Annotated in this window: 54 protein-coding genes (1 of these 54 cut by a window edge); 29 read left to right on the top strand and 25 right to left on the bottom strand. The window is 64.3% G+C overall.

Annotated elements, in window-relative coordinates:
* Positions 1-335 precede the first annotated feature (335 nt).
* A complete protein-coding gene (locus tag ABZX86_RS24305) occupies positions 336-1,145 on the bottom strand; it encodes an IclR family transcriptional regulator (protein ID WP_355126969.1) in 810 nt (269 codons plus the stop codon).
* A gap of 29 nt (positions 1,146-1,174) precedes the next feature.
* Positions 1,175-2,026 (bottom strand): acyl-CoA thioesterase domain-containing protein, encoded by an 852-nt coding sequence (locus ABZX86_RS24310; protein WP_355126970.1) that lies wholly within the window; start codon positions 2,024-2,026, stop codon positions 1,175-1,177.
* Between the two features lie 279 nt (positions 2,027-2,305).
* Between ABZX86_RS24310 and ABZX86_RS24315 the strand changes: the two genes are divergently transcribed.
* The 5 genes from ABZX86_RS24315 to ABZX86_RS24335 all read left to right on the top strand — a co-directional run bounded on the left by ABZX86_RS24315 (position 2,306) and on the right by ABZX86_RS24335 (position 5,992).
* The gene (locus ABZX86_RS24315; RefSeq protein ID WP_355126971.1) at positions 2,306-3,487 is read left to right on the top strand and encodes a Rieske 2Fe-2S domain-containing protein; all 1,182 of its coding nucleotides are present in this window, start codon (positions 2,306-2,308) and stop codon (positions 3,485-3,487) included.
* A 20-nt stretch (positions 3,488-3,507) separates the two neighbouring features.
* Positions 3,508-3,873, top strand: coding sequence for a hypothetical protein (locus ABZX86_RS24320; protein WP_355127283.1), 366 nt, complete (start codon positions 3,508-3,510; stop codon positions 3,871-3,873).
* A 695-nt stretch (positions 3,874-4,568) separates the two neighbouring features.
* Positions 4,569-4,760 carry a transposase gene (locus tag ABZX86_RS24325; protein WP_355127284.1) on the top strand — a complete coding sequence of 64 codons (192 nt, stop codon included), beginning with the start codon at positions 4,569-4,571 and terminating at the stop codon, positions 4,758-4,760.
* 30 nt (positions 4,761-4,790) lie between these two features.
* A complete protein-coding gene (locus ABZX86_RS24330) occupies positions 4,791-5,399 on the top strand; it encodes a transposase (RefSeq protein ID WP_355126972.1) in 609 nt (202 codons plus the stop codon).
* 332 nt (positions 5,400-5,731) lie between these two features.
* Positions 5,732-5,992, top strand: a complete 261-nt coding sequence (locus ABZX86_RS24335; RefSeq protein WP_355126973.1) for a hypothetical protein — start codon at positions 5,732-5,734, stop codon at positions 5,990-5,992.
* 5 nt (positions 5,993-5,997) lie between these two features.
* Here ABZX86_RS24335 and ABZX86_RS24340 read toward each other — a convergent pair whose 3' ends face one another.
* Positions 5,998-6,861 (bottom strand): methyltransferase domain-containing protein, encoded by an 864-nt coding sequence (locus tag ABZX86_RS24340; protein WP_355126974.1) that lies wholly within the window; start codon positions 6,859-6,861, stop codon positions 5,998-6,000.
* Between the two features lie 198 nt (positions 6,862-7,059).
* Here ABZX86_RS24340 and ABZX86_RS24345 point away from each other — a divergent pair, with 198 nt between their 5' ends.
* The 3 genes from ABZX86_RS24345 to ABZX86_RS24355 are packed head-to-tail and all read left to right on the top strand — an operon-like array spanning position 7,060 to position 11,232.
* Positions 7,060-8,322, top strand: coding sequence for a cytochrome P450 (locus tag ABZX86_RS24345; protein ID WP_355126975.1), 1,263 nt, complete (start codon positions 7,060-7,062; stop codon positions 8,320-8,322).
* 6 nt (positions 8,323-8,328) lie between these two features.
* Positions 8,329-9,993, top strand: coding sequence for an AMP-binding protein (locus ABZX86_RS24350; protein WP_355126976.1), 1,665 nt, complete (start codon positions 8,329-8,331; stop codon positions 9,991-9,993).
* A gap of 48 nt (positions 9,994-10,041) precedes the next feature.
* A complete protein-coding gene (locus tag ABZX86_RS24355; protein WP_355126977.1) occupies positions 10,042-11,232 on the top strand; it encodes a cytochrome P450 in 1,191 nt (396 codons plus the stop codon).
* Positions 11,233-11,263: 31 nt separating this feature from the next.
* Here ABZX86_RS24355 and ABZX86_RS24360 read toward each other — a convergent pair whose 3' ends face one another.
* The gene (locus ABZX86_RS24360) at positions 11,264-11,350 is read right to left on the bottom strand and encodes a hypothetical protein (protein WP_355127285.1); all 87 of its coding nucleotides are present in this window, start codon (positions 11,348-11,350) and stop codon (positions 11,264-11,266) included.
* 945 nt (positions 11,351-12,295) lie between these two features.
* On the opposite strand from ABZX86_RS24360, the gene ABZX86_RS24365 reads away from it, so the two are divergent.
* Positions 12,296-13,492 (top strand): IS110 family transposase, encoded by a 1,197-nt coding sequence (locus tag ABZX86_RS24365; protein WP_355126978.1) that lies wholly within the window; start codon positions 12,296-12,298, stop codon positions 13,490-13,492.
* Positions 13,493-13,737: 245 nt separating this feature from the next.
* Here the strand turns inward: ABZX86_RS24365 and ABZX86_RS24370 are convergent, their stop codons facing one another.
* Positions 13,738-14,073 (bottom strand): Lsr2 family protein, encoded by a 336-nt coding sequence (locus ABZX86_RS24370; protein ID WP_355126979.1) that lies wholly within the window; start codon positions 14,071-14,073, stop codon positions 13,738-13,740.
* Positions 14,074-14,873: 800 nt separating this feature from the next.
* Here ABZX86_RS24370 and ABZX86_RS24375 point away from each other — a divergent pair.
* Complete coding sequence (locus ABZX86_RS24375) at positions 14,874-15,269, top strand: hypothetical protein (RefSeq protein WP_355126980.1); 396 nt, start codon at positions 14,874-14,876, stop codon at positions 15,267-15,269.
* A 155-nt stretch (positions 15,270-15,424) separates the two neighbouring features.
* Here the strand turns inward: ABZX86_RS24375 and ABZX86_RS24380 are convergent, their stop codons facing one another.
* The 5 genes from ABZX86_RS24380 to ABZX86_RS24400 form a co-directional block, all read right to left on the bottom strand.
* Positions 15,425-15,769 carry a hypothetical protein gene (locus tag ABZX86_RS24380; protein ID WP_355126981.1) on the bottom strand — a complete coding sequence of 115 codons (345 nt, stop codon included), beginning with the start codon at positions 15,767-15,769 and terminating at the stop codon, positions 15,425-15,427.
* 208 nt (positions 15,770-15,977) lie between these two features.
* Positions 15,978-16,727, bottom strand: a complete 750-nt coding sequence (locus ABZX86_RS24385; protein ID WP_355126982.1) for a hypothetical protein — start codon at positions 16,725-16,727, stop codon at positions 15,978-15,980.
* 154 nt (positions 16,728-16,881) lie between these two features.
* Complete coding sequence (locus ABZX86_RS24390) at positions 16,882-18,045, bottom strand: IS110 family transposase (RefSeq protein WP_355126983.1); 1,164 nt, start codon at positions 18,043-18,045, stop codon at positions 16,882-16,884.
* A 373-nt stretch (positions 18,046-18,418) separates the two neighbouring features.
* Complete coding sequence (locus ABZX86_RS24395) at positions 18,419-19,396, bottom strand: hypothetical protein (RefSeq protein WP_355126984.1); 978 nt, start codon at positions 19,394-19,396, stop codon at positions 18,419-18,421.
* Between the two features lie 232 nt (positions 19,397-19,628).
* Positions 19,629-20,213, bottom strand: a complete 585-nt coding sequence (locus ABZX86_RS24400; protein ID WP_355126985.1) for a hypothetical protein — start codon at positions 20,211-20,213, stop codon at positions 19,629-19,631.
* Between the two features lie 315 nt (positions 20,214-20,528).
* Here ABZX86_RS24400 and ABZX86_RS24405 point away from each other — a divergent pair, with 315 nt between their 5' ends.
* Positions 20,529-21,107 (top strand): GNAT family N-acetyltransferase, encoded by a 579-nt coding sequence (locus ABZX86_RS24405; RefSeq protein WP_355126986.1) that lies wholly within the window; start codon positions 20,529-20,531, stop codon positions 21,105-21,107.
* Positions 21,108-21,366: 259 nt separating this feature from the next.
* A complete protein-coding gene (locus ABZX86_RS24410) occupies positions 21,367-22,068 on the top strand; it encodes a hypothetical protein (RefSeq protein ID WP_355126987.1) in 702 nt (233 codons plus the stop codon).
* 198 nt (positions 22,069-22,266) lie between these two features.
* Here ABZX86_RS24410 and ABZX86_RS24415 read toward each other — a convergent pair whose 3' ends face one another.
* Positions 22,267-23,742: a HEAT repeat domain-containing protein gene (locus ABZX86_RS24415; protein ID WP_355126988.1), complete on the bottom strand. Its 1,476-nt coding sequence runs from the start codon at positions 23,740-23,742 to the stop codon at positions 22,267-22,269.
* An 816-nt stretch (positions 23,743-24,558) separates the two neighbouring features.
* Between ABZX86_RS24415 and ABZX86_RS24420 the strand changes: the two genes are divergently transcribed.
* Together ABZX86_RS24420 and ABZX86_RS24425 are read left to right on the top strand one after the other, a co-directional pair.
* On the top strand, positions 24,559-24,897 hold the full coding sequence (locus ABZX86_RS24420) for a chitin-binding domain-containing protein (RefSeq protein ID WP_355126989.1): 339 nt from the start codon (positions 24,559-24,561) through the stop codon (positions 24,895-24,897).
* A 436-nt stretch (positions 24,898-25,333) separates the two neighbouring features.
* Positions 25,334-25,645: a GreA/GreB family elongation factor gene (locus tag ABZX86_RS24425; RefSeq protein WP_355126990.1), complete on the top strand. Its 312-nt coding sequence runs from the start codon at positions 25,334-25,336 to the stop codon at positions 25,643-25,645.
* Between the two features lie 201 nt (positions 25,646-25,846).
* Here ABZX86_RS24425 and ABZX86_RS24430 read toward each other — a convergent pair whose 3' ends face one another.
* Both ABZX86_RS24430 and ABZX86_RS24435 read right to left on the bottom strand, forming a co-directional pair.
* Positions 25,847-26,260: a hypothetical protein gene (locus ABZX86_RS24430; RefSeq protein ID WP_355126991.1), complete on the bottom strand. Its 414-nt coding sequence runs from the start codon at positions 26,258-26,260 to the stop codon at positions 25,847-25,849.
* Between the two features lie 234 nt (positions 26,261-26,494).
* Positions 26,495-27,259 carry a hypothetical protein gene (locus tag ABZX86_RS24435; protein ID WP_355126992.1) on the bottom strand — a complete coding sequence of 255 codons (765 nt, stop codon included), beginning with the start codon at positions 27,257-27,259 and terminating at the stop codon, positions 26,495-26,497.
* A 199-nt stretch (positions 27,260-27,458) separates the two neighbouring features.
* On the opposite strand from ABZX86_RS24435, the gene ABZX86_RS24440 reads away from it, so the two are divergent.
* The 4 genes from ABZX86_RS24440 (at position 27,459) to ABZX86_RS24455 (ending at position 30,217) form a co-directional block, all read left to right on the top strand.
* Positions 27,459-27,773, top strand: a complete 315-nt coding sequence (locus tag ABZX86_RS24440; protein WP_355126993.1) for a hypothetical protein — start codon at positions 27,459-27,461, stop codon at positions 27,771-27,773.
* 77 nt (positions 27,774-27,850) lie between these two features.
* A complete protein-coding gene (locus tag ABZX86_RS24445) occupies positions 27,851-28,339 on the top strand; it encodes a hypothetical protein (protein ID WP_355126994.1) in 489 nt (162 codons plus the stop codon).
* Between the two features lie 796 nt (positions 28,340-29,135).
* Positions 29,136-30,029, top strand: coding sequence for a DUF5753 domain-containing protein (locus ABZX86_RS24450; RefSeq protein WP_355126995.1), 894 nt, complete (start codon positions 29,136-29,138; stop codon positions 30,027-30,029).
* The gene (locus ABZX86_RS24455) at positions 30,026-30,217 is read left to right on the top strand and encodes a DUF397 domain-containing protein (protein ID WP_355126996.1); all 192 of its coding nucleotides are present in this window, start codon (positions 30,026-30,028) and stop codon (positions 30,215-30,217) included. Before ABZX86_RS24450 ends, ABZX86_RS24455 begins: the two co-directional genes overlap by 4 nt.
* Positions 30,218-30,287: 70 nt before the next feature.
* Here ABZX86_RS24455 and ABZX86_RS24460 read toward each other — a convergent pair whose 3' ends face one another.
* Both ABZX86_RS24460 and ABZX86_RS24465 read right to left on the bottom strand, forming a co-directional pair.
* Complete coding sequence (locus ABZX86_RS24460) at positions 30,288-30,467, bottom strand: DUF6374 family protein (protein ID WP_355126997.1); 180 nt, start codon at positions 30,465-30,467, stop codon at positions 30,288-30,290.
* Positions 30,468-30,907: 440 nt separating this feature from the next.
* Positions 30,908-31,252: a hypothetical protein gene (locus tag ABZX86_RS24465; protein WP_355126998.1), complete on the bottom strand. Its 345-nt coding sequence runs from the start codon at positions 31,250-31,252 to the stop codon at positions 30,908-30,910.
* 340 nt (positions 31,253-31,592) lie between these two features.
* Between ABZX86_RS24465 and glnA the strand changes: the two genes are divergently transcribed.
* On the top strand, positions 31,593-33,029 hold the full coding sequence (gene glnA, locus ABZX86_RS24470; protein WP_327141182.1) for a type I glutamate--ammonia ligase: 1,437 nt from the start codon (positions 31,593-31,595) through the stop codon (positions 33,027-33,029).
* 71 nt (positions 33,030-33,100) lie between these two features.
* Here the strand turns inward: glnA and ABZX86_RS24475 are convergent, their stop codons facing one another.
* Positions 33,101-33,919, bottom strand: a complete 819-nt coding sequence (locus ABZX86_RS24475; protein WP_355126999.1) for a hypothetical protein — start codon at positions 33,917-33,919, stop codon at positions 33,101-33,103.
* Between the two features lie 208 nt (positions 33,920-34,127).
* Between ABZX86_RS24475 and ABZX86_RS24480 the strand changes: the two genes are divergently transcribed.
* Both ABZX86_RS24480 and ABZX86_RS24485 read left to right on the top strand, forming a co-directional pair.
* Positions 34,128-34,409 (top strand): hypothetical protein, encoded by a 282-nt coding sequence (locus ABZX86_RS24480; RefSeq protein ID WP_355127000.1) that lies wholly within the window; start codon positions 34,128-34,130, stop codon positions 34,407-34,409.
* Between the two features lie 41 nt (positions 34,410-34,450).
* A complete protein-coding gene (locus ABZX86_RS24485; RefSeq protein ID WP_355127001.1) occupies positions 34,451-34,843 on the top strand; it encodes a PPOX class F420-dependent oxidoreductase in 393 nt (130 codons plus the stop codon).
* A 13-nt stretch (positions 34,844-34,856) separates the two neighbouring features.
* Here ABZX86_RS24485 and kstD read toward each other — a convergent pair whose 3' ends face one another.
* Positions 34,857-36,536, bottom strand: a complete 1,680-nt coding sequence (gene kstD / locus ABZX86_RS24490) for a 3-oxosteroid 1-dehydrogenase (RefSeq protein WP_355127002.1) — start codon at positions 36,534-36,536, stop codon at positions 34,857-34,859.
* Between the two features lie 33 nt (positions 36,537-36,569).
* On the bottom strand, positions 36,570-37,163 hold the full coding sequence (locus ABZX86_RS24495; protein WP_355127003.1) for a TetR family transcriptional regulator: 594 nt from the start codon (positions 37,161-37,163) through the stop codon (positions 36,570-36,572).
* Between the two features lie 19 nt (positions 37,164-37,182).
* Between ABZX86_RS24495 and ABZX86_RS24500 the strand changes: the two genes are divergently transcribed.
* A complete protein-coding gene (locus ABZX86_RS24500; RefSeq protein WP_355127004.1) occupies positions 37,183-40,401 on the top strand; it encodes a BTAD domain-containing putative transcriptional regulator in 3,219 nt (1,072 codons plus the stop codon).
* On the opposite strand, the gene ABZX86_RS24505 is transcribed toward ABZX86_RS24500, so the two are convergent.
* The 4 genes from ABZX86_RS24505 to ABZX86_RS24520 all read right to left on the bottom strand — a co-directional run bounded on the left by ABZX86_RS24505 (position 40,398) and on the right by ABZX86_RS24520 (position 43,052).
* Positions 40,398-41,189 (bottom strand): ABC transporter permease, encoded by a 792-nt coding sequence (locus tag ABZX86_RS24505; protein WP_355127005.1) that lies wholly within the window; start codon positions 41,187-41,189, stop codon positions 40,398-40,400. The genes ABZX86_RS24500 and ABZX86_RS24505 overlap by 4 nt on opposite strands.
* A complete protein-coding gene (locus tag ABZX86_RS24510; protein WP_355127006.1) occupies positions 41,186-42,136 on the bottom strand; it encodes an ATP-binding cassette domain-containing protein in 951 nt (316 codons plus the stop codon). The genes ABZX86_RS24505 and ABZX86_RS24510 overlap by 4 nt, the downstream gene beginning before the upstream one ends.
* Positions 42,137-42,288: 152 nt before the next feature.
* Positions 42,289-42,756 carry a hypothetical protein gene (locus ABZX86_RS24515; RefSeq protein ID WP_355127007.1) on the bottom strand — a complete coding sequence of 156 codons (468 nt, stop codon included), beginning with the start codon at positions 42,754-42,756 and terminating at the stop codon, positions 42,289-42,291.
* A gap of 119 nt (positions 42,757-42,875) precedes the next feature.
* Positions 42,876-43,052 (bottom strand): hypothetical protein, encoded by a 177-nt coding sequence (locus ABZX86_RS24520; RefSeq protein WP_355127008.1) that lies wholly within the window; start codon positions 43,050-43,052, stop codon positions 42,876-42,878.
* Positions 43,053-43,456: 404 nt separating this feature from the next.
* On the opposite strand from ABZX86_RS24520, the gene ABZX86_RS24525 reads away from it, so the two are divergent.
* From ABZX86_RS24525 to ABZX86_RS24555, 7 genes are all read left to right on the top strand, one after another.
* A complete protein-coding gene (locus ABZX86_RS24525; protein ID WP_355127009.1) occupies positions 43,457-44,371 on the top strand; it encodes an oxygenase MpaB family protein in 915 nt (304 codons plus the stop codon).
* 125 nt (positions 44,372-44,496) lie between these two features.
* Complete coding sequence (locus tag ABZX86_RS24530; RefSeq protein ID WP_355127010.1) at positions 44,497-46,143, top strand: CocE/NonD family hydrolase; 1,647 nt, start codon at positions 44,497-44,499, stop codon at positions 46,141-46,143.
* A 7-nt stretch (positions 46,144-46,150) separates the two neighbouring features.
* Positions 46,151-47,716, top strand: coding sequence for a M20/M25/M40 family metallo-hydrolase (locus ABZX86_RS24535; protein ID WP_355127011.1), 1,566 nt, complete (start codon positions 46,151-46,153; stop codon positions 47,714-47,716).
* Between the two features lie 331 nt (positions 47,717-48,047).
* Entirely contained in the window at positions 48,048-48,884 is an 837-nt protein-coding gene (locus tag ABZX86_RS24540) for a lysophospholipase (RefSeq protein WP_355127012.1), read from the top strand.
* Between the two features lie 56 nt (positions 48,885-48,940).
* Positions 48,941-49,768, top strand: coding sequence for a class I SAM-dependent methyltransferase (locus ABZX86_RS24545; protein ID WP_355127013.1), 828 nt, complete (start codon positions 48,941-48,943; stop codon positions 49,766-49,768).
* Positions 49,765-50,097: a glyoxalase superfamily protein gene (locus ABZX86_RS24550; protein ID WP_355127014.1), complete on the top strand. Its 333-nt coding sequence runs from the start codon at positions 49,765-49,767 to the stop codon at positions 50,095-50,097. The genes ABZX86_RS24545 and ABZX86_RS24550 overlap by 4 nt, the downstream gene beginning before the upstream one ends.
* 163 nt (positions 50,098-50,260) lie before the next feature.
* Positions 50,261-51,637, top strand: a complete 1,377-nt coding sequence (locus tag ABZX86_RS24555; RefSeq protein ID WP_355127015.1) for a hypothetical protein — start codon at positions 50,261-50,263, stop codon at positions 51,635-51,637.
* Between the two features lie 149 nt (positions 51,638-51,786).
* Here the strand turns inward: ABZX86_RS24555 and ABZX86_RS24560 are convergent, their stop codons facing one another.
* From ABZX86_RS24560 to ABZX86_RS24570, 3 genes are all read right to left on the bottom strand, one after another.
* Positions 51,787-54,783 carry a bifunctional [glutamine synthetase] adenylyltransferase/[glutamine synthetase]-adenylyl-L-tyrosine phosphorylase gene (locus ABZX86_RS24560; RefSeq protein ID WP_355127016.1) on the bottom strand — a complete coding sequence of 999 codons (2,997 nt, stop codon included), beginning with the start codon at positions 54,781-54,783 and terminating at the stop codon, positions 51,787-51,789.
* Between the two features lie 249 nt (positions 54,784-55,032).
* Positions 55,033-56,373, bottom strand: coding sequence for a glutamine synthetase family protein (locus tag ABZX86_RS24565; protein ID WP_355127017.1), 1,341 nt, complete (start codon positions 56,371-56,373; stop codon positions 55,033-55,035).
* 324 nt (positions 56,374-56,697) lie between these two features.
* Positions 56,698-56,802, bottom strand: partial view of an alpha/beta hydrolase gene (locus ABZX86_RS24570; RefSeq protein ID WP_355127286.1) — the 3' portion only. It continues 1,407 nt past the right edge of the window; the window shows 105 of its 1,512 coding nt (coding positions 1,408-1,512); its start codon lies off the right edge, out of view — the gene reads right to left on this strand; its stop codon occupies positions 56,698-56,700.

Here is a 56,802-nt window from a genome sequence, read left to right on the forward strand (position 1 = left end):
CGATTTTGGTCTTCTCAGCACGATCGGAATGTATCGGGTTGTCTCTCCAAGTCCGGTTACTCTTGACATCGAGTCTCTCTCGGTGGAACCGTCGCGATCGTCCCCGTAGCTAGATCGAGATCGCTTGGCGCCGAGGCGAACTCAGAAGGAGTACCAGGCGCCATGCAGAACAACCCCAATTCGACTAAGTCCACTCTCCGCCAGAAGTCGCTAATCACATGGGTTGTCGGCGGAATATCCGAACACGTCAGCGTTGAACTGCGTCCCGCATACAACGCCGTTACCATGGCGCTCACAGTGAGCTAGGCGTCTCGATATGTTCTCACCGTCGGCGTTCAGTAGTCGGTCGCCACCGGGTTGCGCGACAGATCGCGTTGCACGCCGGTAACGCAAGTGAATACGTCCCGCTGCAACTGCCGGTCTTTCTGGATCCGATCGAGCGGTCCGCAAACGGAAACCGAGACCGCGATGCGGCGGCCGGTGCTGCTCAACTGCTGCCTGACCACAATCGGAGCTGCGATACATCCGACATCGTGGACGTTTTCACCGTGATCGAATGCCAGCCCAGAATTTCGGGCGGCACGCACCTGCACGGCGAGTTCGTTTCGAGTACGACACGTTCGTGCAGTGGAAACCTGTAAGTGCTCACCGAAGGTGCGGTCGAGGAATGCATCGTCCTCGACCGACAGTAGGACTTTGCCTGAGGCGGTCAGGTGTGCCGCAGTACGGGAGCCGACGACAGTGGGTACATGGCCTGGCGGCACATCGCCGAGCCGTTCCCACCAGATCACCGACTCTCCGTCCAGGAATGCCAGGTGCACCAGCAGCCGGGTTCGCGCTCGCAGCTCCTCAAGATGCGGCCGGACCAGACGATGGAACCAATGTCCTTGGCGGGCTTCGGTACCCAACTCGAACAATCGGACACCGAGTTCGTAGTTGTTTCCGATCCTGGTGAGCCAGCGGTAGCGAACCATCTGGACCAGAAGTCGGTGCACCGTCGTTTTGGGCATCTCGGTAAGAACGACGATCTCGGTAAGGGTCAACGGACCCTCGATTGTTACAGCGTCGAGAATCACTTCGATGCGGTCCATAAGTCCGGTCAGCGAGGTGTCTCTGATGGTCTCCGGGCCGCCAGTTGTGGCCATTTCTATGCGCCGATTGAAACGCTGGACGGCTACCGAGCCGAGTCGAAATCGGGTTGATACGCGCTATCGGCTTCCGCCCACTGCTCGGGGCCACTCGCCGAGTTGAGGCTGCCTGCCGCATGCGCGACCGAGCCCACGACACTCATCCCGAAACGGCCCGATGAGTCCCACATGGTCGCCGAGCCGGTCGCAATGCCGTCGCTGGAGATGTGATTGTCGGCCTCGATTCCCACGACCGGGCCGATCGGCAACCGCGCCAACAGCATCGTCACATCGTGGTTGATGAACCCGATTCCGCGATCACTCCAACTGGTCAGAGTATTGGTCAGTTCACCGACCATGGCGGCACGAACGAACGGCGTGTTCTCGATATCGGCTACAACCTGCGGCTGGTCGAACCACAGCCGCTTGCGGCCGGAATTCTGATGTTCAGGCATCGAAATGCTCCATCGGTCCGGATGCTCGTCACTACCCCAAAGAATGCCCGGCCGGGGAAGTTGAGCGGCCAACGAGTCAGTAAGGCGCATTGTCGCGTCGGCAGGCTGCCAGCGCGTACCCGTCGGATCCTGGGACGGGCGTATGGCCACCATCGACGCGCGGGCGACTATACGTTCGCCTTGGCGAACCAGCACATCGGCGATACGGATGCTTCGCCCCTCCCGCACCGGGGTGACCTCCGTCTGCAGCGGCGCGTATGCCGGCTGCCGGAAGATGTCCAACACGAACTTCGCCGGACGGTACCCGGCTTCGCTCCATGCCGATTCCACCGCGTGCGCGCTCAACCCCGCGAGCGCCTGTCCGTTGATCGAGTCGGATGACCACTGACTCTGGGAAAACGGCAGCGGATGGAACTGGTCGCCTCGATGTTCGAAATAGGTCATGCTTTCCCCTCCATGTCGATCGTGCCCCACCTGATGCACTCGATTGACACTAGGACGCGTTCCAGTTGACCGCAATACCCATCGTGAGGATGGGAAGCTGTCGACGCTCGAAGCAGGGAGGATTCGATGGAAACATGTTCTGGCCAACCAGATCTCGCCGATCGAGGCCAACCGAACCACGCTTGCCGCGCCAACGATCCGGCACTAACATCAAACTAGAACGTGTTACAGCTATTGCCTGACTGATCCGCAGCGCAACCCCAGAAAGTGGAGGCATACATGCCAGCTGAATTGGCGACGACCGCTGACACGGCGCCGCACCACGGCGACGTGGACATCCGCGAGATCGATACCGGCACCCCGCAGACGCGGTTCGCCCGCGGCTGGCACTGCTTGGGGCTGGCTGGGGATTTCGACGACGGCAAGCCACATTCGGTGGAGGTCTTCGGTACCAAATTGGTGGCGTGGACCGACCCACAGGGTGAGTTCCATGTCCTCGACGCATACTGCCGCCATATGGGCGGCGATCTCGGCCAGGGCGAGCTTCGCGGCAACAATGTGGCATGCCCGTTCCACGGCTGGCAATGGGAGGGCAACGGCCGCTGCGCCACGGTGCCGTACGCAAAACGCCAACCCAGGCTCGCCAAGACCCGGTCATGGCCGACCATGATTCGAAACGGACAGGCCTTCGTCTACAACGACCCCGAGGGCAACCCGCCCCCTGCCGATTCCCCTATCCCTGCGCTCGACGAATTCGGAGCCGCGGAATGGACCGATTGGACGTGGAACAAGCTGGTGATCGAGGGCTCGAACTGCCGCGAGATCATCGACAACGTCGTGGATATGGCGCACTTCTTCTATGTTCACTATGCGCTGCCCGACTACTTCAAGAACGTCTTTGAAGACCAGACCGCCACGCAGTTCATGAACTCGCACGGGCGCCCAGATATCGAGGTCGCCAGTGCGTACGGCGATGCCCGGATGGAATCAGTTGCCGCGTACTACGGGCCGTCCTACATGCTCAACCCCATGGTGCAGTACTACGGTGAATACAAGATCGAAACCATCCTGACGAACTGCCATTACCCTATCGATGCCAACTCGTTCGCGCTGATGTACGGCGTCATGGTGAAGATTCCGCAGGGCCTCGACCGCGAGCAGGCGAAGAAGCTGGCGAAGAAGTTCGCCGCCGGCGTCGAGGTGGGCTTCCTTCAGGACGTCGAGATCTGGAAGGGTAAGAGCCGCATCGAAAATCCCCTCCTGGTTCAGGAGGATGGTCCCGTATACCAGCTACGCCGCTGGTACGAGCAGTTCTTCGTCGATGTCGCCGATGTCAGCGAAGAGATGACGCAGCGGTTCGAGTACGAGGTAGACACCGCGAAAGCCGTGGAGTACTGGAACATCGAGGTCCAGGAGAACCTTGAGCGCAAGGCCGCTGCCTCCGCGAACGGCGGGTCGTGACAGTGGTCGCCGAGCCGCATATGAACAGAGCGCGGGAATGGGCGAAGGCCCCCGATTTCGCGAATGATCCAGAACATCGGGCGACCGTGCGCCGCTCGACCGCCCGCGATAAGCAGCATTACCTGCAATCCGGGCTGACAGAGATCGAGTGCCGGGGGTGTCACGCGTGGGTGATGGTGAAGAAGTACAGTTCCTTTCACACCAGCGTGCAATGGAATCCGGAGGCTCGGACGCGCTGTGGCGCGCTGCAGCAGGCGCGGCGAGAGGGCCGTAATTCTGCTGCTGTGGCCACGTGCCAGCACTTGTCGGCGACCATCGACTACGGGGTGGCCGAGGGCATCATCCCGGCGCAGTCACCGGAAACCGACCCGGACGGCTACTGGTAAGCACACACCCACCGACCACGAACGAGGGATGCTCGTCACTAGCTCGCCGACTTACAGTCGAGAACAGGTTGCCGACGAAAATTGCTGTTAGGCAGCGTTATACGCGCGCGCCGATCTGCTCGTCTCGTGCGGCGCACCGCAATTCGGCGCGCCGCACTCTCATTTCGTAGATAGGCAGTCCGCCGTGTGCGTGCGGTCACGGATCCAGTAGTACTGCAGCCCGGTAGCCAGGTCCGGGGCCCCGAACATGTGCGCACGCCGTGGGTGCGGTTGTAGTTGGCCCTCAACCACTTCGGCCGCTTGGCACCGAACCAGCCGCGGCCCGCGAGGTTGCTGGGTCAGTGGCCTGAACTCGGTCCTCGGCGTTGACGAAAAGGATTCGACGTACTTGATCAGTCCGCGCTTCGGCACAGCAGACCCTGTCCACCACATACGGATCGTCCATGGACGGTGATGTCGCTCGGATCTGATGCGCTACCGAGGGTAGGCGCGAGCAGTTTTCATAAGGCCTGCAGACACCGGCGGTTGCTCCGGCGATGCCCAGCGGGCTGTGGGTTCCCGTACATGTCTGCCTAGATCTCTTAACTGGTTCAGTCGGTTGGCGGTGGGTTCGGTTGGAGTGCAGGATGTTTCGCTGTGGCAGCGCCTTGGATCGTGGATGACGAGTTGTGGCGGTTATCGAACCGCTACTGCCGGTGAAACCGGCCGGGACACCGGGACCACCGCAGATCAACTCCCGTCTTGTGCTGCAGGGCATCTTGTTCGTGTTGATCACCGGGATCGGATGGGAAGACCTGCCCCAGGAACTAAAGTTCGGGTCCGGAATGACCTGTTGGCGCAGGCTGCGGGACTGGCAAGCCGCTGGAGCGTTCGAGCAGATCCATTAAGCGGTGCTCGCCCGTGCTCATGCCGCCCGGATGATCGACTTCGACCGGGTGATGGTCGACGGCTCGCATGTGCGAGCGAAAAAAGGGGCGCCGCAACAGGTCCCAGTCCGGTCGACCGCGCCAAGACCGGTTCCAAGCGCCACATCTGACCTGCGGAAACGGCTTCCCGCCCGCTGTGTCGTTGTCGGCGGCCAACTTCAACGATCACCTGATGCTGTCCAAGCTGCTCGACCGGGTCCGGCCCCTGCGCGGGGGGCGGACCGCCCTCGTCACCGGATCACGAACCTGATCGCGGACAAGGGATACGACTACCCGAGTGTGTATTGCGAACTGCGGCAACGACGTATCGCCGGCTACATCGCCCGACGCGGCACCCGTGACAAGGTCACCGCCGGTCGCTGGATCGTCGAGCAAACCTTTGCCCTGCTGCACCAGTACCGGCGGCTGGCCATCCGATGGGAACGCCGCACCGACATCCACCACGGATTCCTCGACCTCGCCGCAGCACTCATCTGCTGGCGACGACTCCGCAACCGAACCCGACAGGAGCTCTTAAGACTCGCGTACGGCAATTGCCATCGAGCGCGCGGCCACGTCCCTCACACACCCATTATGGTCCTTCGCCGAATCTTCTCCTGAGCCGATCACTCGGCCACTACCGATTACCAGGCTTGACCCCGACGATGCACCAACATCGGAACAGATCGCCGCGACCACCAATTACCAGGTGGGCGAACTCGCGTGCCCCTCCTAGCATTCCGCCGAATTCGCACAACCCCAGTACGGCCACCCACCTTCGGCAAAGCACGATTGATTCATGGTGAGTGCTTTCAGAATGAGCGCCTCGCTGATAGCGTAGATTACGTGATCGAGTTCACTGGGAGCTCTGACCATGTCGTTCGGTCGCCGAATTCCGTCTATCGGAATCTGCCGAGTCCTGATTCGGGTTGTCGTAGTACACAACTGAATCCATGGACATCGTCACGAACACTCCGAACCAGGTAGTCGACCTTCCCTGGACGGCGATATCGCTGGCCGTTCTGCAGACGTTGAACGCCGGTATGAAGGATGAGGTCGCGGCCCGTCAGCTGTCGGTCTCGCTGCGAACCTACCGTCGGCGCGTTGCGGACCTGATGGGCTATTTCGGTGTCGACACTCGTTTTGAACTCGGTGTCCAGGCCGCCGAAGTCGGTCTGCTGCGCCACCACCGACCCGGCTGCGGGGCCCGGTGAGCCGGTTAAAGTTCGGGGCGTGTGGCTGCGACCACGACGTAGCCGATCTGCGGAACCTCGAGCAACTCGGAAGGATCGAATGCGGCCACCATATCGGCGTCGTAGACGGCCTCGAGCTGCGGGCGCAGTTCCACGATCCGCCCGGCGAGCACCTGCCACGCTTTTCGAATCGTGTGGTCGGTAACGTCGTGGATCTCCTGGAACCACAAGCCGGATCGCTGCAGCAGTCGAACGTAGTCTTCGATCGGCACCATCGTGCTTCCGAAACTGGTGAAGAATCGATCTACTGCAGCTTCTTTCGCGGGCGGGATCGGGGCGCGCAGGACCGTATCGGTGAGAACCACCTGTCCACCTGGGCGCAGCAGCCGACTGATCTGGGTGAACACCGCCTCGCGGCTCGGCATGTGCATCATCGATTCGATGGCGACTACGGCATCGAAGGACTCTTCCGCGAAGGACATCTGCGTGGCGTCCTCAACTCGGAAGATCACACGGTCCGATACTCCTTCGGCTTTGGCCAGGACGTTGGCCCTGGCCACCTGCTGCTGGCTGATCGAGATGCCGGTGACCCGGGCACCGAATGATTTCGCTATCCGCACCGCCGGCCCACCAACCCCACATCCGATATCGAGAACGTGACTCTCGGGACCGATCTCCAATTTGGAAGCCAGCAGATCGGTCAAGGTATCAGTGGCGACTTCGACTGGAACATCGATGGCGGGGTCGGTCCAATATCCGAAATGTAAGTTGCTCCCCTGAACATCCACCGAGGTGAATCGATCATAAATGTCGGCGATCTTCCCGGATGTCGATGCTGCGGTCGATGTTGTTGACATGAGTCTGCCTCTCGCGAAGATTCTTCGAATCAATGAAGGTGACGGGCGCGAACAAGCGGCCGCATCTACTGGATAACACAATCGTTCGGCCTGATTCCATTCGGCTGACGTCGGTGACAGGTACCTGCCAAATAGCGGTCCACGACGAGCTATCTCAGCGTCCCAACGGTCATGATTGCCATAGCTGCGGAGATCGAATTCCTCTTAGCCGCAGAGATTGGGAGGCATGCCATGGATAACGCGCGACCGGATGAGATCGAGAAGGGCTCACAAATCGGTCTCTCCGAACGAGAGCTCGGCGATCCGCGTGTACCCACATTCCCCTTCCACTTCGACGGAATTACCCCGTCTGAGGAGTATGCCGAGCGCAGAGCACGCTGCCCGCTGGGCACTGTCCGGCTGGCCAGCGGGCATGATGCAAAGCTCGTGGTCAAATACCACGATGCCGCCCTCGCCCTCGCTGACCAGCGCCTGACCCACGATCTTCGCGCACCCGGTTCCCCGCGTTTCACCCTGGGCCCGAGCCACTACGACGCGCCCAGCCTGCTCAATATGGAAGGGGAGGGCCATCGTCGAATTCGACGGATCATCGCGCCGGCGTTCACTCCCCGGCGTATCCAGCGCTGGGACGCGACGATCGACCGGATCGCCAATGATTTGCTCGATGCAATCGAATCTTCAGGTCCACCGACCGACATCGTGTCGGAATTTTGTCTGAGACTTCCCACTCGGGTGATGTGCCACGTCCTAGGTATTCCGGAAGGTGATTCGCATCGCTTCGTCGAATGGTCGAACGCGTTCGTCTCCAGTGTTGCGCTCACCTCGGATGAGCGCATGAATCTCATCATGGAATTCTCCGGCTACATATCGGAGCTACTGGCTCGTAAACGCAGCGATCCGGGTGATTCGTTGATCGACGACCTGATCGCATCGTGCGACGAAGGCGACTATCTGACCGATCCAGAGCTGATCGGCCTGATCATCAGTCTCATCGCTGCGGGCACAGACACTACAGCCAGCGCGCTCGGCCGTATTCTGCTCACCCTGCTGTCCGATGATGGCCTGGCATGGGAAGAATTGTGCGCTCACCAGGACCTAATTCCGGATGCCGTCGAGGAAACATTGCGTCTCCTCGTCATGGGCCCCAGCGCTGCGCTTCGGCTGGCCACCGACGACGTCGAGCTTCCCTCCGGCAGAATTAATGCCGGCGAGGCGGTCGTCATCGCAACCAATTCCGCGATGCGCGACGAGACCGTCTTCGACAAGCCCAACACCGTGAAATTCGACCGCGGAGCTCGACCGCCGCTACTGGTCTTCGGCAAGGGCGCACACGTCTGTCTGGGCACAAATCTTGCGAAAGCCGAAATCCGTGCCGCACTCCGCCTGCTCGTTCACCGATTCCCGACACTGCGACTCGACACCGACACCTCTGCCCTGCGGTTCACCAACGGCGAGATCATTCATTCGCTCAAAGAACTCCCCGTCACCTGGTAACTGACGATGACCCACATCGACGCCGGGAGACAATCTGCGACCATGGGCAGGCTACTGCTCGCCCGAGCCGACGACGACAACATCGCGCTCCTGTTCGAAGATCGGACGTGGACCTGGCGGCAACTGGTGGCCGAAGCCGCTCGCCACAGCGAGTACCTCGAACGCCTCCGCCCATCCGACGAGCAGCCCTGGCACATCGGCGTGCTCATGGAGAACACACCCGACTATCTCTTCCTGGTGGCCGGCGCGATGATCTGTGGTGCGACGATCGTCGGGCTCAACCACTCACGCCGCGGCCGAGCCATAGCATCCGACATCGCGGCCACCGCCTGCTCCACGGTCCTTGTCGACAAGGCGATGTCCGCGCTTCTGGACGACGCCGGATCGAACTGTTCGACAGTCCTATTCGCTTCAGTCGAGCTCGTCGACCGAGTGACGCCCCAGCTCAAGCCCGACAGCGACCGACCGGACGCACGCCTGCTGCTGCTCCTGACCTCGGGTGCGACCGGCGCGCCCAAAGCCGTCAACCTCTCCACCGGACGCTGGGCACGCGCGTGCTTGTTCAATCAGATCCGGATCGGCCCCGAAGATGTCGCCTACAACGCGATGGCCCTGTTTCAAGGCGGGGCCCTCATCTCGGCATGGGGGCCGTGCATCAGGTCCGGAGCCGCTTTCGCACTACGCCGGCAATTCTCAGCCACGCAGTTTCTGGCTGATATCCAAACCTTCGGCGCAACCTTCTTCACCTATCTGGGGCGATCACTGTCGTACATCCTTGCCCAGACCGCCTCGGCAGAGGAGGCGAACAACCAGCTGAGGTTCGGATTCGGCACTGAGGCCTCGCCCCGCGACCGTGCCGACTTCACTCGTCGCTACCGGGCTCCGCTGTTCGATTCGTTCGGCTCCTGCGAGGGCACGTTCTATATCGCTCGAACATCGGACGCACCCGAGGATTCGCTCGGACGGGAACAGATCGGTTCCCGGCCCGAGGTGGTCGACCCCGACGGCGTCACTTGTCCACCTGCCCAATTCGACACTATCGGCGTACTGATCAATGCCCAAGAGGCTGTCGGCGAAATTGTGGCACGCGGCGGCGCCGCGAACTTCGAGGGCTACTACAGAAATCCAGCGGCAACTGCCGAGCGGATTCGCGCGGGCGACTACTGGACCGGCGATCTGGGTTACCGCGACGCCCAGGGAAATTTCTATTTCGCAGGCCGGGTCGGCGACTGGATACGCGTCGACTCGGAGAAATTTACTGCCGCACCGATCGAGCGAGTAATGATGCGATATGAAGCCGTCATCAGCGTAGCCGTCTACGGCGTACCAGATACTTCTTCCGGCGAACAAGTGATGGCAGCAGTTCAGCTTCGAGATGGATTCGCATTCGACCCCACCGACTTCGCTGATTTCCTCGTCTCACAACCAGACCTGCCGCCGAAATGGATACCGCGATACCTCCGAGTCTGCGCCCGCATCCCGTTGACAGCAACCATGAAAGTACGCAAGGGGCCACTGAAGGCAGAAGGATGGTGCTGCACAGAACCGGTGTTCGAAAGGATCGGCCGCGCGAGTTTCTATTTACAGATGTCCGGGCGGCGGGCGGCAGACCTATTGGCCGAAACTAAGTTCAACCGATTCTCTCCCGTGAAACACCGAGAATTGATCTGATACTTCCGTTTGTCGAACGAACGAGCAAAGACGAAAGGTGAACTCCGCATGTCCGAGTGCCCTATTTATACCTATCCATCGAAAACGCCGCGTAGTCTCGCGCTCGACCCGATCATGACCGAAGTCGCCCAGGGTGCAGGAGTGGCGCGGCTTCAGCTTCCCTATGGCGAACCCTGCTGGCTGGTGACCCGGTACGACGATGTCCGCACTGTCTATGTGAGTAAGAAGTTCAGCCGCGCAGCAATGGCCGAAGAGTCGGCACCGAGACTGACATCCAGCCAGATTCTGCAAGGCGCGATCGGCAGCATGGAAGAGCGGGTTCACGTAAAACTGCGCCGCGCGGTTCTCGGCGCATTGGACGCTCCTCGCCTAGCAAAGCTGGAGACCGGGGCTGTAGCCACGATGGCCACGCAGCTTGATGCCCTGGCGTTGTTGGGCTGCGGCGACTATTCCTCACAAGTAGCCGAACCGTTCGCGATGTGTGTGCTCTGCGACCTACTAGGACTTCCGGATTCCGACACCAAACAGATCATGACCTGGGTCCAAACGGTACTAGTCCAGGATTCCCGTCCGGATGGTGATTTCACGGCTGCGATGACCGAGATCGGACTCTATGCTTATTCGGTGATCGTGGAGCGAGAGAAGTCGCCGGGAACAGACTTCATATCTGCACTTATCGAAGCCGGGGGGCTATCAAAAAAAGAGTGTGCGATAATCGTCATTGGCCTGCTATTCGGAGGATTTGAATCGAGTGCAACCATGCTCACCAAAATGGTTCTTCGAATGCTGACAACACCAGAACCATGGAATGAATTGCGCCACCGCCCAGAGCTGGTTCCGAACGCGATAGAGGAGATGCTTAGGACAATATCTGTTGCCGGTGGAGAATCAATTCCGTGGCGTGTTATGGAGCCGCTGACCCTGGCGGAAATTGAATTACAGCCCGGAGACTACGTCATGCCGGCCACCGGCCCGGCGAACTTCGACCCGCGTATTTTCCAGAATCCGGAAGACGTCGTTCTCGACCGAAATCCGAATCCTCACCTCACATTCGGACGCGGCCTGAACATGTGCTTAGGGTATCAGATTGCCCGTATGGAAATGAATGTCGGCATTAGGATGCTGTTGGAGAAATACCCCGACGCGCGAGTTGCCGTCTCGGCCGAAAAGTTGCACTGGGACTATTCCTCGTCGATCTGGCGACTGTCGGAACTGCCGCTCGAGTTAAACTATCGGTAGCTCATCGCCGATACGGACCATTTGGGCTCGATCAGCGGTGTCGTCGCGTTCGACCGCGCCGCGCCGGGACCTGCCAAGTCCAGTCGTGCCGCTGCAGCAGCAGCGAGACCCCTTGCATTGTGTAGGACAAGATGGAAGCGGCGCCTGATCACGGTCTTGATCCGTGCCAGGGTCCAGCGCTGATCGTCGAAGCCGTGAGCGGCCGGCCATTTGGCCAGTTCGAGTTCGAGTTCGAGCGCTGCGAACTGGGTATCAAACAGGATCGGCTGCGACGCAGTGCCTTTCGAGACCGGCACCGCCTCGCCTCCTGCCCGCCAGTCATGGCGCCAGCGTTGCACCGAACGCAGGTACCCGATGCTTCCTCATCCGCGCGGCGAGTCGTGCCTTGAGGCGTTGCGCGGCAATGGGTTCGGCGATCGATTGTGATGAGATGACACACCCGGGTTGCTTCGGGCGGTCGAAAAAGAGCCGAGATGGCGGGCGATCAGTACCCGCCCTACCCGGGGCAATACACCTACGAGCAGTTCGGGACGGGACCGCCGTATCTCGGCGGGCCCGCGCCAGGCAAGGCGACGCTGCCGAAAACTGTGACTTATGCCGTCTATTCGATACTGGCCTAGTTTTCAAAGAGCGCTGACACTGGCCGGTGCGATACTCAGCCTGACCGGCCTGCTGTACAGCTTCACTCAGCTATCGCACGCTCACCAGACGTTGTCGCTGTCTTAACTTGGCTGGTGGGCCTTGCCACCCTGATCCTGTTGTGGATCAAGCAATCTGGCGCCTACTTCCGCCCCATCCCGACTTACACTCCGTACGGTGCTGGCCTGTACCCGGAGCCCGTTACCTTTTTAGTAGTCCTTGAACGAGGGCTACGGTCGCCAGGCCCGGTATGACTTCTTGCCCCTGTCGCTCGCATGATCCGGGGGGTGGTGTCGCCGGGTTCTGGTGGCGTCGACGGACCGCTGATAGGGACAGGGCCGCAGGTAGGTCTCGTCGTAACGTGGGTGCCGGGCGTTGACGCCGGATCGGCGACCGTCCGCGCGGACGCGACAGAGGTACCGAGATGACACAGGCGTATGCCGTGATCTGCGGCATCGACGTGGGAAAAGGCGAGCATCACGCAGTCGGTCTCCGCACCGACGACGGAAAACGGTTGTACGACAAAGCATTACCCAACGACGAAACCCGACTCAGAGCGGTATTTGAACGGCTCGCCGCCCACGGCCCACTGCTGATCGTGGTCGACCAACCCAACACCATCGGTGCCCTGCCGGTCACCGTCGCCCGCGCGGCCGGCCACGACGTGGCCTATCTGCCCGGCCTGGCGATGCGCCGCATCGCCGACCTCTACCCAGGCCAAGCCAAGACCGACGCCCGCGACGCATTCATCATCGCCGACGCCGCCCGTACCATGCCCCACGCCCTGCGCCGCGTCGACACCGGCGATGAAGCCCTCACCGAACTCGGTGTCCTGGTCGGCTTCGACGACGACCTGGCAGGCGAGGCGACCCGAACCATCAACCGCATCCGCGGCCTGCTCACCAGCATCCACCCCGCCCTCGAACGTGTCCTGGGCCCGCGCACGGCACACCCGGCCGTACTCGAAATCCTTTCCCGCTGCGGCGGACCGATGGGGATCGCAGCCGCCGGCCGCCGCAAGCTCACCGCCATCGCCACCAAGCACGCTCCCCGCATGGGCACCCGCCTGGTCGAGGAGATCCTGACCGCACTGCCGCAGCAGTCGGTCACCGTTCCCGGCACGAACGCCGCCGAGATCGTGCTCCCCAAACTGGCCGACTCATTGAAAGCTGTTCTGCTGCAGCGAAACACTATCGCGGCTGACATCGAGAGGATGCTCGATGACCACCCTCTTGCCAAGGTCCTGACCTCGATGCCCGGTGTCGGAGTCAGGACCGGCGCCCGCATCCTGCTCGAGGTCGGCGACGGCTCCGCCTTCGCGACCGCCGGCCACCTGGCCGCTTACGCCGGCATCGCCCCGATCACCCACCGCTCCGGCAGCTCCATCCGGGGCGAATACCCCGCCCGCTCCGGGAACCACAAACTCAAACGGGCCCTGTTCCTCTCGGCCTTCGCCGCCCTGCACGACCCCGCCAGCCGCACTTACTACGACCGCAAACGCGCCGAAGGCAAGAAACACAACGCTGCCCTGATCTGCCTGGCCAGACGCCGCTGCGACGTCCTCCACGCCATGCTCAGAACCGGACAGCTCTACCGAACTCCCCAGCCCCGCACCGCTTGACGAAAACCATAGTGACACCCCCCCAAGGGTTCTGACCACCATCACTCGGCCCACATCCTCAGGGAATTCCCTCCGGCACCAGCGGGTAAGTAACAACCGGGATGATCGGGACGCGCAGCCCGCGGCGAGTTTTCCTCAGACCGCTACGGCCACGGCGGCGGCGAGCGCGATCCTGCGCGCCGACGCCCCCCGGCCGAAATCCGGCAACGCGCAGTTGATCGCGTCCTCTATGAGCGATTGAACTGCTACTTGCTCGCGCTGTGATAGGCCGAAACGATGTCAGCTTGGATCCGCCCGCGGCTCGAGACCTCGTGGCCATTTTTGCGAGCCCACTCCCGGATGGCGGCACTCTGCTCACGGTCCACGGCGGGCCGGGCCGGGCCGCTCTTACCCCGCGACGCCCGACCCACCTTGCGTGCGTGCATAGTCCACTGCCCGAGCTCGCTCTTCAGCCGCTCGGCATTCGGACCCGACAGATCGATCTCGTATTCCGCGCCGTCGAGCGCGAACAACACCGTCTCCTCCGCCTCGGACTTTCCATCGAAATCGTCAACGAGAGTCACAACGACCTTGCGTGCCATGGACAGCGTTCCCTTCGGGTATGTGAAGACGTCGGGTGAATGCTACTGACCCCCAACTTCATCGCTCACAACCCGAGCCGATCAATCCTCAACCACCCGTACCATACTTGCCTTTCCCGCTGCAAGATCGGCCGAAGCGGAAACCCCAGGACCAGGAGGAAACGCTGAGCGCATGTACCCACATACCTCCCAGGTCCGTAGCCCACAGCGATGCGTGGCCCGGAAATGGCGTAGCTACCGACGACGGCACTGTCGTCCTACTCGACCTAGAAGGGACCGAAATCGGGCCACTCGAACGAGATGCCGTCCACACTGCAACCAAGTACAGAACGCTCGCCCAGATCACCGCAGGTCAATGCCAAACCTTCTGCGACGCATATGGATCCGATGTCAACACATGGGAGGGTATGCCCTCCTCCTGCCTGACCTTCGTGATTGCCGGATGACACCATGGCCCCGCAAACTGCGGTGACTATCCCAGCGGACCGGGCGCACGCCGATCAGCCTGCCTACGAGGGAAGTTGGGGCTGCGGCCGTGGTCCGAATCGCGACAGGTGCCATCGCAATACGACCGCTTGACATCCAATCTCGGCCTCCGTGTGCTATTCGCCGATTCCACAGCCACCATCAGCAACGCCTCGAAATCGCCCCTCTCACCCCATGGGTGAGCTGGCTCTACTGGACTCAAGTGCGCGCTCATGCCGATGAGCGTGCACTGCCCGCGCATTCCCTTACTGGTGCGCACACCCTGTCGACTGGGCATCTCGCGGCAGGGACATTGCGCCGGATACGCTGCGACCATGGCAGCAGTCGCGGTAGAGGCCCTGAATGCTGGTGACACGATCGACTTCGGTGGCGAACCCGCACTGATCCAGAGCTTGCTCCGCCGTGACACGCAGAAGGGCGACCGCACCTACGACCTCAAGCTCAAGGTCTTGAGTTCAGGAGTAACCGCCGGGCGTTCCTACCGTGCAGGTACAGAGGTCGAGCTGATTCCCCTGGAGATCAAACCGGTGACTCTGGCATCGGCCATCGAAAGAATCTGCACGTTCGTGGATCCCGATGGATCGCTGTACGAATTGGACGTCGATGATTTCCAGCCAGCCGTCAGGCACATGCATGAAGGCACCTCAGAGGTCTTCTCTCTGAGCCTGCTGAACGGGGAAGCCGTCACCATCCGGCGACTGCGGCAGTAGCAGTTCAGAACACGCTATGTCCTAACCCGCCCGACGCCAGGCCGTATATCCGCAAATGCCGCGACCCGCGCGTTCGGACTGACCGTGCGCCCTCGCAGCGGGCGCCATTATGCCCAGTCGTGTGCGATCCGCGGACTCGTGCCGATGTGGACGACTCACTGATAGCGGTCGATGTTCGGGGTGCAGCTTTCGATCCAGAACCTGGTCCCCATCTCCGAATGACGCCACCACACATCGACATGGCACACCACGCGAGTACCGTCGGGCACTGTTCCAGGCCGGACCAAATCCATGATCACCTCGGCGGCAGCGTCTTTGACGAACTGGGGAGTCGCGGCAGGCAAGGGTTTGACCGGTAGCAGTGCGTCGGTGTGCGGACCGCTGTCGTGGCCCGCCACTACGTGGAAGGTCATTTCCCCTGCCCAGTTGTCTACTCGGTGGTCATCCCACACCGCCCAGCCGACAAGGCCCGCGATCGCGCACACGCCGAGGGCAAGCATGATCACCGACCGTCGGCGAATCCGCCACCACCGTTTGCGCGGCAATATCTCCGCCGGGTCTGATGGTGCGCCGTGCGTGTTCACTATGTCTGTCTTCCTTGATGTTTCGGACATTCAGTCAGTCGGGTAGTTCTCAGCAGGAAGGTAAATTGAACAATGCCGAATGTCGTGCTGTAGTTCTGGCGCAGGAACGGGGAACTACCAGCGGTCAGTCGATCAGCGCTCGGGCTTGCGCATATCCCGGGAACCGCTCACCCAGCGCCACATCGAACGCCGACGCCCGCTCGAAGGAATCGAAAACACTGAACCGTCTTGTCCCCAAATACCAGCCCATCAACCCGGCCGCGTCCGCCAAACGCTCGTTCAACAAGCACAAAATGACAGCAGCCCTTAACCGCTTGGCATCCGGGTTGACCTGATCCACCGACCTCGGCCTCGCATACTTGGCCAGGCCGAGAAGTTTCGTCAGATCATCGCGTTGCGAAAACCACTCGCCCACCGGACCATTCACACACTCCAGGACCACCCAGTCCGCCGCACCGCGCACGCTCGACTCATCACGCAAGGCAAACGAACCGTACGGACCTGCGTTGATGAAGCTGTTAAACCCGGCCAAGTCGACCAGACCGAGTTCGGCACGCGGGTCCGCCCAGTCCGTCAACTGCGCCGACTCGGGCAGGCCACCGATCACCTCACCAACCTCGGCCGACACCACGCGCGCGTAGGCCGTCATCCCCATCCAATCCCGCAGAGGCTCCGCAACAATATCAATCACCCTGGTCAACTGCCGGAACGACGGTAGCGGGCCACTGAACCGCAGTTCATCATCGTCACCACTTCGAGATGGCGATACCTGAAACCCCCGGGGAAGAAGCCTCGGCACGAGTTCCTGCGACAACAACTCGACGTACCGGCCGGCAAGGTTGGTCGCGAATTCGGCCCACTCGTAGTCGCCCATCAGTACCCCGTGACTCAGTAATTTGGTTTGTAGCCCAAATTTGGTTGTAGCCCAGCATGATCGCATCAAGGCACGACATCTTCTGCTGGCCGTCGATCAAGATGGCTGATCACGCCCGCCAACCAGGTGTATCCGCTCATGGCTCCCCTTTATGTCAAGACACTGCTGCGGTTGTGGGGTTAGCCTGGTTGGTGGCAGGTCCGGGAAGTGGCTTTTCCGAAGGATCGGTGTGCGGGGTCAGGCCGGTCGCGCTGGAATCAAGAGTCGTTCCCGAGTGCCCTCCCGGGCTTGCCTTTTCCCGTCGCCGCTGGTCAGCGAGCATCCGCCTGTAGATGACGTTCGAGAGTCTGCGTTTGAGCGAACGCATCGATTCCATCGAGGTCTTGCCGGCTGCCTTACGACTATCGAAATAGGTGCGACCGGCCGTGGGGTTGCGTAGCTGGACCACGGCCATGATGTGCAAAACCCGGTTGATGCGCCGGTTCCCGGCACGAGAGAGCCGATGTCGTTGTTGCTCACCGGAGGACGCGTCCAGGGGCGCGGTGCCGTTCCAAGACGCGAACCGGTCGCGGTTGCGGAAGCGGTGGATGTTCCCGGTATCAGCGAGAAGCCTTGCGGCGCTGGAAGGTCCGATGCCGTGCAGGTCCATCAACGTCGAGCCGCGGTCGATGACGAGCTGGTGTAGTTCCTTGTCGGCGGCTTTGATCTTGCGGTCGAGGCTCTCGAGCTCGCCGATCAACTCCACGGCCAGCCGGCGGCGGGCTTTGCCGAGCGCATCGCGCGGTTTGATGGTCGCGATCAAGGCCCGGGCTTGCTTGGTGGACAGGAATTTCTTGGCACCGCCCGGGAACAGCTCGAGCAGGAACCGGTGCAAACGGTTGACGGTTTCGGTGCGGGTGCGCCCGAGCTCGTCACGGCGGTCGGCGAGCATGCTCAGCAGCAACAGGCCCGGATCGGGTTCCACGCGTAGGAGATTCGGTGAATACAACGCGGCCATCGCGACCGAGTGGGCGTCGACGGGGTCGGTTTTGCGTCCGTTGCCGGTGGCGAAGACCCGCACCTGGGCGGAGAGTTTCGCGGGCACGTCCAGGACGGTTTCCCCGTCGTGGACCAGGCGGTGCGCGATATGGCGGCCGATGCCGTTGCAGCCTTCCACTGCCCAGACGCGGTGGGCGAAACTTCTTGCGAAGGTAAGCATTTCGGCGTATCCGGCTTTGTCGGTGGTGTATCTGCCGACGGCCAGTTTCTTGCCGGTGTGGTCGATGATTTCGATGGTGGCCGAGCGTTTGTGTGGGTCCATGCCGATGATGACGGTCATCGGTTTCCTCCCTCGGGCGACGAACGGTGGGTGGTCCGTGCGGGAGGGCACCGCTAGTACGAGCTTCGGGCAAACCCCTTTTCAGCCACTCCCGGCACGGCGCCCGGTGGGAAGCAAGCCATGAGAGAGCCAAACCAATTCCGACGGTGGGCAGCCGCATAAGAGGAGCACCCCACCGGGCACCTGGATCAAATCCTGGCCGGGATCTGATCCTGACACCAGTCTCTTACTAGCCGCATACCGCGCTGGGCGAACCGGCCAGCGCGGTGCCTCGGAAGATCAACCGGACGCTGGCATCTGGCGCCGGCCGAACGCACGCTTCTGCCGATGAGCGAGAGTTTGGCGGTGGGCATCGGCGCGCTAGATGTCGCGGCTACCGGTCGAAGATGACCGGAATGTCCATGCGCCACAGCGCTACTGTGCTATCGCTGTACACCCAGGTCTCCGCGGTGAGCTCCGTCGGTGACCTCACCCCGGACCGGCGCAACGCGGCGACCAGTCGTCGGGCGATGCTGTCGCAGACGTCGGGAACGGTCGATAGCGGAACTTCCCACCAGTTGTCCTGGTCCCAGCCATCGTCGCTCAGTACCCAGCCTTCGGCGGCCAGTTCATCCGCGTCGTTGTCGGCGAACATCGAGAAGTCCATGCCCACCGCCATCCGCTTCATACCTTTTTGGCTGATCTGCAGCCAGACGGTCTCGGAGACCCTGAAATCCAAGATCGAGTCTGCGCCAATGTGTTTGCGCAGCATCGTCGCGAGGTCTTCGGTGAACCGATCCCACTCGCTCATCGCTACGCGCCGGCCGACCGTATTGCGGTCGGTCAATGGTCGGCCGCGTGTCGACCAGGTCCCCAACCTCAGCACTTGAAACCATCGGTCGGTGGCCTCACTGCGCCGCTCCGCGAGGTCGCTCTCGGGGACAACGACGAAGTCGTAGTCGTCGGAAAACGTGTGCACGGAGATCAACGCGAACCCCAGCTCGTGGCAGCGTTCACCGGTCAGCTCGAGGAACCGCTCCAGTTGGTCGCTGGAATCCCAGTCCGCGCACTCGGCCAGGAAGTCTGGGTGCCACTCCCACCACGTGCCAGCAGGATAAGACTTCAACGACTCCAGCCCGTCCCGCACCGACACGATGTCTTGCTTGAAGTCGAAATTCGCGGACAACCAGTGTTCACCGAGTGCGTAAGTCAGCTCACGTCGAGGGTTGTCAGTCGTCGAGCGGACCCTGTCCGCGATCTCGGGAAGATCTGGGGACAACAGCGCCGCCAGGGCCAGCATGTCCTCCCGTGCCGATTCAGCCGCGCCATCGTCGTTGCGCTGGTACGCCGCTGCCCAATTCTGCTCGTCCACTCGACATCCTTCATTCAAACTTCCACTGTCAGAACGATTTATACGTGAGGTCGACGACATGTACGACAGCGTCGCTTCTGCCACCGACCAAACCGGCCAGCGCGATTACTCCGAAAGATCGATGGGCTGGAGCACCGCTCGGCCACCGGCAAGTGCACGATATTGCCGAGTTGAGGGTGACGCCCGGATGAGGGCCGAGGGATGCCAGGCGGACGGTTTGGTCGGTCTACTTCTAGGGGAAGATACGGCTCTGCCAACCGCCCTCGGCTATACGCCATTGCGGCCCAGGATGTTTGCTCTCGGCGAGAGCAGCCCATTGGGCCTCGGCGAATTGAAGTAGAGCGGGGGCGGAGCGATCGATCGGCCTGTAGCCGTCCAGCAGCCCGACACCTCTGATCACGTATCGGTACTCAGGGTCGGTCGTGTCCCACTGGTCGGTGATCCACCCCTTGGTCTCCAGCTCGAACGGGAGCGGCAGTTCAAGGACGTCCCGCAAGGCCGACACGATACAAGCGGCCGTGTGTTCGTACTCCGAGTACTCGCCAGGACTCCGGATCTCTCGGACCCAGTTGTCGTCGACCCCAGGTACCGCCCAGCCGTCAGCGGCTAGCCGAGCCTCGCCATCGACGGAAATCCGTTGCACGCCCAACATTTGGTTGGATGAAACCTCGCAGTGCAAGTTGGAGGGGTAACGCGCGAACTGAACGTATCCGCAGTCTGTCGACAAAATGAGAATGCCCTGGTGCGGGAGCGTGAACATCGACCAGGCCAACGTTGCCGAAAACCATTCCCACACAGCATCTGTGGCCGATTCCATAGCGCTGTCCTCCTCGCCCCGGTCCACCTGGTACCTACCAATCCTCGTTCTCGCATGATTTCAGCGACGTTATCGTCAGCTCGGGATCGCTTGAGTCCCAAGATCAACTATTCCGTTCCCCGGAGTCGACCACAACAGGTGCACCCTGTCATGCCGCTGACCGCGCTGACCGAACCGGCCAGCGCGAGGCGGCCGAAGATCAACGGGCGCCGGTTATCTGGGCCGGCTGACTGCCCGGGTGAGCGCACCATCTTTGCCGAGAGGCGCGCATCCGAATGAACACGCGCTTCTGGCCGGAGATTGTGCGCTGGTGGTATGAATCGCTGGGTGTGTGTATTGCGGAGCGCGGTGCCCGAGGATGCGATGGCTGTTGCGCGAGTGCATGTTCGGGCCTGGCAGGCCGGCTACAGGGGCCTGTTGCCCGAGGAGTATCTGGATGGTCTGCAGACCCTGGAGCGGGCCGACCGCTACACATTTCACTTGACCGGGGATGGTGATCCTGCGACCACGGTTGCTCTCGACCGTGCAGAAACGGTATGTGGGTTCGTCACGACAGGTCCATGTCGAGATGACGAATCTCATGCGGTGGGCGAGGTGCTCGCCCTGCATGTCGACCCGGATCGATGGGGGCAGGGCGTTGGGACTGTGTTGATCGGCGCGGCGCGGGCGCGGCTGGCCGGGGCCGGGTTCGCTGAAGCGGTGTTGTGGGTACTCGCCGGGAACGATCGTGCCGAGCGGTTCTATCGGCGCGACGGTTGGGAGCACGACGGTGCAACGCGTGGCGAGGTCGTCTGGGGTGCACCAGTGGACGAGAATCGTTATCGCGCAATACTGATCGACAGAAGTCGCAAGATCGAGGACCACCCCGAGTTCTCGGGTACCGACATCCTGTAATCAGCGTAAGACGTTCTGATTCGCATCTCCTCGAGCTAACTTCGGTTGGATAGAGTGAGCTCTCGTGCCGCTGACCGCGCTGACCAAACCGGCCAGCTCGGCACCTCGGAAGATCAACACGCAGCATGTATCTGGCGCCAGGGCTGGTGTAGTCCACGGAATATGGCTTGGGCGTGCTGGTTTGGACGTCGATGTCGGGTGCTGACTGTATGGTCCGGCCGTGTCAGTAAATATCGAAGTTTGCTTCATGGTCTGCGGGTTGGTTCCAACTCAGGCCGATCTGGTGTCGGATCTGTTCGAGCAATTCGTGCGGGAGCAGCGTTTCGAGCGTGAAATCGCGCTGACCCGGGATGTCAACCGCGATGGAACCGTCTGTGTACAGGTCAAGTCGCCCGATTCGGTGATCTTCAGCAGCAACTGGAGCCAGGGCGCCTTCGAGCAGCGGTTACAGAGCCAGGTGGACGAACGGATACCAGGCGCCACGGTGTGGTTCGAATGGGGCTATCCCGACGAAGCCGTGACCGCAGCGGCCGTGCCCGCGCCACCGCCGGTGGACTGGGAGGAGTTCACACCGCGACTGGCCACAGTGTTGCACGGGATGTCCGACGGTGCGGTGGTCAGTCTGACCGCGAGCGACAACCAATGTGTGCAGTTCCTGCGCGGTTGGATTTGTTCGATCGGGGGCTCGATGACGCCCGAACAGGAGCGGTTGCTCGCGGCTGCGGGGTGGGAGGCGCCGGCACCGTCAGCGCCGAACTGGCACTGCGAACTCGCCATCGGCAAACAAGCCAGCGAGCAGACGGCCGACCGTGCCACCGAGGTCATGACGCAGGTGTTGGGGATCCGGTCGCCTGCGGAGCTGACCGTAGAGGCGTGGAATGACGTGCAGGGCGGTTATGAACCCGCAATCGCAGTCCTCGGTTTGGGAGACACACGGCCGGTTGAGAACTCAGGATCCTGAACCGTTGTTGTGCTTAGAGATCGGTTCCAGCGACCTGAGTTCGAACCGAAATCGAACGCACTGTAGTGCCGCGACCCGGGCGTTGTTCGGCCGTCCAAACCGGTTGGCCGACAGCAGCTTCCCAACGCACCATCATGCCGATTATGTGATGGCCCGCTAGTCAGGCATGTATCCCGCAGCAGATGCCGAAGAGGTGGGTTATCGGTCGCCGAGGGCGGCCGCGACGTACAGGTTGTCGATGGTGCGTAAGGCGTTGGCGGCGGGCGGTTGCCGACCCGAGTTGCGGCAGGCATCCAGTAGCCGGGTGTGCACTGCCCAGGTCAACAGGGGTGGTTCGGAGAGTAGGGGCAGCAGCGGTTCGATGTGATCGTCCAGGAGTGATACTGCCGCGGCGCGGATGCCTTCGCGAAGATCGGTGCGCGCCAGCTCTATCAGCCGGTCGTCGAGGTCGCCGGGTGGGGTATGAGCGGCGCAGGTGGCGAGCGCCTCCTGCCCGCAGGTGCCGGCGATCTCGCCGGAGGAGATCAGATCCCAAGTGATCGTGGCGATCTCATGCGATCGTGGCACGAACCGCAGGTTGTAGACCGCGGATTTACGGACACCCAGTTCTCGATCGCGGGTCAGCGCGAGTAGTGCATCCACCTCCTGCCAGCTCGACAGCGCCGGGCAGCACAGTGCCCGGACCTGAGGATCCGGATGGCCGGACAGAAACGCGGCCAGGCCGGGGCGGTCGGCAGCAGGCACACCACTCCAGTGGTCGCTGCGGGGGTAAGTGTGCAGTGCAGCCAGTTTCGGCTCCCATAAGCCGTCGGGATCGGAGTACATGGCGAACACCTCGGCAGCCGACGGCGCCGACGGCTTGGACCGCCGTGGTCCCGGCGGCCCGGGGGCCGGCGCGGTATCAGGTTCGGGCGCGCCGAGCAGGTCGGCGACCGGTGTGAGCCAATGCTGGATTCGTGACTGCTCGTCCTCGAAATCGCTGAGGAGGTCGGCGGCGGCATCTCGCGCTGCCGCGGCTCGCGTGTCGTCGCCCTGGGCGATCTCGTGCAGCAACCGGAGTGTGGCCCGGCTGCGGTAGTAACGCAGCGTGTCGATCGCGGCACAGGCGACATCGGCGTCGCTGTCGGTGGCGGTACGGTGCAAGGCCGGTTCGGCGGCCACCGGTTCGTCCCAGCCCAGTTGATAGGCCGCGGTCCGGCGCACCGCGGGGTCGGGGTGGGTGAGGCCGGCGATCTTGTACTGCTGCCAGGGCGGTTCCTCGAAGGTGATCCCGATTCCGATCAATCCGTGCCTGTGCAGCAGGTGGCGCGGGTCGCGCACAACCGGTTCGAGCAGATCGGCCTCGCCGCGGGTGGCCTGCCTCAGCAAGCATGCGCGGACCAGGTCGTCCCCGGTATGCCACCAGGCGCGCAGTTCGGCACCTTCCGGGCACATCGCCGATTCTTCCAATACCTGCAGTGCTGCTTGCCGCACCTGAGCCGACTGGTCGCGGTCCCGCCCGATTCCTGCTAGCGGCACGGCCGCGCGCGGGTCGCCGAGCCGTGCGAGCGCATAAACGATCCGCTCCCTGACCGTCTCTACCGCACCAGGATCGGCCAGTTCCCGAATCAATTCGAACGTCGCTGACCGGTCCTGCTGCTCCGTGATCCGATCCAGTTCCTCTAGCACCTGCACTGGTCCATCTTTGTCGAGCATCCAGCTTGGAGCCACCGGGTTTTGCCGCGCACCAGAACCTCCCTGGCGCCTCGGCGGCAACTTCACCCCGATTTCGGAACGGTCAATATCCAGCCGTATCGCACGAGAACACGACTGACCGAACGCACTCATCTGCCGCGAGTCGCGCGGTTCGAAACGGCGAGCGCGGGACAGGTGAAGATCGATCGGGCCGTGCCGATCCGAGGCCGGCGAACGCACGCTCTTGCCGAAGACCGTGCGATGACGTGTCCAGCTTGGACGCCGGTCTGCGAACTATCCGACGAACTGGCACCGTCACTGGGACAATCATCGAGAACACCTCGCTAGGAAGGACTCTCGGCAATGACTACACCAGACGACGAAACGTGGACTCCACCAGAGATAGCTTGTCGCGGCGACGTATACAAAACGAAATTTCCCGACGGAACGAGCCCCCTCTTCTTGCAATGCATTCACGGGCAATGGGTGGAGAGGAGTTGCACCGAGGGAACGGTTGCCTACACCGACCCCCAGTACAAAGACCGGGTCTACTGCGGCTTTCCCAAGAAAACGCCGGAATAACATGACAGAGGGCTTCCCGCACCCGTCCTGAATGCGTGCTCATGCCACATGTCGCGCTAATGGACCGGCCAACGCGATGCGACGGAAGATCAACTGGCTGTGACGATCCCGAGTTCGGCCGAGCTGACGTACCCGTGTGAGAACGGCGGAAGTGACAGGGCGGTCGGGGAATGTTGCACGTATATCGCCTGTAGGACAACACATTTGGAACGTTTCAACTTTTAGGAGTAGATGATGGCTAAGTTGACCCCTCAACAGCAGGCAACCTTGGACAGCTGGCGACCTGTCGTATGCAACTCGAACGGCGACTCTCTCCCGAACCCGGACGATGCCCACTCGTTCTACGTATGTGATAGCGCGGGTGCCCCGGCATTGCAAAGCTGTCCCATGGAAGATGCTCTGAATAAGCAGGTCTACAGTCCTGAGCTGGGCACCTGCGTTTCCCCGCGCGATGTCTCTGTCGATGAGAATCCTGCGCCGAGGGCCGAGTTTCAGGCCATGCCCTCCAAGAGCGCACCGGACGCCCCCGGAGTAGGGATCATCCGCCCGGGTTCCCGAGATGTTGGGTACTGAGCCAATTCTCGGTCGCCGCAGTTTTCGCGGCTGCTCGAGGTAGTTCGGCAAGTTCGACGGCGTCTACGGCAGTCAGTGTGGTTGGTGAACGCGCGGGTTGGCTGAAACGTCCGCTCCTGCCGCGACCCGGGCGTTGGTCGGCCGTCCAAACTGGCTGGCCGACATCGCTTCCCAACGCCCGCACATGCCGAATGGCGCGCGTTGGGCTCACGATCCCGAGGGCACTGGACCCGATCTTTCGCCGCAGCTGTTGAACTCGCGCGTGATCGTCGTCGCTAACGTCACATTGGCCACGCAGGCGTGTCTGCTGTCTCCAGCTGTTCGTCTATGTGGCGCACGTAGGCTTTACAATTGCTTTCCAACACAACAGGTTTAAGCCTCCCAGCTCGCATGTATGCACATATGCGGGCAGGTGGTAGAGCGTGAGGATATGAGCATGGGCGAGCAGACAAGCGCCGAGTTCGACGACCAGGCCTTGATCGATGCTGCGACGGCGACCATAGTCGTGGAGCCGAATCCGGCGGCGAAGCGGAATTCCTGGGTCACGATCGAGCGAGTGGCCGCGGACGGGACGGAGCAACGATTCAAGATCGTGAGCTCGGATGACGCAGACGCCGTACTGGGCTGGGTCTCTGAAGAGTCCCCGCTGGGTCGCGCGGTGACGGGTGCTCATGCTGGCGATGTGGTCGACGTCCAAGGTGTTAGGAACCCGTTTCAGGTAAAGGTTTTGGCAGTCGTCAACGTGTAGCTCGTTTCTTGATCGCTTAGTACAAGACCAACTGCCTGTAAGGGTTCAGCCTGTGGGAACCATCGAATAAGCGGTTCTCGACACTGTCGTGGCGTGCACCCATCGCGGATCGGAATATCCGCTATTGCCGCGACCCGCGCGTTGGTCGGCCGTCCAAATTGGTTGGCCGCCAGCGCTTCCAAACGTCCGCAACTGCCGATGTCAGGATGGTTCTTGCCGATCCTGTCTGATCAGCACACCGGTGACAGAGTGGCCGGGGGACTCGATCCGTTCCGTTCGCGGAAGAGGCACTTCGGTCAGCTTGCCGTCGTAGATCATCCAAAGTCCGAAGCAGTCGTCCTCCTCGTCGCGGATGAGAACCTGCACCGAGTCCGGGCGTGGCCACGGCAAGGCTTCGAGATACGACAACAGCCCACCCCAGGTGTTTCGGGAGAACTGGATAATCCAGGCATAGCACTCGCTAGACCGATACTGAAATCCCGTCCCTGAGAACTTCGTATCATCGATCGCGTTGAAGTTTTGATGCCACCGCCGGGAATCATCGTCCTGCTCCAGATGTTCCATGACCTCCTCCGCCCCACGTGCCAGAACAATGACCTCAGCGAATCTGCTCATCCCACGACACCTCTCCGCCACGACTACATATCCCGGCCACGCCGTGACCCTAAAGACAAACCTCCACGTCCGCGACCGGATATCCGGTCATGCCGCGACCCGCGCGTTGGTCGGCCGTCCAAACTGGTTGGCCGACAGCTCTTCCGGGTACGCGCCCATGCCGAGTTGAGGGGGGAAGGGCGTCGACAGCCAGAACCCGCTACGCGCCGTCGATTCAATCGTTTTCCCGAACACTCATGACAGTGACCCACCACCACGCTGGGTGGCGTACTCGGCGAAACGAGCGGACATCTCCGCGTCGAAAGCGGACACCCGTTCCAAGGAATCGAACTTGTGGAACCGGTCTCGTCGCAAGTACCACTCCATCAACGACACCGCCTCCTGGGCATGTCCCTGCGACAACGTCAACATCACGACATCACGCAACCGTGCAGGATCCGGATTGGACCTGTCCGGGCTCGTCAAGTTCGGCATGCGAGCCAGCTCCACAAGCTGCGCCAGACTCGCACGCTGGTCGAACCATTGAACGACCGGACCACCCAGCAAACCCATGATCTGATCCACCCCATAGTCGACATGAGCCTCGACGCTGATCCAAACCGTCGTATGCCCGGGATAGCTCGGATGCGGAAAGAACCCGAACTCAACCGACTCCAGGCACCCCGGCAAACGTGCCTTGGCATTGCTTTCCAACGCCCCGGCCGACAACTCCGCTCGCAACCGAGCGACCGGGTCTGCCATCAACACTGCGTCGCACGTGAGGCCCACGCTCCCGCCGTTGTCTCGCAGCATGTTGGCCTCGACCACCTGCCTCAGCTGGGTATCGCTGTCCTCAGGGGAGGTGAACCATTCTCTGCGGTAGCGCGGATAGCGCTTGCCCGGCTCGGCCGGCGTAAGCCCTTCCGGCACCCCCGACGGGGCGAAGCCCTCCGCGGCCAACCGCTCACTGAGACTGACCGTGATCATCTTCATCAACCGCGCCGACCCGCTGGCAGCCATGGCGTGTCTCCCTCCTCGATCAGCGCGTACACCCGCACCCAATGCACCCTATTGCCGCGTTGCGCGCTGATCGAACCGGCCAGCCGGCTCTTCGAAAGATCAACCAGGCGAGATGATCTCAGGAATCTGCAGACGTGTCTGTCGGGCGGCATAGCCCTCCCTCGATTTGCTGTCGGACCCTCGCTTTAAGGTGCATGACATGTCCGTGTGCGTTGTTCTCGACCTGTTCATCAAAGATGTCGCGAGTATGGATCAAGCGGCAACGTTGGTGCCGGCACTTCGAGAGCTATTGAGTCAGAAAGACATTGAGAACGAGGGGATCATCGACCCCCAGGGTGACGGCACGCTCACGATTTCGATCGTGAGCTCGCTGTTGAGCATCCGCGGCTTTTCGGAGTGGACTTCCGAGGTCGAGCAAGCCGTCAAGCAGTTGGTATCCAAGCATTCCCCAGGAGCGTCAGCACATCTTTACTGGATGGATCCCGAGGACGGCCCTGAAGAACAGGAAGACTGATCACACGGAACGTCCGCTTCTGCCGCGACCCGCGCGTTCTCCTCTGGCGGTTCGCCTCGGTGGGGGCATCGTGAGAGATGGCTCCCACCTCTGATCTCGATGTCACCTTTGCCGGTGACGATCTCGTGCTCCGGCTGGCGACGCTCGCCTACCTCGCCCGCTTCTCCGCGGTCTCCCGCATTCACACCAAATCCGATCTGCGCCTGTACTTCTGCTGGTGCACCGAGCGCCACCTCACCCCGCTGACCGTCACCCGCACGGAGGTCGAACGGTACATGCGGTGGATGCAAGAGACCCGCCACTTCAAACCCGCCACCATCGCTCGGCGCCTGGCCGTGGTCGCGGGCTTCTATCGCACCTGTGTCATCGACGGGCTCCTGGACCGCTCACCCGCGGAGTACGTGCGCCGCCCACGGGTGTCGAACGAGTCACCGACACTGGGGCTTTCGCATCTGCAGTTCGAGGCACTGCTGTGCGCGGCACGCGAGTCGGACAACCCCGCCGACTTGGTCACTCCCGGTACGCCTCTACCCACTGCCAACCGTGACGTTCGGCTATTTCAATGAGTTGTCTTTTGGCCAAGCATGATTGGGCCGTTCCATCGGGGCCAGGCGTACAGCCCCGGTGCTGCCAGAGTCCAATCCTCACGTTCGCTTGCCGCTCGAGATGGTCCGATGGCAGTAGCCGGTGATGGCTTACACACGAGATCACTTACTGCCCCTGATGTTCCCGAGGGCCGGGAATATCGAAATCCCAACCCGGCTTGCCCTGGTTCGCAGCCCGGATCTCCATCAGGTAAGCCCTTCGACCGCAAGACATCTGGGTGTTTCCATAGCCGGCCCGGCAGTCTCGATGGACCCCCAACTCAGACTCGACAGAGCCTGGGAACTTCAGCGCCTGATTCCACTGCCCCCGGGCACAGGACGGCGTGGTACTCCCCCGCTTCATGAGCGCCTCCGATGCTGGTGCGCGGTGCCGGCGAGCCGGAGTTCAAACGGCTTACCACCGCGGAGGTGAACAGATACGGCACGTGGCCGACCCCTGGCGGCGTCGATCCTGCTCTCGATAAGACTTCCGAAAAATGCGACAGCGAAAATGACGCTCAACGACATCAAAATGTCAGCATCCCAAGGCATTACGACTCCTAGTGCTCTTCGGCTGAATCCCCGAGCGGCGGCCTTCCTGATTGTCGTCGCCAGGTTCTATGTGTTAAGTAGACACCAAATTGGTATGAATGGACCGCCCGTTACGGGCAGTCCATGAAATACGGTGGAATGACCGTAACGGGCGGTGCCCGTGGCGGACATGCCCTTGACGGGCAGTGCCCGTTGCGGACTTCCCTCTGATAGCGAGGCTAAAGAAATGACCGGATTGACGGTCTCTCGCCTGGATTTCGGCAATTTCATGCGAGAGCTGAGGATGCGCGCCCCAAGGCCGGCTGTGCTGGCTGCGGCTACTCACGTCGGGAGCTCTCGGCAGGCCATAGACCGTATGGAGGACGGTTCTCCAACCAGGCTCGGCGATCTGCACATCAATGCCCTGCTGGAGTTCTACGCCGCCGAGTCCGGGGCACGGGTCAAGGCGCTGGAACTGTGGGAGGAGGTCAAGACCGAAGAGAAGGCCGCGAAGGGGCAAGGCAACATCTGGAAGGCGTACAAGGATCAGGTTGCTCCCAACACAGGCAAGTTCCTACGACTGGAAAGAGTTGCCGAACAACTCATTTCACACAATCCGGTAATACTCCCAGCGCTGCTGCAGGTGCCCGACTACCGCCGTGCACTCGATCGAGCCAGCAGCGCGAATCTCTCCCTGGTAGATCTAGAACGCCGGATCGAGTTGAGCACCGAACGGCAAGCGCGACTGGACGATCCCAGCTTTCGGTACGAGGCACTGCTGTGCGAGGCAGTACTTCGAAACCAAGTCGGGGAGCCTGGCGTGATGCGGACCCAGCTGGACTGGCTAGCTGAGGTGGGGAAGCGCGAGAACGTTGTCATCCGGATCATTCCGTTCTCAGCGGGCGCACACCCGGGCCTGACGATGCAGACGTTCGATTGGCTGAAGTTTCCTCCCGGCACGAGCGGCCTTACCTTGCCGACCGTCGTGTACGCGGAAGGCGCCATTGGGTCGGCGTTCCACGAGCACCACGAAGATGTCAACCGATATCGACAGGCAATCGAAGGCATCCGCGCTGTAGCGTTGGAAGAACAAGACACCAGGGACCTGGTGGTGAGGATCGCGAAGGAGTACGCGGCGTGAAGAAGCCGGTCAAGGGCGAGTGGTACAAGTCGAGCCGGTCCAACAGTGGCAATCAGTGCGTGGAGGTCTTCCACGGCGAGGACATGACCAAGGTCCGCGACTCCAAAGAACACGGCCTTGGACCGGAACTTGAGTTCCCTGCCGATGATTGGGCCAAGTTCATCAATAGCGGCGTCTGGAACGCCTGACCAATCACGGAGCCAAAAGCGGCCTGTCCCAATAGCATTGAAGATAGGCCGCTTTGCCGTTCCGGCGCACCTAACCGAGGCGGTCTGCCGATAGCTTCAGGAGGACCCGGAGCCCCTCGTTGATCTTCCCGGCGGCATTTTCGAGCTGCTCCGGAGTGAGGCGCTTACCGAACGCCGCGGCGTCGAGTAGTTGGTTGCGTACCTGCTCCAGGTTCATCGTGGCCAAGTCCCGAGGCATGAGTTCAGGCATGGCCGAGAGAATACCCGAGTCGAACATGGGTTCGAAACGACCGGTCTTTAGGCGTCCGGCTCGCTTTCATCGCTGATGCGGTGGTAGCCCAACTGCCCTGGTGGCCAAACCACCGCGCGCATGAACCGCGCCCCCACCATCGCGATTTCGTCATTGCCCATCCCCGCTCGCACCGATGCCGCGGCGTCGTCCTATCGACGATGAACGCTTCCCGCCGGCTGGGCCGGGTCAGGAATCTACAACACTCAGCGGGCACCCCGATACGCGCCGGACGCTATCCCCGGAGTGCGTCCGCTACATCGACGGTCCACCCGCTCACGCCCTGGCCGGAGAGGCGCCCCACACGGGTTGCGGCCACATTCCATCGAGCAATTAGTTGATGTTCCTGGCAAACGACCCATTCCCAGGCGATGCCGGGGAATGGGTCGTTGGTTCCAGATCTACTTACCGAGGTGATAGGAGATGTTCTGTTGCGTCATCCCCGAGAGGTCGGCCAGCCGCTCCTGCGTGTAGTACTCGGGGGCCGCGGCCCGGAGCTTCGCGATCAAGTCCAGCCGCGCCCCCTTTGCCCTCTCTCCGACGGCGATGGCCGCAGCCCATTCCTCGAAGTGCCGACGGATGAGAGCGTCACGGTCGCCGGTGTCCATACGTGACCCTTGGACCCATACACCCACCGTCGGTACAAAGGTTTTGTATCCTGATCCGGCCGCCGGGGCGTCGGGTGCAGGATGCGTGCCGTCCCCCTCCGAAGAGGGAGCGATGGCGTGGATTTCGGGAGTGCTCATGCCCTGTTCCAATCAGATTTGCTGGATGGATGCTGGGGTCGAAAACTCACCGGCGTGTCGACTTGCGACACGCCGGAGTGATTATCATCTCCAGGTCGCGGATTAGTCAGATTTGTAGTCAGATTGACGGGAGCGATCGGTATCCGCTGGTAGGCGGGTCGACCGGTTCGGGTAGCCTGACCAGGAAAATAGGTATGTTCCAGTAACTGTCGGTAACACCTAACGTGTAACACTGGCGAAACACAGCCTTGATTGCGGGGAAACACCGCGTCCATACCGTCTGGTCGCGACGAACCCATGCAGTAGAACTGGCTGGGAACCGATCCGTAAGGAGTACTAAGTGGCGTTCAGCACGGCCGACGAGGTCATCAAGTACATCAAGGAGGAGGAGGTCGAATACGTCGATATTCGCTTCACCGACCTCCCCGGTGTGCAGCAGCACTTCTCGATCCCGGCGAAGGCTTTCACGGCCGACCTGGCTGAGGAAGGCCTCGCGTTCGACGGCTCGTCCGTCCGCGGCTTCCAGTCGATCGACGAGTCGGACATGCTGCTGCTGCCCGATTTCAGCACCGCGCAGCTGGACCCGTTCCGCGCCGCCAAGACGCTGAACCTGAACCACTTCGTGCACGACCCGTTCACCCGCGAGGCGTACTCCCGCGACCCCCGCAACGTTGCCCGCAAGGCCGAGCAGTACCTGGCCTCCACCGGCATCGCGGACACCTGCTTCTTCGGTGCCGAGGCGGAGTTCTACATCTTCGACTCGATCCGCTACGACTCGAAGATGAACGGGTCCTTCTACGAGATCGACTCGATCTCCGGTTCCTGGAACACCGGCAAGGAGCGCAACGCCGACGGCTCCCCGAACCTCGGTTACAAGGTGCGCAACAAGGGTGGTTACTTCCCGGTTGCCCCGTACGACCACTACGTCGACCTGCGCGACAAGATCTCGACGAACCTGCAGAACGCGGGCTTCATTCTCGAGCGCGGCCACCACGAGGTCGGCACCGCCGGTCAGGCCGAGATCAACTACAAGTTCAACACGCTGCTGGGCGCTGCTGACGATCTGCAGCTGTTCAAGTACATCGTGAAGAACACCGCGTGGCAGGAAGGCAAGTCTGTCACCTTCATGCCGAAGCCCCTCTTCGGTGACAACGGCTCGGGCATGCACGCCCACCAGTCGCTGTGGAAGGACGGCAAGCCGCTGTTCCACGACGAGGCCGGCTACGCGGGCCTGTCGGATCTGGCGCGTCACTACATCGGCGGCATCCTGCACCACGCCCCGTCGCTGCTGGCGTTCACCAACCCGACCGTCAACTCCTACCACCGTCTGGTGCCGGGCTACGAGGCCCCCATCAACCTGGTGTACTCGCAGCGCAACCGCTCGGCCGCGATCCGCATCCCGATCACCGGCGCCAACCCGAAGGCCAAGCGCATCGAGTTCCGCGCGCCGGACTCCTCGGGTAACCCGTACCTGGCCTTCGCCGCCATGATGATGGCCGGCCTGGACGGCATCAAGAAGAAGATCGAGCCCCAGGCTCCGGTCGACAAGGACCTCTACGAGCTGCCGCCCGAGGAGGCCAAGAACATCCCGCAGGCCCCCACCTCCCTGGCGTCGGTCATCGACCGCCTCGAGGACGACCACGACTACCTCACCGAGGGTGGCGTGTTCACCACCGACCTGATCGAGACCTGGATCGACATCAAGCGCACCCAGGAAATCGCCCCGGTCAACCTGCGCCCGCACCCGTACGAATTCGAGCTCTACTACGACGTCTAAATCGTCTGAGCTACAAGCGTTCTCGTGAAGCCCCAGCTGCCTCGGCAGCTGGGGCTTCGCCCGTTTCGGGGTTATGCGCAGGGCTGGGTGCCGGCGGGTGCTACCGGGAGCCACATTTCACCGGCGTAGCCGGGCAGCACGATGCCGTCGGGGAAGGCGGCGGTGGCGCCGGTGTCGTATTGGCCGGTCAGGTGGTGGTAGCCGGTGGTTGTGGGGGTCCATTTCATGGTGATGGTGCTGCCGGTGATCGTGGTGGTGCCGAAGTTCGTGCCGTTGTCGGCTACCCAGGCATTGCGGGCGGAGGTTCCGCCGCTGAGGCTCGGCAGTAGGGCCGAGCCCGATGAGGCTGCCAGTGAGGCGGGGATGTTCGACATGGTCACGGTGAGTGGGCATCCCACCTCGGGGGTCCCGTGCACCGTCGTGCAGTTCGACTGGGAGACATCGCCGCAGGCCTTGGGCTCGGTGCTCCCGGCGCCGCCGACCTGGACGGTCGCATTGCCGAGGTCGGTGTAGGGCGGCTGGCTCGCATCGGTGTTGCCGTATCCGAAGCCCAGCACATGGGTGCCCGGAGTCAGCGGAGTCCACTGGATGGTCCAGGTGTACGACAAACCGACGCAGGGGGTGCCGGCCGGAACGCTGGAGGTGATGTTGCCGGTGGGCCGGATGGTCACACCGCCGGAGGTGTCCGACAGTCCCCCGCCCTGGCATCCGTTGATCGGGACAACGATATTGTAGGTCTGCCCGACCTGAAAGTTGCTGCCCTGCACGGTCATTCCCGTGCCCGCCACGTCGGCGTGGGCCGCCGCGCCGGTGAGCATGGTCAGAGTGGAGGCTGCGGCGGTGATACCCGCCGCGGCGAGGGTGCGAGCTGATGTCCGGGTACGCATCATGCGGTCATTCTCGATTCGGTAACACTCACTGAAGCGGGGGTGTTTCAGTTTGCGAATCGCACTGTTCACCGATCGACAGGCCGTCGCATGCCCCCATTTTTGGGGGCCCATCGCAATCTGAAGCTAAACCAATTCACACTTCTTTGTGAACTACAGTGTTCGCAAACATGCCCGTGAGTAAGAGAGCGATATGACAAATTTTGCCAAGATGTCTGCCGCAGTAGCGATCGCATCCATCGGGATCGCCTGTGCGACAACCACTGTGAACGCCGCGCCGGTAGCCCTCGATCCGGCCCCGGCGGCTCAGGACGTGGCGACGACGCCGATCGCGACCACCGGTTCCGCGCTGACCGACATCCTTACCGCCCCGATCCTGTTCCCCCTCGGCTTCATCGCCTTTGCGCTGTGTGCCGCGTCCCCGGATCCGGACCACTGCCCCGCGTATCTGCTATACGGCGCGGCCGCAACCGCGTCAGGCGTGCACAACTAGCCCACCGATTCCTTTGCCGACGAGCCACGGTCTACCTGTTCATGACAAACCGACTCGAGACCCTGGCTCGCGACCTGATCGACGGCCCGCACTCCGCCATCCTCTCCACCAGCGACAGCGAAGGGCGACCGCAATCGTCGGTGATCTTCGTAATATACGACGACGACACCATCGTGTTCAGCACTATCAAGGGCCGCCTGAAAACCCGCAATATGAACGGGAATCCGTGGGTCAGCCTGCTCATTCTGAGTAAGACCAGCGGTCAGTACGTGAACATCCGCGGCAAGGTCGACATCACCGAGGACCGGGAGAATTTCCACGACGTGGTCTACGGCCGGTACATGGACGGCACCACGCCCCCACCCGAACCCGAGGCCGAACGGCTGATCGTCCGCATCACCCCGGACCGGATCTACGCGTTCCCGCCCGCGTAGATCCGGTGCCGAATCATCGGGAGCCGGCGGCATCCAACGCGGCCAGATAGCCGAAAACCAGGCCGGGTCCGATGGTTCCGCCGGGGCCGGGGTAGGTGTGGCCCATGACGGGAGCGCTGGCGTTCCCGGCGGCGTAGAGGCCCTCGATGATCGAGCCGTCCGCGCGCAGGACGCGGGCGGCGGTGTCGGTGACGAGACCGCCCTTGGTGCCGAGGTCGCCGGGGACTAGCTTGGCGGCGTAGTACGGACCTTGTTCCAGGGCACCGAGATTCGGGTTCGGGTGGTGGCGGGGATCGCCGTAGTAGCGGTCGTAGGCGCTTTCGCCGCGCCCGAAGTCTTCGTCCTTGCCACTGTGGGCGAAGGTGTTGAAACGCGTGATCGTGGCTTGCAGGTTGTCGGCGGGGATATCGATCTGCGCGGCCAGGTCGGCGAGCGAGTTCGCCCGGGCGAGGATGCCGGCCTTGAACCAGCGGCCGGGCAGCGGCTGGCGCGGCGGCAGGCCCGCGAAGAGATACCTGTTGCGGTAGCGCTGGTCGAAAATCAGCCAGGCGGGCAGGTTTTCGGCGGGGCCGGCGCCTTGGCCGTTCTCGCCGCCGTACATGTGGTGGGTCGCCTCGACGTACGGGAGGGATTCGTTCATGAAGCGCTCGGCGCGGTCGTTGACGATGAGGCTGCCGGGCAGATTGCGCTCGGCGAGACAGAACCAGGGCTGGCGGGGTAGCGGAATGGACGGCCCCCACCAGGCGTCGTCCATGAATTGCACTGCCGCGCCGACGGATTGACCGGCGCGGATACCGTCACCGGTATTGGCCGCGGCGCCGACGGTCCAGTCGGTGGTGATCGGATCGCGCTGGTACTGCTTGCGCATGGCCTCATTGTTCTCGAACCCACCGGCCGCGATCACCACGCCGCGCCTGGCGGTGAGCACCTGCTCGACGCCGTTGCGCCGCACCACAACCCCGGTGACCCGGCCGTCCTGCGCCTGCAGCTCGAGCAGCGGAGTATCGAGCCACAGCGGCACCTGCGCCTCCAGCAGACCGGCGCGCAGCATGGCACTCAGCGCCTGACCGCGCGCGAGCAGATGCTGTCGCAGCACCTGTGCCTTCGCCCAGCGCGCACCGATGCGAAGCACGCGCAGCGGCGCACGGGGATTGCGCAGTCCCAGGTGGAACTGCCGGAAGTCCGCCTGGGTAGCGACGAAGTTCTTCGCCGCGGCCACGTAGTCGGGTTCGAGTGTGGCCAGTTCCGCGCCGAGTCCCTTGGCGTCGAACGGTTTCGGCTCGACGGACCGCCCGTGCGCCCGCCCGCCGGGTGCCTCCGGGTAGTAGTCGGAGTAACCCGGCACCCACTGCAGATCCAATGCCGAATGCGCCGTGAGGAAGTCGAGGGCTTCGGGCCCGCGATCGATATAGGTGCCGATCCGCCCGGCATCGCCGTATTCACCGACAATGCTGGTCAGGTAGGTGCGGGCGGCCTCGATATCGTCGGCCGGAGCCTGTCGCCGGAGCACCGCATTGCCGGGGATCCACACTCCCCCGCCGGACCGGGCCGTGGATCCGCCCCAGTGCCGGGACTTTTCGATGATCACGGTGGACAGGCCGTGGTGGGCGGCGGTGAGAGCGGCTGCCATGCCCGCCGCACCGGAGCCGACGACGATCAGGTCGAAGGTGTCGGCATTGTCGTTGTGCTGCATATTCTTCGAATCCTTTGAAAGAGTGGTGCGGCGTCAGCTACCGGCGCGCCAGCGGTCGTCGAGCACGGCGCTCAGCGCCCCTTCGACGCACAGCAGCAGCGACGCCGCCCGATTACTCGGATTGCGCAGCCACTGCAGGTAGCCGAACTCCGCCGCCGCGAGCATCAGATGCACGAGCAGGCCGGGATTGCTGTCCACGTCCGGATCACGTGACATGCGTTGTGCGACAAGCTCGACCAGCCGGGTGCGATGCTCCGGCGTGATCAGCGCGACGCGGTCGAGCAGATGCGGCGCCGTCCGGAAGGCGGCCCGCCACTGTTCGAGATCGGCCGCGGACAGTGTGGTGGACCGGGTCTGAATGGCCTGTGCGAGCGCCACATCGGCCGCTTCGTCACCGGGCCGCTCCTCGAGCAGCGTGGCAATGCCCGCGCCGCCCTCGCGCACCGGGTCCAGCAGCAGATCCTCCTTACTGCGCACATGCCGGAAATAGGTGCTCGGCGAGATACCCGCGGCGGCGGCGATCTGCTCGGTGGTCACCTCGTCGAATCCCTTGTCCGCGAACAGCTCGAAGGCTGCCCGCTGGATTTCGGATCGGACCTGACGCCGTTGCCGTTCACGTAATGACACCACGACAGCATCTCGCCATATGACAGTAACTGTCAAGAAGGAATTCCCTCTCACCAACAATGCCAGGTGGCGAGCGGTCGTCGTCACCGCCCTCGCCGATTACGGTAAGCGGGTGAGTATCGAGTTGACCTTGCTGTCGGGTGTTGCGGTGCAGGGCCGGGAGGTCTCCGGAGCACGGCCACGCGGGTTGCTGGCCTTGCTCGCGGCGGATTTGCGGAATGGCGCCAGCGTCGCGCGCCTGGTCGACGGGCTGTGGGGCCAGGAGCAGCCCGAGAATCCGGCCAAGGCGCTACAGGTGGTCGTTTCCCGGGCCCGCGCACAACTCGGAAGTGAGCTCATCGCCAGCACACACACGGGGTATCGGCTGACGCTGGCGGCGGACCAGGTCGATGCGACGGCGGTGGAGGTGCATGCGGCCGCGGCGGAGCGGCACGCACGGGCCGGTGATCATGCCGCCGCACTGACTCGGGCCGAGGCCGGATTGGCGCTGTGGAACGGCGACGCCGAGGACGGGACCGCAGGAGATCCGCTGTCCGAGTTGCGGATTGCGCGCCGGCCCGCCCATCGCACCCTCCGCACAGTGCACGCGGTGACGCTGTCCCAGCTGGGCCGGTACGCCGAAGCGATGGAACCGCTGGCAGCCCTGCTGCGAGCCGAGCCCCGCAATGAGGAAGTGCTCGCGGAGCTGCTGCGCGCCGAAGCCGAGACAGCGGGCGCCGCGGCCGCGCTGGCACGGTACGACGGTTACCGGCGACGGCTGCGCGACGAGCTCGGCACGGACCCGGGCAGTGCCCTGCGGGCGGTGCAGCGACAGCTCCTGCTCTCGAGCGAACCCGTTGTGCGGCAGGGCATTCTGCACGATGCCAACCCGCTGCTCGGACGTGCGGGCGATATCGCCGCCGTCACCGCACGGCTGCGTTCCGCGCGTGTGGTGTCGATCGTGGGCCCGGGTGGGCTGGGTAAGACGCGGATGGCCCACGCCGTCGGCCAGCGCGCCGAGCAGCGGCGGGTGTATCTGGTGCAGCTCGCCGCGGTCGATGACGATGCGGCGGTGGCGGCCGAGGTGGCCGCCGCACTCGGGACCGGTGATGCGCCGGCCGCAGCGCAGAGCGGTGTCGTCTCCGGCATTGCACGGGCGCTGGGATCCGGGCCGGTCCTGTTGATTCTCGACAATTGTGAGCAGGTGCTCGAAGGGGTCGCGGCACTTGTCGGCCCGCTCGTCTCGTTGACCGCGGAGTTGCGAGTGCTGGTAACCAGCCGTGCGCCGCTGGGATTGAGCTCCGAGTCGGTCCATCCGCTCCCGGCCCTGGCCGCGGAGACGGCGGCCGAGCTGTTCGAGCAGCGAGCCCGCGCGGTCCGCCCGGATGTCGACCTGCCGTCCGAGGAGGTGGCCGCGCTCTGCGCCCACCTGGATGGGCTGCCGCTGGCCATCGAATTGGCGGCGGCGCGGGTGCGGGTGATGTCCGTGGCCGAGGTCTCGCAACGCCTGGTCGATCGGTTCGCCCTGCTGCGCGGCGGTTCCCGGGATGCGCCGCAACGACATCGGACGCTGCACGCGGTGGTCGAGTGGAGTTGGAAGCTGCTCGACGAGCCGGCGCAGGCCGCCATGCGCATGCTGTCGATCTTCCCGGGCGGCTGCACCGCCGATGCGGCACATCGCCTGCTGGGCGGTGATTTCGACGCGACCCTCGAACTGCTCGAACAGCTGGTGACGCAGTCGCTGATCCAGGTCGGCGAGGGCGAATCCGGCACCCGCTTCCGAATGCTGGAGACGGTCCGCGATTTCAGCGCCGCCGAGCGGATCGCCGCGGGCGACGAGGACCGGGCGACCGCCGAATTCCTGGCATGGGCCCGGGATTTCGGTATCCGGCACAGCGGCTCCGCGTTCATCGAACTGGGCGGCTCCGGCGAATTCCGGGCCGAGCAGGACAATCTCGTCCGAGCCCTCCGGATCGGCCTCGACCGCCGGGACGGGGCAACGGTCGCCGCGACCTGGGCTGTCCTGGGCCCCGCCTGGTTCGTCGGCTCGCACTACTCCCGCATCGCCGAGCAGGCCGCCGAATGTGCCTGGGTGCTTTCGCATTACCGCCCGGAGCCCGCACTCGTGGAGGTGGCCCGGACCGCTGCGGTCGTGTGCGCCCTGAGCGGTGTCACCCAGGGTGGCTTCGAACTCCGCTCCCGGCTGGTCCTGCGCCGCCTGCCCACCGCCCCACCGGATACCTTCGTGCGCGCCGTGGCCGCGGTCTTCGCCGCGGCCACCGACCTCGTTTCTCCGGACCCCACCGCCCTGAATCGACTGTGCGACAGCGACAGCCGACTGCTGTCCGGCGTGGCCCACCTGGTAGCGAGCTTCCGCGCCGAGCAGATCGGCGACCGCGCCGAGGCGCTCGCCGCCACCACCCGCACGCTCGCCGCCTTCGAAACCACCTCGAACACCTTCATGCGGTATCAGGCGCGCTGCCGCATCGGGAAGCTGGCGCTGCTGGCGGAGCGCGGCGACCAGGCCCGCGAGCAATTGGAACGCGCGCTGCGGCAGATCGCGGACCTCGGCCCCCGCCCGGATCGGGGTGATCTGCTGGTCGGTCTCGCCATGGCGGCACTGCAACTCGACGATATCGAGGGCGCCCAGCAGTGGCTGGCGCTGACGCCCGAGTCCAAGGACCCGTTCGCCAATCCGCACCGGTTGGTGGCGGCCGCCGAAATCCGGCTCGCGCGTAGCGATGTCGAGAACGGCCTGCGGGGCTGGCGCGAGCTGGCGGAGTGGTCGTCCGGCACCGAGAACCCCTTCTATCGACCCGATCCGCGTGGGGTTCAGGTGTGGGCGCTGGAGTCTCGCTCGGCCACCGTGCTCGCCCACGCCGAGTACGGCCGGCTGGCCCTGGTGGCCGACCTGGTCGAGGACCTCCCGCACCAGGTGACCGCGCTGCTGGAGCAGCCGGCCACCCAGCCCGGCGGATTCCTGGCCGAGCTGACCGCCTGCGGCGCGGTGCTTCTCGCCTTGGCGAGGGCCGATATAGCTCGCGGCCACTCGGCGGCAGGAGCGCGCCTGATCGCGCTGGCCGAGCGTTTTGATCCCCCGCGTCAATTCCATCCGACCATGTCCAGCACCAGGATTCGCGCCCATGCCGAAAACGCCGATAAGGCAGCGTATGCCGAGGCTGTCTCGGCATACGCTGCCCTGGATGTTCCGGCCCTCCGTGCCGCCGCGCTGAATGCGCTGCGGGACAGGGTTTCCTAGCGACCCGGTTCCCGATCGAGCAGCTTCTTGGCTCCCAGGAAGCTGACCACGATGATGCCCGCACACCACGCGACGGCGATCCAGGCGCTGTTGCCGATCGGCGTGCCCAGCAGCAGTCCGCGCAGGGCTTCCATCACCGGGGTGAAGGGCTGGTGCTCGGCGATCCACCCGATCCAGGCGGGCATGGAGGCGGTGGGGACGAAGCCGCTGCCGAAGAACGGCAGCAGCATGAGCAGCATGGGCAGATTGCTGGCGGTCTCGAGGCTGTCGCTGACCAGGCCCATGACTACCGACACCCAGGTGATCGCCGTGATCAGGAGCACCAGAATGCCTGCGGCGCCGAGCCATTCGGCCACGCCGGCGGTGGGCCGGAAGCCGATGATTCCCGCGACGCCGAGCACCACGCTCACGCTGAGCAGGGTCTGCACCATGCTGCCGACCACATGCCCGGTCAGCAGGGACGGCCGGAAGATGGCCATGGTGCGGAAGCGGGACACGATGCCCTGGGTCATATCGGTGCACACCGAGACGGCGGTGGCGGTGGCCGCCCCGGCCACTGTGAGCAGCAGAATCCCCGGGACCACGTAGTTGACGTAATCGGCGCGACTGCCGGAGTGACCGCCGAGCCCGGCGCCGAGAGCCCCGCCGAAGACATAGACGAACAGCAGCAGGATGACTACGGGAGAAACGATGAGCGGCACGGTCATCGCCGGGTACCGCACGATGTGCAACAGGCTGCGGCGCACCATCATCAGCGAATCGGTGGCTGCGTATTTCATGGTGCTCATCGCACGGACTCCTTCGGCTTGCCGGTGAGGGCGAGGAAAACATCGTCGAGATCGGGGGTGTGGACGGAGAGTTCAGCGGTCGGAATTGCCGCGGCCTTGAGCGTGTCGAGCAGTGCGTGCAGCGAGTCGACGCCGCCGTCACCGGGCACCTGCAGGGTGAGTTCGTCATCGTCGCGGACCACCGCACCGAGCAGGCGTGCCGCGGCCTCCAGGGCGCGCGGCTCCACGAACCGCAGGTTGATATGTCCGCCCGGGACAAGGCGTTTGAGATCCTCCGGAGTACCTTCGGCGATCACCTTGCCGCCGTCGAGCAGCGCGATCCGGTCGGCCAGCTGATCGGCCTCCTCGAGGTACTGCGTGGTGAGGAAGACGGTGGTGCCGCCGGCGACCAGTTCGCGGACCAGTCGCCAGACGGCGCGGCGGCTGCGCGGATCGAGACCGGTGGTGGGCTCGTCCAGGAACAGCACCTGCGGGTCACCGATGAGCCCCATGGCGATATCGAGTCGCCGCCGCATACCGCCGGAGTAGGTGGACGCGGGCTTCCGGGCCGCGTCCACCAGGTCGAACTGCTCGATGAGCCGGGCCACCCGGCGCTTGCGCTCGGCGCGGCCCAGATGGTGCAGGACGCCCATCATGGCCAGGTTCTCCTCACCGGTGAGCAGGTTGTCCACCGCGGCGAACTGACCGGTGAGGCCGATCGCGGCGCGCACCGCCTCCGGATCGCGGGTGAGATCGTGACCTGCGACGGTGATATCGCCGGCGTCGGCGCCGATCAGGGTCGAAAGGATCTGCACCGCGGTGGTTTTCCCGGCCCCGTTCGGGCCGAGCAGCGAAAAGATGGTTCCGGCGGGCACATTCAGGTCGATGCCGTCGAGCACGGTGTGCTCTCCGTAGGACTTGCGCAGTCCGGAGGCCGTAATGGCCGGTGGTCGGTGACCGGTTGTCATGTCTTGCTCCTCGATGTTCTGCGACCGTTGTGGTCGCTGTCGAGAAGAAGATTGCGCGGCGCGGGTTTCAGCGCGGCTGCACGACGGTTTCACCGGGTTTCGGCCGTGAAACCGCAGTTCGAGGCATGGTTCCGGTCGCAGGGATGGGTGAGCTAGCCGAGTCCCCGGCGGGCGATCGCACCCAGGGGGCTCAGGTCGAGGTCGCCGGAGGCCTCGGTCCAGCCGGTGGCGCGCAGCTCGTTCGGTGAGCCGATGCCGAGTGCGTCGTGCAGGCCGATCGCCGCCGAGCGGGCGAGCTCCATCAGGCGGCTGGGCGGGATGGGCCAGAGCAGGGAGCGGCGCCAATTCTCGATCTCGTGCCGCACCACGGGGGCGGACCAGCCGAGCTCGCGCAGTCGCTGGGCGGCGGCCTCCGGAATCGGTTCGGCCAGATAGTAATTGCCGGTGAGCTCGGCGGAAAGTTTGATGTCGAACTGCTGGAACTGAACGTATCGGTTACCGGCGGCCGTTATGACCAGCGTGGCGCGAGAGGGTAATTCCTGCAGACATCGCGCCAGTGCCTGCACAAACGCGTCCCAGTCGGAAGTTACTAATGCCTCGTCTTGCCCCCGGGTGCCCATCGAGGCCGATCATACGCCGTCGAATCTTTCCGGGCACCGAATAATTCTGGCGCACTTGCGCTTCGGCGGGAGTCGCGACCGCATCGACCGAAAACGGCCGCGACCCCCAGCTGAGAGGCCTACCGGCGGTGGTTCACGGTGCCGAGTACGGCAACCGGAGTGCAACCCACCAGGCGGGCGGTGCGTTCATCGGCCGTGAAACTATGGCGTGCAACGAATTCCCGAACCTGAACGCGCACCGTCTCGAACACCGACACCGACGATGTGATCGGCAGGACCGACGATACCGCGCTCATTGCACTCCTCCTCGTGAATTTCTTTCTCCTGGCAAGCCATTGTTCCAAGCAAAAGCCCAGGTGGCCGTAAATTACTCGTGAATATCACCGCACCGGGGCGGGGATTCGCGCAAAGATATCTCCGCTCGGCGCCGAGGGCGCCAATCTCTACCGCGCAACGGAAGATGTTGCGGGCGCGCAAGATTCGCACGAGCGGATTGACGAATCCTTTTCGGCCGGGCAATTCCACCTCGAGTGCGCGGTCACCGCTCGCCTACTCCGAATGTGACAGCTGGGCGGCAGATCGCGACCGCTGCGCATGTGACGGTTGCCACCTGGCCGATAAGATGAGACGATTCGATCGTAACTCTCTCATCCTGTCGGGCGGTGGCGCCCGGACAGGATCGTGATCAAAGGAGATCACCATGACCGCCGCCGTAGCGCCGATCGATCATGCGTCCAGAGCAGCACGCCCCGAGCGCCGACCGTTCGACCCGGACACCCGCATCTGGGCGGACACCGGCCTCATCACCTTCTCCCTGACCGCCGGCTCGGCCTTCCTGCTGCAGACCATGGAACCGAGCATTGCCGCGGTCGTGGACGAGCACTCCACCTTCCGCACCGATCCGCTCGGCCGCGCCTTCCGCAGCATCGCCTCGGTCATGATGTGGATCTACGGCGGCGACGAGGCCCTCGCCGAGGCCGACCGGCTGCGCGTCATGCACGCGAGCCTCAACACCACCGATGCGCACGGGGTGAAGCATCAGGCGCTGTCCTCCGGGCCGTGGGCGTGGGTGCTGCACACCGCAATCCACGCGTTCACCGAGGGCAATCGGTACTTCTCCACCGAGAAGCTCACCGAGGCCGACAAGGAGTCGTACTACCAGGAGGTGGTGCAGCTCATGCGCAATTTCTCGGTGGCGCCCAAGGAGATTCCCGCGACCTATGCCGAATGGGAGCCGTGGTTCCAGGATCAGGTCGAAAACCATCTGGTGGCAACCACTGTCGCCGAGGACTACCTGCGGGTCATTCGAAAGATCGCGCCGCCCAAGCAGGTTCCGGCGCCGCTGCGACCGGTCTGGCGGGCCGCGACCACCCCGATCGGAAAGCTGCAGTACTTCTTCACCGTCGGCACCACGCCCGAGATCATTCGCGAGAAGCTCGGCCTCACCTGGACCGAGAGCGATGAGCGCACCCTGCGCGCCCTCGGCTGGATCATCGGCCGGACCGTCCCCGTGCTGCCGGAGCGCATTCGCTACTTCCCCATCGCCTACGAGGCACGCCGGCTCGAACGCGACCGCGCGCGCCTGCGCAAGATCATCGATCTGCGCCCCATGTAAACGACGAGTCACCCACTATCCCGGCACGGGGTCACTCCGGCGCGCGCCTGGCGGGGCCGCGCCTGCACCCCGTTTCCTGGGGCTGGTTTGCGGCGGCGATTCACAGCAAGGTCACTATGGTGATCATGCGGATGGTGTTGTGGCGGGCCCTGGTCGGCCTGCTACTGGTGGTGGGGGTTGTGGCAATACCGGCTCGGGCCGGGGCGAATCCGGCGTTCCAGTGGCGGCAGGAGTACATCACCGCGCCTGATGGGACCCGGTTGCACGCGGATGTGCTGCGGCCGGCGGGTATCGCCGATGATGTGAAGACCCCCGTGATCATGACGGTCAGTCCGTATCGGGCGCACCTCGCGTACCTCAGCGAGCCACGGCTCGAGGGCGGGCCGTCCATCGTGGATCTCGATGTGGGGACTTTCCTGGGTGCGGGTTACACCTATGTGATCGTGGATTTACGCGGGTTCGGCGGATCGAACGGGTGCCCGGATTTCGGCGGGCCGGGCGAACGGTCCGATGTGAAGACGGCCGTCGAGTGGGCAGCGGGGCAGTCCTGGTCCACCGGCAAGGTCGGACTGGTGGGCACCTCGTACGAGGCGTGGACCGGATTGATGGGTTTGGCGGAGAAGCCGGCGGGGCTGGCCGCGGTGGCGGCGTTCGAGCCGGTGGTCGATCCGAACGCGTATCTGTACATGCAGGGGATCGCGTGGAAGTTCTCCGGTAAGCCGGTGACCGAAACCGGTGTGCGGCCATCGGATCTCGCGGGATTCGAGCATCTGCTCATCGCCTCCACACCGGGGCGCCCGGACGATTCGCCCGAGTACCAGGCGAATGCGGTGAGCATCGACCCCGCGTGCTATGCGAATTACGTCGCAGAGATCACCAATCATGATGACGCGACGGCCTTCTGGCAGGACCGGGATCTGGTGGCGAAGCTGCGCGGGAACACGATTCCGCTGTTCCTCGGGCAGGGGTTCATCGACTACAACACCAAGCCGGATCGGGTCTTCCAGCTCTGGAACGGGCTCGGACCGGGTGAGCACAAGGCGTGGTTCGGGCAGTGGGGGCACCGGACGTGTGAAACACAGTGCGGTACCCCGCAATTCATGTCCGAGCTGCTCGGATTCTTCGATCACCTGGTGGCGGGCAAGGAGGCGCCGGTGCCCGGGCCGCGGATCACCGTCGGGCAGTTCGACGGGAAGTATCGTTCGGAGACGGCGTGGCCGCCCGCCGACAGCCACCAGGTGCCTGTCGATCTGCGCACCGGGGTCTACACCGACCGGGGTCTGGTGCCCGGGGCCGATCGCGAAATCTGGTCTGTCAGTCAGCCTTTGGCGCAGGATCAGCATCTCGCGGGGATCACCACGGCATCCCTGACGCTCGATGCGCCGCCGCAGACCACGGTGGCGCTGGAAATGTACGACATCGCGCCGGACGGGCTGGCCACCGTCATCACGCGCGGTATCGCACCGGCGACCGCCGATACGCAGCTGCGGCTGCTGGCGCAGGATTGGCCGCTCAGCGCGGGGCATCGCATCGGGTTCCGGATCACCGATGTGGTCGACGATATTTGGGCGCATCCGCCGGCTTTCACCAAGGTCACCGTGAACTCGGCCCGGGTGCAGCTGCCGCTGCTCAGCGCAATCCGCACCCCCGACCTGCCCGGCGGCGTCTCCGACGGCATCCCGAAGTGGCATAGGGAGAAGTCCGTCCCGCTGCCCGCCGATCTGCTGAACAATGCGACTGTGACCGTCGACTTCCCGCCCCGGACAGGCTAGGCGACCCATGACCCGCACCGTATCCGCCGCCGCACCCACCGTGGACGATGCCACCGCCGAGCGCCTGGCCGCCGCCCTGCGCTGCGCCACCGTCTCCCGCGAGGACCACACCGAGACCGACCCCGCCGAATTCGACCGTCTCACCGCCCATCTCGAACACTGCTTCCCCCTGGTGCACACCCACCTCGACTGCGAAACCTTCGGCCACAGCCGCCTCTACCGCTGGACCGGGGCCGCCGATGGACCGGTCACCACCTTCGACGGCTCGGCCCGGACCGGTCCGGCAACGGATGCCGACTCCGGCGGTGCGGTCGCGAATGGCAATACCGCGGCCGGTGGCAACGCGGCGACGCCCCCTGCTGATTCAGGCGCGACCGCGGACGGTGCGGCGATCTCCGGATACCGCCCAGCGCCGGCTGTGGATGCTGTCGAGCTGGGCGGTGCCGAGCGGGTGAGCGCAATTCTGCTGGCGCATATGGATGTGGTGCCGGTGGACGATGAGGCGGGGTGGACGCATCCGCCGTTCGCGGGGGTGGTGGATGACGAATTCATCTGGGGGCGTGGGGCTATCGATGACAAGAGCCGGGTCATGGCGATCCTCGAGGCGGTCGAGGGGGCGCTGGAGGCGGGGGTGCGGCCCAGGGGGACGGTGTATTTGGCGTTCGGGCATGACGAAGAGGTGTTCGGGGAGGGCGGGGCCGGGCGGATGGCGGCGCGGCTGCGGGATGCGGGGGTTCGGGCCGAGCTGCTGATCGATGAGGGTGGTGTGATCACCACGGGGGTGGCTGCCGGGGTGGCGCAGCCGGTGGCCACGATCATGGTGGGCGAGAAGGGTTTTGCGACGGTGCGGCTGTCGGTCAGCGCGGTGGGTGGGCATTCGTCGATGCCGGGGCGGCAGACGGCGGTCGGGCAGTTGGCGCGGGCGGTGGCGCGGCTTCAGGATCATCCGTTTCCGCTGCGATTGACGCCGGTGACGCTCGACATGCTCGCGCGTTTGCGGAGTGTCGTCTCGGAGCCGCGGCGCACACTGCTCGGCGCGGTGGGCTGGGCCGGGCCCGCGGTGGCGCGGGTCCTGGCGGCACAGCCGACCACCGAGGCGCTGGTGCGCACCACCACCGCGCCGACGATGATCAGCGGCGGCGTCAAACCCAATGTGCTGCCGCAGCGCGCCGAGGCGTACGTGAATTTCCGCATCCTGCCCGGTGATTCGGTCGCCGATGTGCTGACGCACTGCCGTCGCGTGATCCGCGACAAGGGCGTCATCGTCGAACTGTCCGGCACCGCCTCCGAACCCTCCCCCGATCCCGCCGCCGGACCCGCCTTCGAGCTCATCGCCGACCTGACGCGCGAGGTCGTGCCGGGTGTCGCGGTCACCGTCGGCATCGTCCCCGGCGCCACCGACTCCCGCTACTACGACGATCTCGCCGCCACCCGCTGCAATTTCGCATCCATCATCCTCACCGCCGCCGATCTGGCGCGCATTCACGGCACCGACGAGCGCATCTCCCGCGCCAACTACGCCCGCCTGATCACCTTCAACCGCCGCCTCATCGACCGCCTCGCCCAATCCTGACGGCTGCGACGGTCGCCTCGAGCCCAGTCGAGGCCAGTTGCGATGGCCGCCTCGACCGCCGCGCCCGATCCTGACCGATGCGATGGTCGCCTCAACGAGGTGGCACCGGTGAGCATGAGCCGGGCGAATGAGCGGCGGACGCGTTCGCCGAGTTGCCTTCGGCCTTCGTGCGGGGCCCGGACGACAGCTGCCCGAATCGCCGGGAGGGGCGACGAGAGGGGTGGTGGTGCGCGAGAATAGCTCGGCCGGTACGCGACAATTCGGGCTGAGCATCGTGCGGTGCCGATGCCCGGCAGCGTGACGACACCCACCCCATCGAGAGGGAGCGACGATGACCCGAAACGAAACCGGCGAATTCCAGGGCAAGGGCGGGCGCGTGTTCTGGCAGGCCTGGCTGCCGGAGGGCGATCCGCGGGCCGTGGCCGTGATCGTGCACGGATACGCCGAGCATTCGGGGCGCTATGCGCATGTGGCGAAGCGGTTGAACGATGCCGGGGTCGCGGCGTACGCGCTCGACCACATCGGGCACGGCCGGTCCGACGGCGGCAATGGGAATGTCGAATCCCTCGACGGGGCCGCCGACAATGTGCAGACGCTGCTCGACCTGGCCACCGCGGCACATCCGGGGCTGCCGCACTTCGTCATCGGGCACAGCATGGGCGGGCTCACCACCGCCTACCTGGCGACCCGCGCTCCCCTGGACGTGACCGGCGTGGTGCTCTCGGGCCCGGCGATCGTCATCCCCGCCGGCAATGTGGTGCAGCGGACCCTCGCCCCGTTCGTCTCCCGCTTCCTGCCGAATCTTCCTGTGCTGAAACTGGATTCGACACTGGTGAGCCGTGATCCGGAAGTGGTGCGGGCCTACGACACCGATCCGCTGGTCCATCACGGCGGCGTCCCCGCCCGCACCGGCGGTGAGATGCTGCGCGCGGGCACCTTCGTGCTGGCGCACCTCGACCGGCTGACGGCCCCGCTGCTCGTGCAGCACGGCGCCGCCGACGGTCTGGCCTCCCCGACCGGCGCCGATCTGCTCGAACGCGATGCGGCGTCGAAGGACAAGACGGTCATTCGCTATCCCGGCCTGTTCCACGAGATCTACAACGAGCCCGAACAGGACAAGGTCCTCACCGACCTGGTGAACTGGCTCGACGCGCACATTCCGGCGTAGCCACGCGGGGAAAATAGCCGACGGTCACGGGGCAACCCGTGGCACAGTCGGTTGACGTGACCGACTATCGCACCATCAACCGGGACAATTGGGACGACCGTGCGCCGTTGCACGCCGCCTCCGCGGACTACGGACTGAACCGCTTCCGCACCGATACCAGCTTCCTCAGCGATGTCGTCCGCTTCGATCTGCCGCGTCTCGGCGACATCCGCGGCCTGCGCGGCGTGCACCTGCAATGCCATATCGGCACCGACACCCTCTCGCTGGCTCGGCTCGGCGCGGATATGACCGGCCTCGACTTCTCCCCCGCCTCGCTGGCGGAGGCCCGGGCGCTGGCCGAGACCAGCAGCACCGCAATCGAATACATCGAAGCCGATGTCTACGATGCCGTGGAAGTGCTGGGCGCCGGGCAATTCGATCTGGTCTTCACCGGTATCGGCGCGCTGTGCTGGCTGCCCGATATCCGGCGCTGGGCCGATACCGTCGCCGCGCTGCTGCGGCCCGGCGGGCGACTGTTCTTGCGCGAGGGCCACCCGGTGCTGTGGTCGATCGACGAGGCCCGGCCCGACCATCTGACCATCGGGTATCCGTACTTCGAAACCCCCGAACCCATGGTTTTCGCCGAAGCCGGCACCTACGTCGAGACACCCGGCGAGATCACCAGCACTGTCACACACGAGTGGAATCATGGGCTCGGTCAGATCGTGGGAGCGCTGCTGACCGCCGGCCTGACCCTCACCGAACTGGTCGAACACGACAGCGTGCCCTGGGAGGCGCTGCCCGGCCGCATGTTTCGCGATGAGGGCGGCGAATGGCGGCTCACCCAGCATCCCGAACGCCTACCGCTGTCCTACACCTTGCAAGCCCGTAAGGAACCTCGATGAACGAAGAACTCATCCCCATCCTGCGCGTGGCCGATGCCGCCGCCGCGGTCCGCTGGTATGAACGCCTCGGCTTCGTCAAGGAGTCGGAGCACCGCTTCGAACCCCACCTGCCCGCCTTCGTCGGCATTGCCCGCGGCGCCGTCCGCATCTTCCTCTCCGAACACCTCGGCGACGCCCGTCCCGACACCCTCGTCTACCTCCGTGTCCACGATGTGGACGAGGTGGCAAAGGAATTCGGCGTTGTCCCCGAGGAAGCTCCCTGGGGCCGCGAGATAGAACTCCGCGACCCGGACAGCAACCGCCTCCGCATCGGCACACCTCCCTGGTAGTCAGCCGAGCCCGCTCCGCATCAAGATCACCAGGAAACTGTGGCGGCATTTCGCGAGTAACCGCCGCCACCAGTTCCTGGTCGATGCGCAGCTGATCCGTGGCGCGGAGGGAACCGACGGCCTGCCTCGTGCGTCCAATTCGGTGAGCGAGGGGAGGACTCCGGTGGACCCGAATATGCTGCGCCGCAGTGCGCAACAAGCCCAGCAGGGGGCGCAAAACGAAGGGCGGCGGATTTCGCAGGGTGGGGTCGATCCGGACTACATCCAGCACTTGGAGGATTTCGCCGGGTTCTCCCATGCGGAGATCTATGCAGGCGTGCAGGCAATGGATCCGGGAGCCATGCACGCGCATGCCGAGGTGTGGGCGGGGATCGCGGACAACCTCTCGGGAGCGGTGAACGGCCTGTACACGGCGGTGCAGGGCGCGCTGGCGGATGGAATGCGGGGGCATACGGCCGCGGCCGCCGATACGGCGGCAAGGGAATTCGCGCGGTGGGCACTGGACGTGACCGAGATCGCGCACAGCACCGGGCATCGCATCCTGGCGGCCGCCTATGGCGCCGAGGCCGTGCGCAGAAGTGTTCCCCCACCGCCGGTTCCCTCGCAGTCCGACGGCTCCGACCGGCTCGCGCCCTACATCGCACTGATGACCGGCACTACCACACCCGGTGACGCGCACCAGTTCGCGGCGGTCCGCGAAGAGCAGCACCAACTGGCGCTCGCGGCGCTCGAAGCCAACTACATCCCGACGTATCCGCCTGCGGGGTCGGGTGTTCCGGCCTTCGGATCGAAGGGAACAGCGGATGGCGGGGTTGTCTCCGATGCTGTCGCGGGCGTGAACGCACTGCCTCAGAACTCCATACGCTCGAACTACGCCTCAGTGCCGGTCAACCAGAACCCCGTACTCCGATACGACGCGGTCAACTCCGGCGGCAACGGAAACCCTGATGCCGCAGCGAAGTCCGCCGACTCAGCGGTCTCCCGTAACCCGAACCAGCAGTCCGGGCAGCAGGCAGACAGCCGGACCGGCGGCACGAATAACACTGGAGCACAGCCGGTTCAGGATGCCCCGCAGATATCGCCGAGGCAGGATTCCCCGATCCGCGATACCGACCTGTCCACCGAACCCGTGAATCTGTCCACCAAGCCCGCGAGTATCGATGACCGCCCCCTGTCCCCACTCGCGCACATCGTTCCGAACCGACCGGGAACACCAGGCGACCCAGGCGGCTCCCCCATCCCGGGCGGCCCCGGCACCAGCTACCCGGCTCCACCCAACTCCGGAAGCCCCTCCACACCAACACTTTCCAGCACTCTCGCCCGACCAACAGGACCACCCACAGCCGGAATATCCGGCATGTACCCACCCGCAGGCCGCGGCACCTCCGACGCCGACAGCACCCACCGCACCCCCGAATGGCTGATCCGAAACCGCGAACAGGAGCTCCTCGGCACCCCACCCCCAACCGTCCCCGCCGTCCTCGGAGCCGACTTCCCCGCAGCCCGAACAGATCTCACCCCCACCGACACCCTCACCTGAAATGCCGATCGTCGACCACCCAACCCGAACCGCAGCCCGCCTACGCATCGAACAACGCGTAGGCGGGCTGCGCGATCGGGACACAGTCTGAGCGACGTCGTGCAACGCGGCCAGAAAGTGCGAAACCATCCTTGGGTAGCGCGGCTGGGTCAGCCCCCGAAGACCCTCTCCACCACTGTTTTCGCGCGGCGGGTGACGCGCATGTAGTGGTCGAGGAATTCGCTGCCGTCGTCGTTGGGCCAGCCGGCCACGCGGGCTACGGCCGATAGTAGGAGGCCCGGGCCGGGGAGTTGGTCGGCGGGTTTGCCGCGGACCAGGACCAGGGCGTTGCGGGCCTTGGTGGCGGTGAGCCAGGCGTCGCGCAGCAGTGCCACGTCGGCGGCGTCGATGAGTTCGGCGGCTTCGATGACGTCCAGGGATTCGAGGGTCGAGGTGTTGTGCAGGGCGGGGACCTCGTGGGCGTGCTGCAGCTGCAGCAGCTGCACGGTCCATTCGATATCGGCCAAGCCGCCGCGGCCGAGTTTGGTGTGGGTGGCCGGATTCGCCCCGCGCGGGAGCCGTTCGGCGTCGACACGCGCCTTGATGCGGCGGATTTCGCGCACACCCTCGGGCGACATGCCCCCGGCCGGATAGCGCACCGGGTCGATCGTGTGCAGGAAGCGCACACCCAGCTCCGGATCACCGGCCACCTGGCGGGCCCGCAGCAGTGCCTGGACCTCCCACGACTGCGCCCACTGCTGGTAGTAGGCGGAGTAGGCCGCCAGTGTGCGTACGAGCGCGCCATTGCGGCCCTCCGGCCGCAGTCCGGCGTCGACCTGCAGCGGCGGATCGGTGCTGGGCGCGCCCAGCAGTCGCTGCACCTGCTCGGCGACGCCGATGGCCCATTTGACGGCGACGGTCTCGTCCACGCCGGGCCGCGGATCGCAGACGAACAGCACATCGGCGTCGGAGCCGTAGCCCAGTTCCTTACCGCCGAGCCGGCCCATACCGATGACCGCGAAGTCGGCGGGTTGCGGTCCGCTGGCCCGAATCACCGCCTGCAGTGCGGCTTCCAGCGTCGCGATCCACACCGAGGACAGCGCCTTGCACACCTGCTGCACGTCGAGCATGCCGAGCACATCGGCGGAGGCGACACGCGCCAGTTCATGTCTGCGCAGTGAGCGCGCGGTCGCCACCGCACGCCGGGGTTCATCGTAACGACTTGCGCCCGAGAGGATTCCGCGCGCGACATCACCGACATCAGGGGCCAGCAGCAGCGGCCCGTTCGGTCCGTCGGCGTACATGCGAATGGTCTCGGGAGCGTTGATGAGCAGATCCGGCAGGTACGCCGAGGAGCCGAGCACGATCATCAAACGCTGTGCGATGGCCCCTTCGTCGCGAAGCTCTCGCAGGAACCAGATCTCATTGTCGAGGCCCTCGGACACCCGCCGGTACGCGAGCAGTCCGGCATCGGGATTCGGTGTCTCCCCGAGCCATTCGAGCAGGGTCGGCAGCAGCAGCGCCTGAATCCGCCCCTTGCGCCCGACCTCACCGGTGAGCGCCTTCAGATGCCCGAGCGCGTTCTCCGGCGCGGCATAACCCAGTGCCGCCAACTGCCGCACGGCCGCCGCCGGACTCAACCGCAGTGAATCGGCATCCAGGCGCGCCACCGATTCCAGCAGCGGGCGGTAGAAGAGTTTGGCGTGCAATCGCCGCACCCGCACCGCATTGCGCCGGATCTCGCTGCTGAGCACGCCGACCGCGTCCTGCCTGCCGTCGGGCCGCATATGCGCGGCCCGCGCCAGCCAGCGCATGCCCTCCTCGTCATCGGGGGCGGGCAGGGTGTGGGTGCGCTTGAGCCGCTGCAACTGCAGGCGATGTTCGAGCAGGCGCAGGAATTCGTAGGAGGCGGTCAGATTCGCAGAATCGTCACGGCCGATATAGCCGCGCGCCGCCAGCGCCGCCAGCGATTCGACGGTGCCCTGGGTATGCAGGGTCTCGTCCGCCTTGCCGTGCACCAATTGCAGCAGCTGCACCGCGAATTCGACGTCCCGCAGGCTGCCGTGCCCGAGTTTGAGTTCCCGCTCCCGCATATCGGCGGGCACCAGATCCTCGACGCGGCGGCGCATGGCCTGCACATCGGTGACGAAATCGGTGCGCTCGGACGCCGCCCACACCATCGGCATGAGCGCGGCCTGATACTGCCGCCCCAACTCCAGATCGCCTGTGGCGGGCCGCATTTTGAGCAGCGCCTGGAATTCCCAGGTGCGCGCCCAGCGCTTGTAGTAGGCGATATGCGATTCGAGGGTGCGCACCAGCGCACCCGCCTTGCCCTCGGGCCGCAGTCCGGCATCGACCTCGAAGAAGGCGGCCCCGCCCACGCTCATCGTTTCGGCGGCCAGGCGGGTGGCGGTGGTGTCGGCGGGCTCGGCGACGAAGATGACATCCACGTCGGAGACGTAATTCAGTTCCCGCGCACCGCATTTGCCCATGGCGATGACGGCCAGCCGCACCGGCACCTCGCGATCGACGCACACCCGCGCCACGGCCACCGCGAGTGCGGCGGTCAGCGCGGCATCGGCGAGATCGGTGAGATGCCAGCCCACCTGCTGGTACGGCAGTACCGGTTCGTTCTCCACGGTGGCGGCCAGATCGATGGCGGCCAGCAGCATGAGCTGATCGCGATACCGCTTGCGCAGCAGGGCAACTGCCTCCGGGCCCGCGATACCGGCGCGGAACAGCATGGGTCCGGCGTCGGCGCCCGTCTCCGGTTGCGCGTGCACCGCCTCGAGGAGTTCGGTCAGCACTTCCTCGCGCGAGGGCAGTTCGGGCCGCCGCAGCAATCGCCAGGCGACCGGATCGGCCACCAGATGATCGGCGAACGCACTCGACGACCCGATCAGCGCGAACAGCCGCCCGCGCAGTGCGGTCTCCGCGCGCAATGCGGAATCCAGCTCACCCCAATCGCTTCCGAGCTGTTCCCGCAGACGCATGAGCGTCAGCAGCGCCAGATCGGCATCGGGCGAGCGCGACAGCGCCCACAGCAGCGGAACACTGTCGACGTTGTCCCACGCCAATTCTCGAAGTGAATCGGCAGCCGACGGCTCGAGCAAACCGAGCCGCCCAACACCCGGGACAGCGGAACGAACAGTCGGTGGCCGGACCATTCCATCAAATTACATGTCACGTTCCACCGGCGTATCGGCGAACCCGCCGATAACGGACATCGTGGCCGAGCCGACGCCGATGCGACGACCACCCGAAGTCGTGCGCGCGAACGAAGACCCACTCACCACCCCGACACGACCAGCTCGTCACCCCGGCACGACCAGCTCGTCACCCCAGCACGGCCAGCTCGTCATCCCGGCATGCGTTTGGCCGGGATGACAGGAGGGCTCACGCCGGGAGGGCGAGGCCTACAGCCCGAGGTATTCCTTCAGCTCGTACGGCGTCACCTGGTTGCGGTAGCCCGCCCATTCGCGGCGCTTGTTGCGCAGGAAGAAGTCGAAGACGTGCTCGCCGAGGGTTTCGGCGACCAGTTCGGACTTCTCCATGTTCTTGAGCGCCTCGTCGAGGCTGGCGGGCAGCTCGCGGAAGCCCATGGCGCGACGCTCGGCGGCGGTCAGCGACCACACGTCGTCCTCCGCCTCCGGGGGCAGCGTGTAGCCCTTCTCGATACCGCGCAGACCGGCGGCCAGGATCACCGCGAAGGCCAGGTACGGGTTGCAGGCACTGTCGGGGCTGCGGACCTCGACCCGGCGCGAGGACGACTTGTTCGGCGTGTACATCGGAACGCGAACGAGCGCCGAGCGATTCGACCGTCCCCACGACGCGGCGGTCGGGGCCTCGCCACCGTGGATGAGCCGCTTGTAGGAGTTCACCCACTGGTTGGTCACCGCGCTGATCTCGTGCGCATGCTCGAGAATGCCCGCGATGAACGCGCGTGCGGTCTCCGACAGGTTGATCGGGTCATCGGGATCGTGGAAGGCGTTCTGCTCGCCCTCGAACAGGCTCATATGCGTGTGCATGGCCGAACCCGGGTGCTCGGCGAAGGGCTTGGGCATGAAGGTGGCCCGCACGCCCTCGTCGATCGCCACCTCCTTGATCAGGTAGCGGAAGGTCATGACGTTGTCGGCCATGGACAGTGCGTCCGCGTACCGCAGGTCGATCTCCTGCTGGCCGGGCGCGCCCTCGTGATGGCTGAACTCGACGGAAATGCCCATCGACTCCAGCGCGTCGATGGCGTGCCTGCGGAAGTTCGGCGCCTCGTCGTGCACGGTCTGGTCGAAGAAGCCGCCCTGATCGACCGGCGTCGGCATGGTGCCGTCCATCGGGCCGTTCTTGAGCAGGAAGAATTCGATCTCCGGGTGCACATAGCAGCTGAAGCCCAGGTCAGCGGCCTTGTTCAGCTGCCGGCGCAGCACGTGCCGCGGATCCGCCCAGGACGGCGAACCGTCCGGCATGGCGATATCGCAGAACATGCGCGCGGAGTGCTGATGACCCTTGGAGGTGGACCACGGCAGGATCTGGAAGGTCGACGGGTCCGGTCGTGCCACCATGTCCGCCTCGGAAACCCGGGCAAACCCCTCGATGGCCGAACCGTCGAAGCCGATGCCCTCCTCGAAGGCGCCCTCGAGCTCGGCGGGCGCGATGGCCACCGACTTGAGATAGCCCAGGACATCGGTGAACCAGAGGCGCACGAAACGAATATCGCGCTCTTCGAGCGTGCGGAGGACGAATTCCTTCTGACGGTCCATGACCGCGAGCGTAAGCACCCGGAGTTAAATCCGTGTTACATGGATGACTCCAACTCTCGGAGACTCCCAGGAACCGCGCCCTCGAACCCCCTGAAGACGCCCGGAGGCTCCGGCCCCGAACCCGCGGAAACTCCACTCACGAACCCTGGAAACAGCCCGAAAACGCCACTCGCAAACCCCGGAACCACCCCGAGACTCCACTCGCGCAAGCCCGGAAACGCGGCTCGCGAACTTCCGAAAACAGCCCCCGCGCCCTCGGCGAGCCGTTGATTCCGGCTGCCGAGTGCGTTCGGGGGACCTCGTTTCGAGCCTTCGAAAAGCCGTTCAGCAGGTGAGACCCTGGGCGGGCACCGTCAGGTTCACGAGGTAGGCGATGACCGGGTCGTCGACGCACTGCACCCCGGACAGCGACACCGTGTGGCGGGTGCC

It is taken from the genome of Nocardia sp. NPDC006630 (assembly GCF_040611495.1).
Classification (GTDB): Bacteria; Actinomycetota; Actinomycetes; order Mycobacteriales; family Mycobacteriaceae; genus Nocardia.

What these genes read in the sequence shown, in the direction of transcription:
- ABZX86_RS24305 (WP_355126969.1), bottom strand. Translation starts at nt 1,145, where the DNA reads ATGGCCACAACTGGCGGCCCGGAGACCATCAGAGACACCTCGCTGACC.
- ABZX86_RS24310 (WP_355126970.1), bottom strand. Translation starts at nt 2,026, where the DNA reads ATGACCTATTTCGAACATCGAGGCGACCAGTTCCATCCGCTGCCGTTT.
- ABZX86_RS24315 (WP_355126971.1), top strand. Translation starts at nt 2,306, where the DNA reads ATGCCAGCTGAATTGGCGACGACCGCTGACACGGCGCCGCACCACGGC.
- ABZX86_RS24320 (WP_355127283.1), top strand. Translation starts at nt 3,508, where the DNA reads ATGAACAGAGCGCGGGAATGGGCGAAGGCCCCCGATTTCGCGAATGAT.
- ABZX86_RS24330 (WP_355126972.1), top strand. Translation starts at nt 4,791, where the DNA reads ATGATCGACTTCGACCGGGTGATGGTCGACGGCTCGCATGTGCGAGCG.
- ABZX86_RS24335 (WP_355126973.1), top strand. Translation starts at nt 5,732, where the DNA reads ATGGACATCGTCACGAACACTCCGAACCAGGTAGTCGACCTTCCCTGG.
- ABZX86_RS24345 (WP_355126975.1), top strand. Translation starts at nt 7,060, where the DNA reads ATGGATAACGCGCGACCGGATGAGATCGAGAAGGGCTCACAAATCGGT.
- ABZX86_RS24350 (WP_355126976.1), top strand. Translation starts at nt 8,329, where the DNA reads ATGACCCACATCGACGCCGGGAGACAATCTGCGACCATGGGCAGGCTA.
- ABZX86_RS24355 (WP_355126977.1), top strand. Translation starts at nt 10,042, where the DNA reads ATGTCCGAGTGCCCTATTTATACCTATCCATCGAAAACGCCGCGTAGT.
- ABZX86_RS24360 (WP_355127285.1), bottom strand. Translation starts at nt 11,350, where the DNA reads ATGCAAGGGGTCTCGCTGCTGCTGCAGCGGCACGACTGGACTTGGCAG.
- ABZX86_RS24365 (WP_355126978.1), top strand. Translation starts at nt 12,296, where the DNA reads ATGACACAGGCGTATGCCGTGATCTGCGGCATCGACGTGGGAAAAGGC.
- ABZX86_RS24370 (WP_355126979.1), bottom strand. Translation starts at nt 14,073, where the DNA reads ATGGCACGCAAGGTCGTTGTGACTCTCGTTGACGATTTCGATGGAAAG.
- ABZX86_RS24375 (WP_355126980.1), top strand. Translation starts at nt 14,874, where the DNA reads ATGGCAGCAGTCGCGGTAGAGGCCCTGAATGCTGGTGACACGATCGAC.
- ABZX86_RS24380 (WP_355126981.1), bottom strand. Translation starts at nt 15,769, where the DNA reads ATGCTTGCCCTCGGCGTGTGCGCGATCGCGGGCCTTGTCGGCTGGGCG.
- ABZX86_RS24385 (WP_355126982.1), bottom strand. Translation starts at nt 16,727, where the DNA reads ATGGGCGACTACGAGTGGGCCGAATTCGCGACCAACCTTGCCGGCCGG.
- ABZX86_RS24390 (WP_355126983.1), bottom strand. Translation starts at nt 18,045, where the DNA reads ATGACCGTCATCATCGGCATGGACCCACACAAACGCTCGGCCACCATC.
- ABZX86_RS24400 (WP_355126985.1), bottom strand. Translation starts at nt 20,213, where the DNA reads ATGGAATCGGCCACAGATGCTGTGTGGGAATGGTTTTCGGCAACGTTG.
- ABZX86_RS24405 (WP_355126986.1), top strand. Translation starts at nt 20,529, where the DNA reads ATGAATCGCTGGGTGTGTGTATTGCGGAGCGCGGTGCCCGAGGATGCG.
- ABZX86_RS24420 (WP_355126989.1), top strand. Translation starts at nt 24,559, where the DNA reads ATGGCTAAGTTGACCCCTCAACAGCAGGCAACCTTGGACAGCTGGCGA.
- ABZX86_RS24425 (WP_355126990.1), top strand. Translation starts at nt 25,334, where the DNA reads ATGGGCGAGCAGACAAGCGCCGAGTTCGACGACCAGGCCTTGATCGAT.
- ABZX86_RS24430 (WP_355126991.1), bottom strand. Translation starts at nt 26,260, where the DNA reads ATGAGCAGATTCGCTGAGGTCATTGTTCTGGCACGTGGGGCGGAGGAG.
- ABZX86_RS24435 (WP_355126992.1), bottom strand. Translation starts at nt 27,259, where the DNA reads ATGGCTGCCAGCGGGTCGGCGCGGTTGATGAAGATGATCACGGTCAGT.
- ABZX86_RS24440 (WP_355126993.1), top strand. Translation starts at nt 27,459, where the DNA reads ATGTCCGTGTGCGTTGTTCTCGACCTGTTCATCAAAGATGTCGCGAGT.
- ABZX86_RS24445 (WP_355126994.1), top strand. Translation starts at nt 27,851, where the DNA reads ATGGCTCCCACCTCTGATCTCGATGTCACCTTTGCCGGTGACGATCTC.
- ABZX86_RS24450 (WP_355126995.1), top strand. Translation starts at nt 29,136, where the DNA reads ATGACCGGATTGACGGTCTCTCGCCTGGATTTCGGCAATTTCATGCGA.
- ABZX86_RS24460 (WP_355126997.1), bottom strand. Translation starts at nt 30,467, where the DNA reads ATGCCTGAACTCATGCCTCGGGACTTGGCCACGATGAACCTGGAGCAG.
- ABZX86_RS24465 (WP_355126998.1), bottom strand. Translation starts at nt 31,252, where the DNA reads ATGAGCACTCCCGAAATCCACGCCATCGCTCCCTCTTCGGAGGGGGAC.
- ABZX86_RS24475 (WP_355126999.1), bottom strand. Translation starts at nt 33,919, where the DNA reads ATGATGCGTACCCGGACATCAGCTCGCACCCTCGCCGCGGCGGGTATC.
- ABZX86_RS24480 (WP_355127000.1), top strand. Translation starts at nt 34,128, where the DNA reads ATGTCTGCCGCAGTAGCGATCGCATCCATCGGGATCGCCTGTGCGACA.
- ABZX86_RS24485 (WP_355127001.1), top strand. Translation starts at nt 34,451, where the DNA reads ATGACAAACCGACTCGAGACCCTGGCTCGCGACCTGATCGACGGCCCG.
- kstD (WP_355127002.1), bottom strand. Translation starts at nt 36,536, where the DNA reads ATGCAGCACAACGACAATGCCGACACCTTCGACCTGATCGTCGTCGGC.
- ABZX86_RS24500 (WP_355127004.1), top strand. Translation starts at nt 37,183, where the DNA reads ATGACAGTAACTGTCAAGAAGGAATTCCCTCTCACCAACAATGCCAGG.
- ABZX86_RS24505 (WP_355127005.1), bottom strand. Translation starts at nt 41,189, where the DNA reads ATGAGCACCATGAAATACGCAGCCACCGATTCGCTGATGATGGTGCGC.
- ABZX86_RS24510 (WP_355127006.1), bottom strand. Translation starts at nt 42,136, where the DNA reads ATGACAACCGGTCACCGACCACCGGCCATTACGGCCTCCGGACTGCGC.
- ABZX86_RS24515 (WP_355127007.1), bottom strand. Translation starts at nt 42,756, where the DNA reads ATGGGCACCCGGGGGCAAGACGAGGCATTAGTAACTTCCGACTGGGAC.
- ABZX86_RS24520 (WP_355127008.1), bottom strand. Translation starts at nt 43,052, where the DNA reads ATGAGCGCGGTATCGTCGGTCCTGCCGATCACATCGTCGGTGTCGGTG.
- ABZX86_RS24525 (WP_355127009.1), top strand. Translation starts at nt 43,457, where the DNA reads ATGACCGCCGCCGTAGCGCCGATCGATCATGCGTCCAGAGCAGCACGC.
- ABZX86_RS24530 (WP_355127010.1), top strand. Translation starts at nt 44,497, where the DNA reads ATGCGGATGGTGTTGTGGCGGGCCCTGGTCGGCCTGCTACTGGTGGTG.
- ABZX86_RS24535 (WP_355127011.1), top strand. Translation starts at nt 46,151, where the DNA reads ATGACCCGCACCGTATCCGCCGCCGCACCCACCGTGGACGATGCCACC.
- ABZX86_RS24540 (WP_355127012.1), top strand. Translation starts at nt 48,048, where the DNA reads ATGACCCGAAACGAAACCGGCGAATTCCAGGGCAAGGGCGGGCGCGTG.
- ABZX86_RS24550 (WP_355127014.1), top strand. Translation starts at nt 49,765, where the DNA reads ATGAACGAAGAACTCATCCCCATCCTGCGCGTGGCCGATGCCGCCGCC.
- ABZX86_RS24560 (WP_355127016.1), bottom strand. Translation starts at nt 54,783, where the DNA reads ATGGTCCGGCCACCGACTGTTCGTTCCGCTGTCCCGGGTGTTGGGCGG.
- ABZX86_RS24565 (WP_355127017.1), bottom strand. Translation starts at nt 56,373, where the DNA reads ATGGACCGTCAGAAGGAATTCGTCCTCCGCACGCTCGAAGAGCGCGAT.